Source organism: Nocardia sp. NPDC003979, from assembly GCF_053605015.1.
Window position 1 is genome coordinate 400,888 of record NZ_JBSGIJ010000005.1, and the last position, 57,671, is coordinate 458,558.

The 57,671-nt window shown below is 67.8% G+C and carries 50 protein-coding genes and 3 pseudogenes (2 of these 53 only partly in view); 37 read left to right on the forward strand and 16 right to left on the reverse strand.

Features of this window, described 5'->3' with window-relative positions:
- The 3 genes and pseudogenes from ACWEVR_RS14200 to ACWEVR_RS14210 form a co-directional block, all read left to right on the forward strand.
- Positions 1-759, forward strand: partial view of a hypothetical protein gene (locus tag ACWEVR_RS14200; protein WP_452467282.1) — the 3' end only. 855 nt of this gene lie to the left of the window's left edge; the window shows 759 of its 1,614 coding nt (coding positions 856-1,614); its start codon lies off the left edge, out of view; the stop codon is at positions 757-759.
- Positions 760-817: 58 nt separating this feature from the next.
- A pseudogene (locus tag ACWEVR_RS14205) lies at positions 818-1,901 on the forward strand (IS630 family transposase).
- Positions 1,902-1,943: 42 nt separating this feature from the next.
- Positions 1,944-2,360 (forward strand): DUF7668 domain-containing protein, encoded by a 417-nt coding sequence (locus tag ACWEVR_RS14210; protein WP_452467283.1) that lies wholly within the window; start codon positions 1,944-1,946, stop codon positions 2,358-2,360.
- 410 nt (positions 2,361-2,770) lie between these two features.
- On the opposite strand, the gene ACWEVR_RS14215 is transcribed toward ACWEVR_RS14210, so the two are convergent.
- The gene (locus ACWEVR_RS14215; protein ID WP_452467284.1) at positions 2,771-5,647 is read right to left on the reverse strand and encodes a dsDNA nuclease domain-containing protein; all 2,877 of its coding nucleotides are present in this window, start codon (positions 5,645-5,647) and stop codon (positions 2,771-2,773) included.
- A 522-nt stretch (positions 5,648-6,169) separates the two neighbouring features.
- Here ACWEVR_RS14215 and ACWEVR_RS14220 point away from each other — a divergent pair.
- Both ACWEVR_RS14220 and ACWEVR_RS14225 read left to right on the forward strand, forming a co-directional pair.
- On the forward strand, positions 6,170-6,766 hold the full coding sequence (locus ACWEVR_RS14220) for a hypothetical protein (RefSeq protein ID WP_452467285.1): 597 nt from the start codon (positions 6,170-6,172) through the stop codon (positions 6,764-6,766).
- Between the two features lie 171 nt (positions 6,767-6,937).
- Entirely contained in the window at positions 6,938-7,444 is a 507-nt protein-coding gene (locus ACWEVR_RS14225; protein ID WP_452467286.1) for a hypothetical protein, read from the forward strand.
- A 355-nt stretch (positions 7,445-7,799) separates the two neighbouring features.
- Here the strand turns inward: ACWEVR_RS14225 and ACWEVR_RS14230 are convergent.
- Positions 7,800-7,976, reverse strand: a pseudogene (locus ACWEVR_RS14230) (transcriptional regulator); the annotation flags it as partial.
- A gap of 88 nt (positions 7,977-8,064) precedes the next feature.
- The gene (locus ACWEVR_RS14235; RefSeq protein WP_452467287.1) at positions 8,065-8,475 is read right to left on the reverse strand and encodes a RidA family protein; all 411 of its coding nucleotides are present in this window, start codon (positions 8,473-8,475) and stop codon (positions 8,065-8,067) included.
- A gap of 78 nt (positions 8,476-8,553) precedes the next feature.
- Here ACWEVR_RS14235 and ACWEVR_RS14240 point away from each other — a divergent pair, with 78 nt between their 5' ends.
- On the forward strand, positions 8,554-8,934 hold the full coding sequence (locus ACWEVR_RS14240) for a winged helix-turn-helix transcriptional regulator (RefSeq protein ID WP_452467288.1): 381 nt from the start codon (positions 8,554-8,556) through the stop codon (positions 8,932-8,934).
- 94 nt (positions 8,935-9,028) lie between these two features.
- Positions 9,029-9,628 carry a DUF4126 domain-containing protein gene (locus tag ACWEVR_RS14245; RefSeq protein ID WP_452467289.1) on the forward strand — a complete coding sequence of 200 codons (600 nt, stop codon included), beginning with the start codon at positions 9,029-9,031 and terminating at the stop codon, positions 9,626-9,628.
- Position 9,629: 1 nt separating this feature from the next.
- Here ACWEVR_RS14245 and ACWEVR_RS14250 read toward each other — a convergent pair whose 3' ends face one another.
- Positions 9,630-10,640, reverse strand: a complete 1,011-nt coding sequence (locus ACWEVR_RS14250; protein ID WP_357394855.1) for an Atu2307/SP_0267 family LLM class monooxygenase — start codon at positions 10,638-10,640, stop codon at positions 9,630-9,632.
- A gap of 81 nt (positions 10,641-10,721) precedes the next feature.
- On the opposite strand from ACWEVR_RS14250, the gene ACWEVR_RS14255 reads away from it, so the two are divergent.
- From ACWEVR_RS14255 to ACWEVR_RS14270, 4 genes are all read left to right on the forward strand, one after another.
- Positions 10,722-13,007 carry an FdhF/YdeP family oxidoreductase gene (locus ACWEVR_RS14255; protein WP_452467290.1) on the forward strand — a complete coding sequence of 762 codons (2,286 nt, stop codon included), beginning with the start codon at positions 10,722-10,724 and terminating at the stop codon, positions 13,005-13,007.
- Positions 13,008-13,020: 13 nt separating this feature from the next.
- Positions 13,021-13,884 carry a type I methionyl aminopeptidase gene (gene map / locus ACWEVR_RS14260; protein WP_067496356.1) on the forward strand — a complete coding sequence of 288 codons (864 nt, stop codon included), beginning with the start codon at positions 13,021-13,023 and terminating at the stop codon, positions 13,882-13,884.
- 8 nt (positions 13,885-13,892) lie between these two features.
- Positions 13,893-15,518 (forward strand): cobyric acid synthase, encoded by a 1,626-nt coding sequence (locus ACWEVR_RS14265; RefSeq protein WP_452467384.1) that lies wholly within the window; start codon positions 13,893-13,895, stop codon positions 15,516-15,518.
- 448 nt (positions 15,519-15,966) lie between these two features.
- A complete protein-coding gene (locus ACWEVR_RS14270) occupies positions 15,967-16,530 on the forward strand; it encodes an alpha/beta hydrolase (protein ID WP_357145287.1) in 564 nt (187 codons plus the stop codon).
- Positions 16,531-16,608: 78 nt separating this feature from the next.
- On the opposite strand, the gene ACWEVR_RS14275 is transcribed toward ACWEVR_RS14270, so the two are convergent.
- Positions 16,609-17,640, reverse strand: a complete 1,032-nt coding sequence (locus ACWEVR_RS14275; RefSeq protein WP_452467291.1) for an alpha/beta hydrolase — start codon at positions 17,638-17,640, stop codon at positions 16,609-16,611.
- Between the two features lie 232 nt (positions 17,641-17,872).
- Between ACWEVR_RS14275 and mqo the strand changes: the two genes are divergently transcribed.
- The 7 genes from mqo to ACWEVR_RS14310 all read left to right on the forward strand — a co-directional run bounded on the left by mqo (position 17,873) and on the right by ACWEVR_RS14310 (position 27,107).
- Entirely contained in the window at positions 17,873-19,405 is a 1,533-nt protein-coding gene (gene mqo / locus ACWEVR_RS14280) for a malate dehydrogenase (quinone) (protein ID WP_452467292.1), read from the forward strand.
- A 6-nt stretch (positions 19,406-19,411) separates the two neighbouring features.
- The gene (locus ACWEVR_RS14285) at positions 19,412-19,843 is read left to right on the forward strand and encodes a GNAT family N-acetyltransferase (RefSeq protein WP_067636470.1); all 432 of its coding nucleotides are present in this window, start codon (positions 19,412-19,414) and stop codon (positions 19,841-19,843) included.
- Positions 19,844-20,063: 220 nt separating this feature from the next.
- A complete protein-coding gene (locus ACWEVR_RS14290) occupies positions 20,064-22,211 on the forward strand; it encodes a VWA domain-containing protein (protein WP_452467385.1) in 2,148 nt (715 codons plus the stop codon).
- 149 nt (positions 22,212-22,360) lie between these two features.
- On the forward strand, positions 22,361-22,975 hold the full coding sequence (gene cobO / locus ACWEVR_RS14295; protein WP_452467293.1) for a cob(I)yrinic acid a,c-diamide adenosyltransferase: 615 nt from the start codon (positions 22,361-22,363) through the stop codon (positions 22,973-22,975).
- Positions 22,976-23,204: 229 nt separating this feature from the next.
- Positions 23,205-24,734, forward strand: a complete 1,530-nt coding sequence (locus ACWEVR_RS14300) for a cobyrinate a,c-diamide synthase (RefSeq protein WP_452467294.1) — start codon at positions 23,205-23,207, stop codon at positions 24,732-24,734.
- A gap of 10 nt (positions 24,735-24,744) precedes the next feature.
- Positions 24,745-25,128 carry a cobalamin biosynthesis protein gene (locus tag ACWEVR_RS14305; RefSeq protein WP_452467295.1) on the forward strand — a complete coding sequence of 128 codons (384 nt, stop codon included), beginning with the start codon at positions 24,745-24,747 and terminating at the stop codon, positions 25,126-25,128.
- A 380-nt stretch (positions 25,129-25,508) separates the two neighbouring features.
- Positions 25,509-27,107 carry a TROVE domain-containing protein gene (locus tag ACWEVR_RS14310; protein WP_452467296.1) on the forward strand — a complete coding sequence of 533 codons (1,599 nt, stop codon included), beginning with the start codon at positions 25,509-25,511 and terminating at the stop codon, positions 27,105-27,107.
- 84 nt (positions 27,108-27,191) lie between these two features.
- Here ACWEVR_RS14310 and ACWEVR_RS14315 read toward each other — a convergent pair whose 3' ends face one another.
- Together ACWEVR_RS14315 and ACWEVR_RS14320 are read right to left on the reverse strand one after the other, a co-directional pair.
- Positions 27,192-28,295 carry a hypothetical protein gene (locus ACWEVR_RS14315; RefSeq protein ID WP_452467297.1) on the reverse strand — a complete coding sequence of 368 codons (1,104 nt, stop codon included), beginning with the start codon at positions 28,293-28,295 and terminating at the stop codon, positions 27,192-27,194.
- 2 nt (positions 28,296-28,297) lie between these two features.
- The gene (locus ACWEVR_RS14320) at positions 28,298-29,428 is read right to left on the reverse strand and encodes a phosphotransferase family protein (protein ID WP_452467298.1); all 1,131 of its coding nucleotides are present in this window, start codon (positions 29,426-29,428) and stop codon (positions 28,298-28,300) included.
- A gap of 193 nt (positions 29,429-29,621) precedes the next feature.
- Here ACWEVR_RS14320 and ACWEVR_RS14325 point away from each other — a divergent pair, with 193 nt between their 5' ends.
- The 3 genes from ACWEVR_RS14325 to ACWEVR_RS14335 all read left to right on the forward strand — a co-directional run bounded on the left by ACWEVR_RS14325 (position 29,622) and on the right by ACWEVR_RS14335 (position 33,897).
- On the forward strand, positions 29,622-30,971 hold the full coding sequence (locus ACWEVR_RS14325) for a DoxX family protein (protein ID WP_452467299.1): 1,350 nt from the start codon (positions 29,622-29,624) through the stop codon (positions 30,969-30,971).
- 130 nt (positions 30,972-31,101) lie between these two features.
- Positions 31,102-32,358: a uroporphyrinogen-III C-methyltransferase gene (cobA, locus tag ACWEVR_RS14330; RefSeq protein ID WP_357145311.1), complete on the forward strand. Its 1,257-nt coding sequence runs from the start codon at positions 31,102-31,104 to the stop codon at positions 32,356-32,358.
- Between the two features lie 51 nt (positions 32,359-32,409).
- Entirely contained in the window at positions 32,410-33,897 is a 1,488-nt protein-coding gene (locus tag ACWEVR_RS14335) for an MFS transporter (RefSeq protein ID WP_452467300.1), read from the forward strand.
- 2 nt (positions 33,898-33,899) lie between these two features.
- Here ACWEVR_RS14335 and ACWEVR_RS14340 read toward each other — a convergent pair whose 3' ends face one another.
- The gene (locus tag ACWEVR_RS14340) at positions 33,900-34,313 is read right to left on the reverse strand and encodes a PPOX class F420-dependent oxidoreductase (RefSeq protein ID WP_452467301.1); all 414 of its coding nucleotides are present in this window, start codon (positions 34,311-34,313) and stop codon (positions 33,900-33,902) included.
- A 118-nt stretch (positions 34,314-34,431) separates the two neighbouring features.
- Between ACWEVR_RS14340 and ACWEVR_RS14345 the strand changes: the two genes are divergently transcribed.
- A complete protein-coding gene (locus tag ACWEVR_RS14345; RefSeq protein WP_452467302.1) occupies positions 34,432-35,055 on the forward strand; it encodes an HD domain-containing protein in 624 nt (207 codons plus the stop codon).
- On the opposite strand, the gene ACWEVR_RS14350 is transcribed toward ACWEVR_RS14345, so the two are convergent.
- Positions 35,052-35,696 carry a LysE family translocator gene (locus ACWEVR_RS14350; RefSeq protein ID WP_452467303.1) on the reverse strand — a complete coding sequence of 215 codons (645 nt, stop codon included), beginning with the start codon at positions 35,694-35,696 and terminating at the stop codon, positions 35,052-35,054. The genes ACWEVR_RS14345 and ACWEVR_RS14350 overlap by 4 nt on opposite strands.
- Positions 35,697-35,721: 25 nt before the next feature.
- On the reverse strand, positions 35,722-36,558 hold the full coding sequence (locus ACWEVR_RS14355; protein ID WP_452467304.1) for an SGNH/GDSL hydrolase family protein: 837 nt from the start codon (positions 36,556-36,558) through the stop codon (positions 35,722-35,724).
- A 168-nt stretch (positions 36,559-36,726) separates the two neighbouring features.
- Between ACWEVR_RS14355 and ACWEVR_RS14360 the strand changes: the two genes are divergently transcribed.
- From ACWEVR_RS14360 to ACWEVR_RS14370, 3 genes are all read left to right on the forward strand, one after another.
- Positions 36,727-37,008: an ArsR/SmtB family transcription factor gene (locus ACWEVR_RS14360; RefSeq protein ID WP_067636728.1), complete on the forward strand. Its 282-nt coding sequence runs from the start codon at positions 36,727-36,729 to the stop codon at positions 37,006-37,008.
- The gene (locus ACWEVR_RS14365) at positions 37,008-37,400 is read left to right on the forward strand and encodes a VOC family protein (protein ID WP_452467386.1); all 393 of its coding nucleotides are present in this window, start codon (positions 37,008-37,010) and stop codon (positions 37,398-37,400) included. Before ACWEVR_RS14360 ends, ACWEVR_RS14365 begins: the two co-directional genes overlap by 1 nt.
- Before the next feature lie 65 nt (positions 37,401-37,465).
- A complete protein-coding gene (locus ACWEVR_RS14370) occupies positions 37,466-38,140 on the forward strand; it encodes an NADPH-dependent F420 reductase (protein WP_452467305.1) in 675 nt (224 codons plus the stop codon).
- Here ACWEVR_RS14370 and ACWEVR_RS14375 read toward each other — a convergent pair.
- From ACWEVR_RS14375 to ACWEVR_RS14385, 3 genes and pseudogenes are all read right to left on the reverse strand, one after another.
- Positions 38,137-39,390, reverse strand: a complete 1,254-nt coding sequence (locus ACWEVR_RS14375; protein WP_452467306.1) for a hypothetical protein — start codon at positions 39,388-39,390, stop codon at positions 38,137-38,139. The two genes, ACWEVR_RS14370 and ACWEVR_RS14375, sit on opposite strands and share 4 nt — an antisense overlap.
- 87 nt (positions 39,391-39,477) lie before the next feature.
- Positions 39,478-40,221: a peroxide stress protein YaaA gene (gene yaaA / locus ACWEVR_RS14380; protein WP_452467307.1), complete on the reverse strand. Its 744-nt coding sequence runs from the start codon at positions 40,219-40,221 to the stop codon at positions 39,478-39,480.
- 61 nt (positions 40,222-40,282) lie between these two features.
- Positions 40,283-40,429 (reverse strand): annotated as a pseudogene (locus ACWEVR_RS14385) (L-cystine ABC transporter ATP-binding protein YecC); the annotation flags it as partial.
- Positions 40,430-40,514: 85 nt separating this feature from the next.
- Here ACWEVR_RS14385 and ACWEVR_RS14390 point away from each other — a divergent pair.
- Positions 40,515-42,263, forward strand: a complete 1,749-nt coding sequence (locus ACWEVR_RS14390; RefSeq protein WP_452467308.1) for a proline--tRNA ligase — start codon at positions 40,515-40,517, stop codon at positions 42,261-42,263.
- A 134-nt stretch (positions 42,264-42,397) separates the two neighbouring features.
- Entirely contained in the window at positions 42,398-44,149 is a 1,752-nt protein-coding gene (locus ACWEVR_RS14395) for an acyl-CoA dehydrogenase family protein (RefSeq protein WP_452467309.1), read from the forward strand.
- Positions 44,150-44,471: 322 nt separating this feature from the next.
- Here ACWEVR_RS14395 and ACWEVR_RS14400 read toward each other — a convergent pair whose 3' ends face one another.
- Together ACWEVR_RS14400 and ACWEVR_RS14405 are read right to left on the reverse strand one after the other, a co-directional pair.
- Positions 44,472-44,903, reverse strand: coding sequence for a ferritin-like domain-containing protein (locus tag ACWEVR_RS14400; RefSeq protein ID WP_452467310.1), 432 nt, complete (start codon positions 44,901-44,903; stop codon positions 44,472-44,474).
- Positions 44,900-45,871 carry a hypothetical protein gene (locus ACWEVR_RS14405; protein ID WP_452467311.1) on the reverse strand — a complete coding sequence of 324 codons (972 nt, stop codon included), beginning with the start codon at positions 45,869-45,871 and terminating at the stop codon, positions 44,900-44,902. The genes ACWEVR_RS14400 and ACWEVR_RS14405 overlap by 4 nt, the downstream gene beginning before the upstream one ends.
- A 181-nt stretch (positions 45,872-46,052) precedes the next feature.
- Between ACWEVR_RS14405 and rimP the strand changes: the two genes are divergently transcribed.
- From rimP to ACWEVR_RS14450, 9 genes are all read left to right on the forward strand, one after another.
- A complete protein-coding gene (rimP, locus tag ACWEVR_RS14410; protein WP_452467312.1) occupies positions 46,053-46,682 on the forward strand; it encodes a ribosome maturation factor RimP in 630 nt (209 codons plus the stop codon).
- The gene (gene nusA, locus ACWEVR_RS14415; RefSeq protein ID WP_452467313.1) at positions 46,679-47,707 is read left to right on the forward strand and encodes a transcription termination factor NusA; all 1,029 of its coding nucleotides are present in this window, start codon (positions 46,679-46,681) and stop codon (positions 47,705-47,707) included. The genes rimP and nusA overlap by 4 nt, the downstream gene beginning before the upstream one ends.
- A gap of 70 nt (positions 47,708-47,777) precedes the next feature.
- The gene (locus ACWEVR_RS14420) at positions 47,778-48,110 is read left to right on the forward strand and encodes a YlxR family protein (protein WP_084456574.1); all 333 of its coding nucleotides are present in this window, start codon (positions 47,778-47,780) and stop codon (positions 48,108-48,110) included.
- Positions 48,111-48,218: 108 nt separating this feature from the next.
- Complete coding sequence (gene infB, locus ACWEVR_RS14425) at positions 48,219-51,194, forward strand: translation initiation factor IF-2 (protein WP_452467314.1); 2,976 nt, start codon at positions 48,219-48,221, stop codon at positions 51,192-51,194.
- Between the two features lie 88 nt (positions 51,195-51,282).
- Positions 51,283-51,576: a DUF503 domain-containing protein gene (locus ACWEVR_RS14430; protein ID WP_067492601.1), complete on the forward strand. Its 294-nt coding sequence runs from the start codon at positions 51,283-51,285 to the stop codon at positions 51,574-51,576.
- Positions 51,577-51,628: 52 nt separating this feature from the next.
- The gene (gene rbfA / locus ACWEVR_RS14435) at positions 51,629-52,075 is read left to right on the forward strand and encodes a 30S ribosome-binding factor RbfA (RefSeq protein WP_067492603.1); all 447 of its coding nucleotides are present in this window, start codon (positions 51,629-51,631) and stop codon (positions 52,073-52,075) included.
- Between the two features lie 9 nt (positions 52,076-52,084).
- Positions 52,085-53,083 (forward strand): DHH family phosphoesterase, encoded by a 999-nt coding sequence (locus ACWEVR_RS14440; RefSeq protein WP_452467315.1) that lies wholly within the window; start codon positions 52,085-52,087, stop codon positions 53,081-53,083.
- Between the two features lie 270 nt (positions 53,084-53,353).
- Positions 53,354-54,682, forward strand: coding sequence for an MATE family efflux transporter (locus ACWEVR_RS14445; protein WP_452467387.1), 1,329 nt, complete (start codon positions 53,354-53,356; stop codon positions 54,680-54,682).
- Positions 54,683-54,802: 120 nt separating this feature from the next.
- Positions 54,803-55,957, forward strand: coding sequence for a lipase family protein (locus ACWEVR_RS14450; RefSeq protein ID WP_452467316.1), 1,155 nt, complete (start codon positions 54,803-54,805; stop codon positions 55,955-55,957).
- Between the two features lie 37 nt (positions 55,958-55,994).
- On the opposite strand, the gene ACWEVR_RS14455 is transcribed toward ACWEVR_RS14450, so the two are convergent.
- Complete coding sequence (locus ACWEVR_RS14455) at positions 55,995-56,885, reverse strand: TerD family protein (protein WP_452467317.1); 891 nt, start codon at positions 56,883-56,885, stop codon at positions 55,995-55,997.
- Positions 56,886-57,036: 151 nt separating this feature from the next.
- On the opposite strand from ACWEVR_RS14455, the gene ACWEVR_RS14460 reads away from it, so the two are divergent.
- Positions 57,037-57,671: the 5' portion of a metallophosphoesterase family protein gene (locus tag ACWEVR_RS14460; RefSeq protein WP_157104763.1), read on the forward strand. 322 nt of this gene lie beyond the right edge of the window; 635 of the gene's 957 nt are visible here — the first part of the coding sequence; it begins with the start codon at positions 57,037-57,039; the stop codon falls past the right edge of the window.

The following is a 57,671-nucleotide window of genomic DNA, read 5'->3' on the forward strand; positions in this document are numbered from 1 at the left end:
AAATGCGAGATGCAGATTACTTCTGTAGATACTCCTCGGCTCATGGTTCGTTCCCTGGATTCGGAAGGAGGAAGGCATCTATTACAGCCGCTGACCCCTGAGCTTGAAGCAGCGCTCGACCTCCTTGGGAGTTCGGACGGAACATCATCTCGCGCAGCCTGCATTACCAGCTGGGCGATGGTGGAGACGCTCTTTGCCGATTCGACAGATTTTGGGTCCTTGGCGGATATTGCCGACCGCGCCGCTGATCTTCTGACCTGCATGTATGTTACGGATCTATTCTTGGGGCTCGTTAAGGAGCATATTCGGGATGCGCATGACGAGTTCTCACACAAGTTGAGTTCAGCGACGCCCGGGCAGCGTTTTGCATTCACCGTGGAACACCTCGCGATAGGCGGCGAGTTGATGGCTGGAGAGGAGCAGGGAACAGTGGCGCTGCAAGAAGCCAAGCTCCTGGTCCGTAATTCGCGTTACTTGCATACGTTGAGAAATGAATTTTCAGAATCGCTTCGCCGCCTCTACGACGCCAGGAATCAAATAGTCCACGCTGGCATACTTGAACCCTACGCAATGCACACCACCCTTCTTGTTGCCTCTAAACTGCTCGCAGCGATTCTGGACGAAGCGATCCGTAGCTCATTCTATTCCGAAGAACCGACCGCCCTATTAGCGGCCAAATGCCGTTGGCTATTGAACCGAATCGAAGGTGGAACTGATCTGGCCGTCCTGGGGTCGTTCAGAGGAAATGCGTCGGGTTAACCTCGATATTTCGCTAGTGTCCTGAGTCGTCAATTCGTTGGCGGTGTAGGGTTGCCGGGTGCCGCCGAAAGTCGAGCCTGTTCAGCTATCGGATACCGAGCGTCAGGTGTTGCGCGGGTGGGCGCGTCGCCGAAAGACCGCGCAGGCATTGGCAATTCGGTCGCGGATCGTGCTGGCATGTGCGGATGGTAGCTCTAACAGCGAAGTCGCCCGCCAGGTAGACGTGTCACGGGAAACGGTGCGTAAGTGGAGGACTCGGTTCGAGCGCGATCGACTCGAGGGTCTGTCGGACGAGCCGCGCCCAGGCGCGCCGCGGAAGATCACCGACGAGCAGGTGGAGCAGGTGATCACCACGACGCTGGAATCCGCACCGTCGCATCACGATACGCACTGGTCGACGCGGTCCATGGCGACCGCGACAGGCATGTCACAGTCGGCGATATCGCGGATCTGGCGCGCATTCGGCCTCAAACCGCACCTGGTCGAGACGTGGAAGCTGTCAACCGATCCGCAGTTCGTGGACAACGTCCGCGACGTGGTTGGGCTGTACATGAATCCGCCGGAGAACGCGCTGGTGCTCTGCGTCGACGAGAAAAGCCAGATGCAGGCCCTGGACCGTACCGCGCCGACACTGTCGATCATGCCGACCACGCCGGCGCGGATGACTCACGACTACGTCCGCCACGGCACCACGAACCTGTTCGCCGCACTCGACGTGGCCAGCGGCTCGATTATCGCCGAACACTATGCGCGTCACCGTCATCAGGAGTTCCTGCGGTCCTCAAGACCATCGACACCGCCGTGCCGACCGAGTTCGATCTGCACCTGATCTGCGACAACTACGGCCCTCACAAAACCCGGAAGTGAAGAAGTGGCTGCTGCGCCACCCGCGGTTCCATGTGCACTTCACCCCGACCTCGGCCAGCTGGCTCAATCTCATGGAACGCTGGTTCGCCGAGTTGACCAACCGTAAGCTGCGCCGCTCGGCCCACCGCAGAGTCACCGAACTGCGCGCCGATGTCCAAGCCTGGGTCAACGCTTGGAACGCCGACCCAAAACCCTTCGTCTGGACCAAGACCGCCGACGACATCCTCGACACACTCGCGGCATACTGCCAACGAATCAACAACTCGGGTCGCTAGCCGACCGGGGATGTGCCGGTCCGCGACGAATAAGAGAGACAGATGGATGATGACTTGGCCACCGATGGCCCTCTTCCGGTCAAGGACGAGAACAACGAATGTCCCGTCGCTGGTGCGTGGCGGCCCGTCTTCTGCTCGATCGTCCGGGCTTTGGCCAGCAGCGACTATCGACTAATTGGCGAGATCAACTCCGTCGAACCGGTCTCGGAGGACCAGGCAGACCACATTCGAGGCAACGTCGCCGCATACGGGGCAACGCTGGTCGAACTGTCCGAGGAGACATGGAACAGCTCGATCGCGCTCTGGATGGGCAACTACTGGGACATCATTGTCGATCTGTGGACGGCGAAGAAGGCCGTAGCGACCTCGCCCTGCACGCTCGCGTGTACGAGACGGCGACGGGCTTCAGGTTCGAGGTCGGGCTGGTCTACGTGCCCTAACCCACCGCCAACGAATTAACGACTCAGGACACTAGTGAGCTACTGATTGCTCATACCGTCAACCAGCGTACGCCCTCTCGCTGCTGGCGCCCCCGCTCGCGCAGGTGTCCAGCTTCCCCTACTGACGGCCACTGCTTTGCTGAGACTCGACTTGAGGAGTGTGTAACGGATCTCACCACTGGCGAGCGGGGCCGCCTCTGCGCGCTCAAGGTTTGTAGCAGCTCGCGCGATCGGCGGCAGATGCGTGCGTTCACTCCTTGGTATGCGCCTATGTAGGCGAGCTAAGGGCACTTCGTGTCTATAGTTTGCGCACGAGCGCCGGAGGAGCGCGCACCGATCCGCACGAATGACGTTGTAGTTCAAGGAGAGTCGCAGCAGTCGTGCCACACTCTGGAGTTCGCGACCTGGACGCCCGCCGAAAATCCACAGTCAGATGTCGTCCTCGTCTAGATCCTTCACCAAGTGCAGTTGGCGGGGGTCGCCCCACTGGGCGAGGAGGTAGGCGTCGTCCTGACACGATTCGGGGTCCTCGTAGCGCCAGTCCTCGATCAATCTGTTCAAATACTCTGCGGCCATGTGGCGATCGATTTTCGAGTACAGCTTGATAGCCGTGAATCGCGAGTAGTACCAGGGGCTATTCTCGGCGAGCATGCTCAGTGCTGCTTTGGCCCGTTCGTCGGAGTTTTCGAAAAGGATTTCCGCAGCTCTTACCCGCACCAACTCGTCGAGGTCCTCATCGTCGAGCACGAGTTGCATCAAAGCATCCGCGCCGCGGCGAGTATCGAACTCCATCAGCGTTCTGGCAGCCTGGAGCCGAACACTGAAATCCGGTGTGTGCGGATCTTCGTTGAAACTGTGATCCAGGGTCGCTTCCTTCCCGAGTGATTCCAGCGCGGCAAGTCCAGGGTCCTCGTCGAGCTCGGAGAGTATCGTCGCCGCCCAGACCCGCGTTGTCGGATCTTCATCGACCTCGGCGACTGCAGTCATCGAGCGGATCGCTTGATCGATGACAGGTTGCCAACTTCCGGGTTCGAGGGATCCGAAGCGGTTGATCATTGCAACGAGAAGACAGCAATGCAGACTTTCTTGCGTGACTCTGTCGGACAGCTTCCGCTGGGCGATGTCATGTAGTACCGATCGGTCGGCTTCTATCAGGAAGCTGATGTACGACACCGTTTCCAGCGGCGCCCCCCAGGGATTGGATCCCCTGTTGCAAATCCATGGGTGGAGGGTCCTGTCCAGTTCCTGCTCGTATGCCTCTGGGGTACGCATAGCCCACCGTGCAGCGCAGTATTCCTGCACAGTTTTATGTGCGAACTCGAGCCGGTCGCCTTCGCGGACGAGGAGGCCGCATCTGGTCAGTGCAGACACAATGAAGTCCGTCCACACCTTGCGAGTGACGCCGGGTGGGCGTTCGCCTGCCGGGCTGCACGAAATCAGTGTGATCCATGCCTCGATACTGTGGTCGGGGAGGTATTCGGGCGTTGCGGGGCGGATGTATATCAGTGGATCGACCGGTTGCGATTCGTCTGCAGCGGCCATTTGTCCGATGAGATCGAGCAGTTCGCTCAGAAGCGATTCGGCATGCTCGGCCACTGCCGGGCCGAATCGCTGCGTCAGCGACTTGCTCTGCGTGCGAAATCCGGATTGCCCTCGACGATGCATTCGCTCGTGCAGGAGATCCGCGAAGCTCGAGTAGAGTGCATTTCTGCTGTCGGGTATCACACCGCCCGGATTCAGCGAATAGACCTGGCACAGAAGGGCGGTCATCAGTGGTGTTCGCGCCAGCCTGGACATTCCAACAGAGCTCAGCGCTGCAATGAATGCCTCGGTCGAGGTGTCGGGCCGAGGGATTCCGAGTTGGCGAAACCATCCCTGGACAGCGCTGCGAAGATCGTCGGCAGAGAACTGATCGAGTCGATATTCAGGAACGACACCCAGGAGCTTGCGCTCGGCATCGGATATCGGTCGTCCGGCCACGACGAAGGAATGAACGGCACGTGGGCGATCAGCGCAGTGCGCGATCCATTCGAGGACTTCCCTGCGGAGTTCAGGGTCGGTGATCTCGTCCATTCCGTCGACGAGGACGAGCCATGTGGTGCCGGGTCGTGGCGCTGTTCGGAAAAACTCCTCACCGAGTGTGCGCTCGAGGCCGAGCAGCGACAGGGATTCGTTTGCCGCCGCGGCGAGAGCGGCGCCGAGGGGCCGAGACGGAGTCAGCGCCGCGGCGTTGACAGTCAGAGCCAGCGGCTGCGTCTCGATACCTGTTAGCCACTGAGCTGCCGAGCGTGCCTGAATCGTGCGCAGGAGGCTGGTCTTACCCCCACCCGGTCCAGCGGTCAGCATGCACAGCGCGTCCTGCCCGAGCCAGGTATCGGGAAGCGTGTCACTGCTCGCGGCGATCGAAATCCTTTGCGGGACTCGAACGTCCGACAGTCTGGTAGGGCGGCCCGCCTCCGGGAGCCCATAAGGATGCTGATGGTCCGCGCGCCGGCTGGCTCGGAGAAAATCCAAGAGCTCGGGACGCTGCAACCGGAGGGCTATGGTGGCAAGTGTTTGCGGGGTCAGCCGTTTTCGAAGGACCACCTCGGCCGGATCTGGCTGGGTGACGAACAGTTGCCACTGTGGGCACAGCTGCTCCAGCATGGCCGAGCGCACCAAGTCGAACAAGGTCTGATGAACGTGTCGTATCTCGGCGACGGTCAGATGCCCTGACAGCGCCGCCAGCGCATCTCGATTATCTCGCTCGAGCTCACCACGCAGCGGGAGTTCGTTGATGTGGACACGGGAAAGAAAGTCGCTCAGCTCGCCCGGATCGACGGCGAGATCCTCGAGTTTCGACCCGAGCCCCGCGCGAATCCTGGATTCTCGCTTGCCGCCGCTGCGTGCGATGTCACGAAACGAAGGTTCCCCGGCAGCGAGTTTCCCTTCGATCGCCACAGTCAGACGATAGTTAAGGGCCGATCCTTTCGAAATAGCCTGTCGGAGAATGCGATCCGTTCGAAGGAGGCTGCGCAGGGCCTTGGAGTCACCGATCTGTAGGAGCGTCCAGGGCTTGTCGCGCTCACGCGATTTGACCTGCTGAAAATCCCACAAAGTCGCGTCGCCGCCATGGGGTGTGCCCACGGTGCGGGCCACCACGACGTCTTCGATGTGTTCGCATGTCACATTGGCTACGGGGTAGCCACCCAACATTTCTATGGCATATCGCACGGCCACGTGCGCCTGAAAAGCAAACCGCTTCTCTGTCTCGGTGCCTGTGTTGTCCGGCGCTGGAATGTGGCGAGGATCCTGCCCGACGTCCACCCGACCTCCCCTGTCCATGGTGGCTAGTTCGGCGAGTGCCGAGTGTGATGCCACGCCACATGGCCACGTAGCCAGCGTAACTGCGCATTGGTTCGGCACGCCACCATCGTCGATGTGGCGTCCACGAGCATCTTCGGGATTCCTCGACACCGTGAAACCTTGCGTCACCGAACAGCGTGTCCGCTGCTTTCATGGCATCTGGCCGATCCGCCTTCATGGCTGACCTGTTCCAACGTGTGCCGAGGCCCGGACAGGGGGAACGTCAATCTGGGGGCATCCGTTGCGCGGGACTCCGTGTCCCGGGTCCGCGAACAGGTGGTGGCGGTTCCGCCACTGCCTTACCGATCAAGCACGATCCGCGCTCTCGCCGCCGGTACTGCAGAAGGCGAAGCTGGTCATGCCGGAACTGACTCTCTACTAACAGCTTTCGAAATCACTACCGTCATACAAACCGTCGCGATACCCCTGTTTGACTGCCCGAATCACGCATACTCTTCATGGAGAGCCGGGGGAGGGTATCCAGTGATCAGTGTTCTCATCGCAGCCGTAGGCATCTTCGGCACGGCAATCGGGGCCGCGCTGACTGCGGCCATAGCCGCGAAGTCAGATGGACGACGTCAAGCGGCGTTGGAACGCCAGCACGCCCGGGAGCAACAGACGCACGCAGACGGGCAACTACACGAGTTGCGGTCCGAGCACCTGCGATGGCGTCGGGAACGACGCCAAACCGCATACCTCGATCTACTCGAGGCTCTGAGCAGTGCAGATCGGGCCAACCAGCGATACTTCCGGGCTCTACGCTCCGAGCCAGAACCAGTTGCCGTCGACGAAGCACGATTGGCTGAGATTCGCGAACTATTCAAGGGCGCCGAAAAAGCGCACTACAAGGTCATTCTGGAAGGGCCTCACAGCATCGCCCAGGCAGCACATGCGCTCCTCACGGAACTCGGGGACTTGGTCTGTGCCGTGGAAGAATTCGTACAAGCGCATGCAACTGCAGGCGATGTCGCTGAATTCCGCCGCAAGGTCGACACCGCTGGCACGAACTTCCTGTCCTCTCATCGCGCTTTCCTCGAAGCCGCCCGCGTCGCACTCGACAAAATCCTGGACACGCCCTGACAGCTCTGCTGATCAGACCAATAAATCCGAGAGGATGACATGTCAGGAACGGGTAGACGGGCTCGTTGGGGCGCGGCGTGCGCCCTGTGTTCGGTCCAGGCAGTAGATGAGAAGGGGTTGTTGATAGGCGGTCCCGGCGAGTGGGCAGTGTTGTGTGGGCGATGCGAAGACATGGGCCGCCGTTCCGGGCACGACTACCACCAGATCGACGTTCCGCTGCCGACGGTCCGGATCGACAAACCACCGAGCAACGCACACCAGCGGATTTGGTTGCGCCTCTACGGCATCCGCGATCACTGCCGTTCCTGTAATGACGAGGTCACCTTCGCCGCGGGGGTCTTTCCAATCACACCAGCTCGCAGCTTCAATCTGCTCGTCCTGTCCACGACCGACTCAGCATGCAAGCTAGTCAAGCACCTCCTCGAACGCGCTCGGGTGGCACCTGATCTCGTCGACGCTCTTACTCCGAAGCGGATCCCGTCCCTCGATGGTGAGATCCTGGCGGTCCGCTGCCCGCAATGCGACGCCCCGCCCCTCGGCGACAGCAACTTGGTGATGCGAGAAATCGTGGCGACGCGGGGCGAGCTTGGTCTGGTGTCGGTCGCATCCGCAGATTGCTCTGTCGTCAAATGGCATCGCGCGCTGTATTCACCGGAGCGCACACTGGCTCGGTTGTAACGCGATGCCTGCGCCTGAGGCACAACAGCGGCAGCTGCCCGTCGTCTGCGGGTCCCGATCGGAGGGCAATCACGCAGGGTGGCAGTCCGATTCGATCACACGATGGGTGAGAAACCTATAGTCCGCTTCTGGCTGTTCGAGGGCTTGCTTCGGTGCCACATGCGCCACCCACCCAATCTCCGGGGGTGAGATCTGTCCGCGCTGGACCGGGTGTCCAGGGTCTGCGGACCGGCGGTAGCTGTTCCACAACTGCCTAGCCGATGAATGGCGATCCCCGCTCGTTGCGCCGAATCATGGCAAGGGGGTAACGGAGAAACAACATTGCGCCTCCGTCTCGGTACGCGGGCATTTATGGAGTGTGTAACCGACATCTCACCCCCGCCAGCATCGCGACCTCCTCGCGCCGCAACCCGGGCGTCCGCCGCCGCCCACCCACGGGCAACCCCACCTCCCCGGGAGATATCCGCTCGCGCCGAGCCCGCAGAAACTCGCGCAATTGTTCACGCCGCCGAACCGATGCCGCACCGACCATCACTCCAACGTAGCCACCCCGGGACGCGGAGTGCGCCGCATCGACCATGACTTCGCGGGGCGACGCGGTGCGGCACGCTCGGCAGGGGTCAATCGACGATTGCCGTCGCCTCGATTTCCACCATCATGTCCGCCTCGAACAGCGCGTCCACGCCGATGAGTGAGGCGGGCGGCATCGGGTTCGGCAGGCCGATTTCGGCGGCGACCGATTCCACGCCGGACATGAAGGCGCCTGCCTGGTCGGGGGTCCAGCCCGTGACGTAGAAGGTCAGGCGGAGTACGTCGGCGAAGGTGGCGCCTGCTCCTGCCAGGCCGACGGCGGTGTTGCGGAGGGCTTGGGCGACCTGTCCGGCGAGGTCGCCCGGTGCGATGGGCGTTCCGTCGGCGAGACGGGCGACCTGCCCGCTGACGTGCACGTGCCGCGATCCGGTGCCCACGGCCACGTGGTGGTAGGGCGCGGGCTGCAGCATTCCGGCGGGGGAGAAGTGCTCGACTGTCATGGTTCTTGCTCCGTTCGTTGTAAGTATCGCTAAGCTACCTAGTGCATAAAAGACACTTCAACGAAACCAGGTTTCAGCATGGATACCGCCGACGAGCTCCGCATCGACGCCGCACACCGCGAGCTACTGGATCAGGTGCTCGACAAGTGGTCGCTCAGCGTCCTCAACGAACTCTGCGAGCGACCGACCCGGTTCAACGAACTGCGTCGCGCCATCCCTTCGGTGACACAGAAGTCGCTCACCGCGACGCTGCGCAGGCTCGAGCGCAACGGGGTGATCGAACGGCACGTGGTCGGCACCCGCCCGGTCGCGGTCGAGTACCGGATCACCCCGCTCGGCAAAACCCTGCGCCATCCGGTCGATGTCCTGCTGGTCTGGGCAGCTGAACAGATGCCAGCGATCCACCGCGCCCGGGATGCCTTCGACGAGCGCGAGGAAGCAGAACTGGATGCGCGGTGAATCCGGTGGGCTTCGCTCATTCGGGAGAGCGCGATGTCGACCGCGACGCCGTTGCCTGCGGGTCTGTGTCGGTGCCCGGGCTTAGGCTGACCACGTGTCGGTGCTGCCTCTGATCTTCACCGCTGGCTGGGCCAGTGGCATCAATGCGTACGCGGTGGTGTTCCTGCTCGGCCTGTTCGGGCGGATCGGCTGGACCGACGACGTGCCCGCCGGTTTGGAACGCACCGACGTGCTCGTCGCGGCGGGCGTGCTGTTCCTCATCGAAGCCGTGGCCGACAAGATCCCGTACCTGGATTCCTTCTGGGATGCGGTGCACACGGTCGTGCGCCCGGCCTCCGGTGCGGTGGTATCGGCTCTGATTGCCGGACAGGACGATTCGCTGCCCACGCTGTTCGCCGCCGCCGTGGGCGGCACGACCGCGCTGGCCAGTCACATCATCAAAGCCGGTACCCGGATGGCCATCAACACCTCACCGGAACCGGTCACCAATATCGCGATGAGTACCGCCGAGGACTTGAGCGTCGGCGGCATCATCACGCTCGCGGTGTTCTTCCCGGTGCTGGCGGCCGTCATCGCCGCGATCCTGCTGGCGATCGGGTTGTGGGTCGTGTACCTGTGCGCCAGCCGGATCCGCCGCTACCTGCGCCGAAGAAGGGAACGGCGCGAGACGCGGGCGGTCGACGCACTCGAGTAGATCACCGCACCTGCGGCGCCACCTTCGAACCGAGCAGATCGATGGTGTGCAGCACCTTCTCCGGCGGCAGTGTGCCCACGCTGGTGTGCAGCATGAACCGGTCCAGGCCGAGGGTGTCGCGGACGTCGGCGATCTTGGCGCCCACGTAGTCGGGGGTACCGACGAACAACGACCCACTCTGGGAACGCAGCGCGTCGAACTGCTGGCGCGTCATCGGGCCCCATCCACGCTCGCGTCCGATCACCGACATCGCCATCGCGTACGGCTCGTAGAAATCGGCGACCGCCTGCTCGTCGGTGTCGGCGATGTACCCGTGCGCGTGCACCGCCACCGGCTGCTTCTCGTGCCCACCTTCGGCCAGCGCCCGGTGATACAGCTCCACCAGCGGCTTGAACCGCGCGGGCTGCCCGCCGATGATGGCGATCGCCAGCGGCAGACCGAGCAGTCCGGCGCGGATCACCGATTCGGGACTGCCGCCGACCGCGATCCACACCGGCAGCGGCCGGTCGTCGGTGCGCGGATAGACAGTGGCCTCGTGCAGCGGTGCGCGGAACCGACCGGACCAGGTGACCGGCTCCTCCTCACGCAGCCGAAGCAGCAGGCCGAGTTTCTCCTCGAAGAGCGCGTCGTAGTCGCCCAGGTCGTAACCGAACAGCGGGAACGATTCGGTGAAAGACCCACGCCCGGCCATCAATTCGGCCCGCCCGTTCGACAGGCCGTCCAGGGTCGCGAAGTCCTGATACACGCGCACCGGGTCGTCGGAGCTGAGCACGGTCACCGCGCTGGTCAGCTGGATCCGTTCGGTGCGGGCCGCGGCCGCGGCCAGGACGACGGCGGGCGCGGAGGCGGCGAAATCCTGGCGATGGTGCTCGCCGACGCCGTACACATCCAGGCCGGCGGCCTCGGTGGCCACGGCCTCGTCGACCACCTGACGCAGCCGCTCGGCCGCCGTCGGCGCGGGCCGATCGCCCGTGGGGTACCGCTCGGCGAAGGTGGTGAGCCCCAGTTCCATGTGAACCTCGTTTCCAGGTCGCGTTCTGTTCCCCAGTCTAAACGGACCGTGGTCCGATATTATTCCCGTTATGCTGGCCTCATGATCGAGGACCCCGCCGACGACCTGACGGTCACGCCACCGAAGCAGTGGGCGGTCGGTGTCCCCGCCGTGGTGAACGCGCTGAAGTACTCCCTGTCGCAGAGCACGCTGCCGCGCACCGCGCTCACCTTGCTGAACATCAATCAGACCGATGGTTTCGACTGTCCTGGTTGCGCGTGGCCGGAGCCGAAGCATCGGACCACCAACGAGTACTGCGAGAACGGCGCACGCCACATCGCCGACGAGTCGACCACGCGTCGCGTCACCGCCGATTTCTTCCGCGAGCATCCGGTCGCCGAACTCGACACGATGTCGGACTACTGGCTCAACCAGCAGGGCCGCCTCACCGAACCGATGGTCAAGCGACCCGGTGCCACCCACTACGAGCCCATCGGCTGGGACGACGCCCTCGACCTCGTCGCCACCGCGCTGCGCGGCTTCGACTCGCCGGACGAAGCGGTGTTCTACACCTCGGGCAGACTCAGCAACGAGGCCGCGTTCCTGCTGCAACTGTTCGTGCGCGCCTACGGCACCAACAATCTGCCCGACTGCTCGAACATGTGCCACGAATCCAGCGGGTCGGCGCTCACCGAAACCCTGGGTGTCGGCAAGGGCAGCGTGTCGCTGGACGACATCTATCAGGCCGACCTGATCTTCGTCGTCGGCCAGAACCCCGGCACCAATCATCCGCGCATGCTCTCGGCGCTGGAGCAGACCAAACGCAACGGCGGCACGATCATCGCGGTCAACCCGCTGCCCGAGGCCGGGCTCATCCGGTTCAAGAATCCGCAGAAGGCGCGCGGTGTGCTCGGTCGCGGCACCGCCATCGCCGACCAGTTCCTCAAGATCCGCCCCGGCGGCGACCTCGCCCTGTTCCGCATGCTGAATCGGCTGCTGCTCGACGCCGAGGACGCCGCGCCCGGCACCGTGCTCGACCACGACTTCATCGCCGAGAACACCAGCGGTTTCGCCGAATTTGCGGAGCAGGCGCGTGGAATCAGTTGGGATACCGCGCTCGCGGCCACCGGTCTCACACGCGCCGAGATCGAGCAGGCTCACCAGCGCGTACTGGCGAGCAAGAAGATCATCGTGTGCTGGGCGATGGGTCTCACCCAGCACAAACACGGCGTGCCGACCATCCGCGAGATCGTCGATTTCCTGCTGCTGCGCGGCAATATCGGCCGCCCCGGTGCGGGGGTGTGCCCGGTGCGCGGGCACAGCAACGTGCAGGGCGACCGCACGATGGGCATCTGGGAACGGCCGCCGCAGGCGTTCCTCGACGCGCTGGAAAAGGAGTTCGCGTTCACTCCGCCCGCCGCGCACGGCCTGGATTCGGTCGACGCCATCCGCGCCATGCGCGACGGCAACGCGAAGGTATTCGTCGGTGTCGCAGGCAATTTCGTGCGCGCGACCCCCGACAGTGAGGTCACCGAGGCGGCATTGCGCCGCTGCGCGCTCACCGTGCAGATCTCCACCAAGCTCAATCGCTCGCACACGGTGTGCGGCGATACCGCGCTGATCCTGCCGACACTCGGCCGCAGCGACCGCGACATCCAGGCAGGCGGCGAACAGTTCGTCACCGTCGAGGACTCGATGAGCGAAGTGCACGCCTCGCGCGGCCGCCTCGACCCGGCCTCCCCACATCTGCTCAGCGAGGTGGCCATCGTCTCCCGGCTCGCACGCCGCACGCTGGGAACCTCGGCGATTCCGTGGGAGGAGTTCGTCGCCGACTACGCGACCATCCGCGACCGCATCTCCCGGGTTGTGCCCGGTTTCGAGAACTTCAACGAGCGGGTGGCGCAGCCCGGTGGGCTGCGTTTGGTCAATCCGGTCAACGAGGGCGTCTTCCGAACCGCCACCGGCAAAGCGCGGTTCACCTGCAACGAGGTGACCGCGCTCGACGTGCCGCCGGGTTACCTTGTGCTGCAATCACTGCGGTCCCACGATCAGTGGAACACCGTTCCCTACGGCAGCGACGACCGCTATCGCGGCATCCACCATGCGCGTCGGGTGGTGCTGGTCAACCCCGACGACCTCGCCGAACGCGGCCTGGCCGACGGCGACACCGTCGACATCGTCAGCGTGTGGCACGACGGCAGCGAACGCCGCGCCGAGAAGTTCGTCGTCGTCGCCTACCCGGCGAGCCGGGGTTCGGCGGCGGCCTACTACCCGGAGACCAATGTGCTGGTCCCGCTCGACAGCGTCGCCGACATCAGCAACACCCCGACCTCGAAGGGGATCGTCGTGCGCCTCGAACCCGTCGCGGCCGGTGCCGACGTCGGCTAAGTACACTTCCGGTATGTCCGTGCGCACCCGTCAGCCACTCGTCCCCGGCACCCAGTCGCCGATCCGGGACGTCCCGCGTTCCATCGAGCGCCCCGAATACGTGTGGAAACCGACGGTCAACGAGGGCAAAGAGCCCTGGGTGCAGACGGCCGAGACCATCGAGAAGATGCGCATCGCGGGCAAGATCGCCGCCCAGGCACTCGAGGAGGCGGGCAAGGCGGTGGCGCCCGGCGTCACCACCGACGAACTCGACCGCATCGCTCACGAATACATGTGCGACCACGGCGCCTACCCCTCCACGCTTGGCTACAAGGGTTTCCCCAAGTCGTGCTGCACCTCGCTCAACGAGGTGATCTGCCACGGCATCCCCGACTCCACCGTGATCGAGGACGGTGACATCGTCAATATCGACGTCACCGCCTACATCCACGGCGTGCACGGCGACACCAACAAGACCTACCTCGCCGGCGATGTCGACGAGGAGGTGCGCCTGCTGGTCGAGCGCACCGAGGAGGCGACCAACCGGGCCATCAAGGCGGTCAAGCCGGGCCGTGCGCTCAATGTCATCGGCCGCGTCATCGAGGCCTACGCCAACCGCTTCGGCTACGGCGTTGTCCGCGACTTCACCGGGCACGGGGTCGGCCCCACCTTCCACAGCGGCCTGGTGATCCTGCATTACGACCAGCCCGACATCGACTCGGTGATCGAACCGGGCATGACGTTCACCATCGAGCCGATGATCAACCTCGGCGGCATCGACTACGACATCTGGGACGACGGCTGGACCGTGGTCACCAAGGATCGCAAGTGGACCGCGCAGTTCGAGCACACCCTGGTGGTCACCGAGACGGGCGCGGAAATCCTGACCCTGCCGTGAGCGGTGTGCTGCGCGGGGCACTGCTGATCGCCGGGACCACCTCCGACGCGGGCAAAAGCGTTGTGGTGGCGGGGATCTGCCGGATGCTGGCGCGGCGCGGGGTGCGGGTCGCGCCGTTCAAGGCGCAGAACATGTCGAACAATTCCGTCGTCACGCTCGACGGTGGGGAGATCGGGCGCGCCCAGGCCCTGCAGGCGCGTGCGTGTGGGCTCGAGCCGAGCGTGCGGTTCAACCCGGTGCTGTTGAAGCCCGGCAGTGATCGCCGTTCCCAATTGGTGGTGCGCGGGAAGGCGATCGGAACCGTCGGTGCGCGAGACTATTTCACGCGTCGTCAGCAGTTGCGTGCAGTGGTGGCGGACGAACTCGCCTCGCTGCGTGCGGAATTCGATGTGGTGATCTGTGAGGGCGCCGGGTCGCCCGCCGAGATCAACCTGCGCGCGACCGACCTGGCGAACATGGGTCTGGCACGTGCGGCGGATCTTCCGGTTCTCGTCGTCGGCGATATCGACCGGGGTGGAGTGCTCGCCCACCTGTTCGGCACCGTCGCCGTCCTGGAACCCGAAGACCAGCAACTCGTTGCGGGGTTCCTCGTCAACAAATTCCGCGGCGATGTGACCCTGCTCCGGCCCGGCCTCGACCAGCTCACCGCCCTGACCGGCCGCCCCACCCTCGGCGTCCTGCCTTTCGCCGAGGACCTCTGGCTCGACGCCGAAGACTCCCTCGGCACCATCGCGGGCACCCCCGTCGGCCGCCCCGCCCCGCCCCATGGCACCGACTGGCTCACCGTCGCCGCCATCCGCCTGCCCCGCATCTCCAACTCCACCGACATCGAAGCCCTGGCCTGCGAACCCGGCGTCTCGGTCCACTGGGCCGACAGCCCCCACCAACTGACCAATGCCGACCTCGTGGTGGTCCCCGGTTCCAAATCCACCGTCTCCGACCTGGAGTGGTTGCGCGCCAAGGGTATCGACGCGGCACTACGCACACGTGCCGCCACCGGGCGCCCCGTCCTCGGCATCTGCGGCGGCTACCAAATGCTCGGCCGTCGCATCGTCGACGGAGTGGAATACGCGGGCGGAGATCGCCTCCCGTCGCCAACGGCTGCTGTTCCCGAGCGCGGCGCCGCCCCGGGAGGGACGCCCGCAGACGAGGGGATGCCGTCCGGGACTCCATGGGTGGGCGACGGCCTCGGGCTGTTCGACTTGGACATCGAGTTCGCGGAGCCGAAGATCGCACAGCAGGTAACCGGGACTGCCGTAGGCATCCCTGTGCACGGCTACGAGATCCACCACGGCCGGGTGCGACGCAGCGGCGATCCCACCTGGCTCACCATCGACGGCGCTCCGGAAGGCAGTGCACGAGAAGCGCTCTGGGGCACGCACGTGCACGGCGTGCTCGAGTCCGACGAGTTCCGCCGTGCCTGGCTGGCCGAAGTGGCCACTCGAGCGGGACGTACCGGCTTCACCGTCGCCCCCGACACGTCCGTCACCGCCGTGCGGGAAGCCCAGCTCGACCTACTCGCCGACCTGATCGAGAAACATGTCGACATCCCCGCCCTGGAAGAACTGATAGCGCGCGGCACAACCGACCTCCCGATCATCCGAACGGGAATCCTCGACGCACCCGGTGAGTAAAAGCGTTCACGCCGTGGATTCGGCGGTCGCGCTGCCCGGTTTCGGTCGGCCACGGCTGATCACGTACGCGGCGAAGCCGAACACTAGGGCCGGGGCGCCGAGTACGACGACGCCGAAGATCCAGATGTAGTCCTTGGCGGCGGTGGCGGGCGTGGTGTAGGCCTGGGTGTCTTTGCCGATGTCGATGAGAACCGTTCGGGCGGCCCCCCATGATGTCGATAGAACTCGAGAGCAATCCTATGGCGAGTGGCACGGCTGTGCCTCAGGTCGCGAGGCCGCGCGGGTGTGGGACCGCTCTCGTCCTCGCCGGAAAGGGATTCCTCTTGTGACAGGTTTGGCAATTCGGCCGTTCCCGGCAGTGAAAGCCCAGTACACGGGCATCGGCCGGTCGGAGCGCCGGGGCCGAACGACAGGTGGTGTTCAGGGTGGGCGTGTACCGTAAACCGGCATGAAATCTCGGCAGATCACGGTCGGTGACCAGGCCTGGACAGTGCGGGTCGACGGGCCCTCCTCGCGGCACAATGTGCTGTTGCTTCCCGATGCGGACGACCCTGCTGACGTGTTCGACAAGGTGTGCGCGCGGCTGCACGAATCCGATCTGCAGACCGTCGTCGTGGAATCCGTCGAAGGCCTCGAGCCGGCGGGGGTGCACGCCATTCTCGACGAACTCGAACTGCCCTATGTGAACGTGGCCGGACGCGGTGCCGGGGCGGCGCTCGCCTGGCGGGTGTGTGCGGGCCGGTTCGGCCGGTTCATGAGTCTCGTCGTCGCAGACCACGGCCATCCCGCCGTGCCGGGAGCCGACGGCACGATCCCCGATCCGGCCTGTCCGCCGCTCGAACTCCCGGTGACGATGATGGTCACCAAGGGCCTCCCGCGCGCAACCGCCGACGCCTCCGGCCGCTTCGTCTACGGCGAATTCCGTGTCGTCCCTTTGGAAGTCGACAACATCGCCACCGAGGCGGGCCACGAACTCGCCACCGAGATCGTCCTGCGTACCAGCCTCTGGTGAATCGAGATCACCACGCTCCGGTGGCGTTCGGCTCTCGGGCGTTACTGACCTGAGAGCGTGGTGATCAAACGCCCAGGATCAGGACTTGCGGTAGGCGGCGAGCCAGTCGAGCCAGCTGTCGGTCTCGGCGAACGCGACCGCGCGGACGGCCTCCGAGGACAGGAACACGTCGTGGCGGGCGCCGTCGATGGGGACGATGGTGGTGCGTTCGCCCAGGCAGCCTGCCCAGCGCTGGATCTGCTTGACGTCGAGCACGGCATCGGCCACGTCGACGGCGGAACTGTGCTGTCGCGCGAACTTGGTGACCCGCGAACGCAGGATCAGCGCGGGCACCCCGATGGTGAGCCCCTGCTGCAGCCGCGCCTGGCCCTGCCGGATCGCCCGCAACCAGCCGAGGCGCACCGGTTCGCCGGTCAGCGGCTTCCAGTCCAGGTTGTAGTCCCATTCACCCGAGCGGGTGTGGTGCAGGCTGTCGCCGTAGGCGGTGCTCACCCCCATGCCCGGGATCTGCGCGAACGCGCGGAACCGGCCGACGGCGTTGATGATGGGTGTGCCGACGGTGCGGTAGTACGACGGTCCCTGCAGATCGAACCAGGGGCTGTTGAGCACCACCCCGGCTACGCCCGCCGCCGCGCTGCCGCCCGCGGCCTCGAGCCGGTCCAGCCACAGCGGCGTGATCAGGCCGCCGGTCGAGTGCGCCACGATCAGCACATCGTTGCCGGTCTCCTCGCGCGCGATCCGCAGCGCCTCGTTGAGTTCGCTGTCGTAGAGCGCCAGGTCGCTGACGTAGTGGGCGCTCTGCCCCTCGCGCCGTGAGCGGCCGCATTTGCGCAGGTCGAGTGCGTAGAAGCGGTGGCCGCGTGCGGCGAAATGCTCGGCCAGGTGCTCCTGGAAGAAGTAGTCGGTGAAGCCGTGCACGTAGAGCACTGTCGGCTCGTGTGCCGGGGCGGTGGCGTCGGGCAGGTAGCGAACCAGGGTGGCGACGATCTCGCCCTCGCCGTCGGGGTCGGTACCGAGCGGCAGGGTTCGCTGCTGGTACGCCGTGCCGAGGATGTCGGCCTGCCACTGCTCGTCGGTCCGGTCGGCGATCCCTTGCGTTTCGTTCGTCACACCCGCCAATCTATCGCGGGGTCACGGCGACGTGCAGGGTTGGTTTACATCACATTCGGCAGGTCGGGTGCAGTGAGGCGATCTGCTGAGGTGCACAATTGAGTTCAGGTGAACGACGGGTAACCTACCCCCGGCGATTCACTGCGAGTCGCATCAACACTGCCAAGCGCCCGCGCCAAGCGAACTCACCCGCCGGTGGTTAGCTGAGAAGGACAAGGAAGTCGATCTACCCGTGCCGAACGCTGCGAAGATTGAAAAGACCGATGTAGTTCTCATCGGCGCAGGCATCATGAGTGCCACGCTGGGCGCGCTGCTGCGGCAGTTGCAGCCGGACTGGACGGTTTCGGTGTTCGAACGGCTCGACGCCGCCGCCGCCGAGAGCAGCGACCCGTGGAACAACGCGGGTACCGGTCACTCGGCGCTGTGCGAGCTGAACTACAGCCCGCAGAACGCCGACGGCTCGGTCGATGTCAGCAAGGCGATCGACATCAACGAACGCTTCCAGGTCTCGCGGCAGTTCTGGGCCTCCGCGGTCGACGCGGGCGTCCTCGGTGACCCGTCGCGCTTCATCAACCCCATTCCGCACGTCAGCTTCGTGCACGGTGCCGACAACGTCGAGTACCTGCGGAAGCGCTACGAGGCGCTGGCGCCGCACCCGCTGTTCCGCGGCATGGAGTTCATCGACAGCCCCGACGAGTTCACCAAGCGGCTGCCGCTGATGGCCAAGGGCCGTGACTTCTCCGACCCCATCGCACTGAACTGGACCGACGGCGGCACCGACATCGACTTCGGCGCGCTCACCAAGCAGCTGCTGGCCTACGTCGGCTACTCCGGCGGCGAGATCGCCTTCGGCACCGAGGTCCGCGACCTCGACAAGCAGTCCGACGGCTCCTGGAACGTCACCGTGCGCAACCTGCGCACCTACCGGTCGCGCACGATCAACGCGAAGTTCGTGTTCGTCGGCGCCGGTGGTGGCGCGCTGCCGCTGCTGCAGAAGTCGGGCATCAAGGAGGCCAAGGGCTTCGGCGGGTTCCCGATCAGCGGCCAGTTCCTGCGCTCGACCAACCCCGACCTGATCGCCGCGCACGAGGCCAAGGTGTACGGCAAGGCCGCCGTCGGCGCGCCGCCGATGTCGGTGCCGCACTTGGACACTCGCGTCATCAACGGCAAGAAGGGCCTGCTGTTCGGCCCCTACGCCGGCTGGACCCCCAAGTTCCTCAAGGACGGCTCCAACGCCGACCTGTTCAAGTCGATCAAGCCGAACAACATCGGTTCGCTCGTCGGCGTGGGTCTCACCGAGATGGGTCTCACCAAGTACCTGATCAGCGAGCTGCTGAAGTCGCAGAACGGCAAGGTCGGTGTGCTCGAGGAGTTCCTGCCGCGGGCCGACGGCCGCGACTGGGAGCTCATCACCGCCGGTCAGCGCGTGCAGGTGATCCGGCGCAAGGGTGCCGGTGGCGTGCTCGAGTTCGGCACCGCGGTCATCTCCGCTCAGGACGGCAGCATCGCCGGTCTGCTCGGTGCCTCGCCCGGCGCGTCGACCTGTGTCACCGCGATGCTCGATGTGATGCAGCGTTGCTTCCCGCGTGAATACGCCGACTGGACCCCGCAGCTGCAGCAGATGATCCCCTCGCTCGGCCAGAAGCTGTCGGAGAACCAGGCCCTGTTCCAGGAAGTGTGGGACTGGACCAACAAGACGCTCAAGCTCGACGAGGTCAGCGCCACCACCCAGGAAGACGCGCTCGGCTTCGCCCAGGTGCGATAGCCCGCCGTGCCGGTCGTGCTGAAACGGTCGTGGGCGGCGGACCTCGACTCCGCCACCCTGTATCGGCTGCTGACGTTGCGCGTCGACGTGTTCGTCGTGGAGCAGGAATGCGCCTACCCCGAACTGGACGGGCGTGACCTGCTTCCCGGCACGCGTCACCTGTGGATCGATGACGACGGCGAGATCGCCGCGACGCTGCGCCTGCTCGAGGAACCGGACGGGTTCCGCATCGGCCGGGTCTGCGTCGCGGCGGATGCTCGCAAGCGCGGCTACACGACCCGGCTGATGCAGGCGGCGCTGGCCGAAACCGGTTCGGCGACTGTGCGATTGGATGCCCAATCACACCTTGTCGACATGTACGCCAAGTTCGGGTTCACCGTCGACGGACCGGAATACGACGACGACGGCATCATGCACGTCCCGATGCGTCGCGGCTGATCTTCCCGGGTAACCATCTCCGACCATGCCTTCCGGTCCGTCGAGGGACGCGCGCCACTACGGCGCGGCGCCGCCGGATGCGATCGTCGTGGGCAGCGCACCGGGTGCTGCTCGTCGGGCAGTGATGCCCGGGGATCGGGGGCGAAGGGGCCGCGCATACAGTGGGGGCGTGCCTGGTTTTGCTGATGTTGCCGCTGGTCCGCACACCGCTGCGCGGGCAGTGGGTGAGGCGGGGTTCCCGTTCTCCGCTGTGGTGGGGCAGGAGCGGTTGCAGCTGGCGTTGATCTTGTCGGCGGTGCACCCGGGAATCGGCGGGGTGCTGGTGCGGGGCGAGAAGGGCACCGCGAAGTCGACAGTGGTGCGCGCGCTCGCGCAGTTGCTGCCGCCGGTGGTCGACGAGACCGGCGCGCGGCCGGCCCGGCTGGTCGAGTTGCCGGTCGGCGCCACCGAGGACCGCGTAGTCGGTTCGCTGGATCTCGAGCGGGTGCTGCGCGACGGGGAACAGGCGTTCCGTCCCGGTCTGCTGGCCGCGGCCCATCACGGCGTGCTCTACGTCGACGAAGTCAACCTCCTGCACGACCACCTGGTCGACGTGCTGCTCGATGCCGCCGCCATGGGCCGCGTGCACGTGGAACGCGACGGGGTGTCGCATTCGCATCCGGCGCGGTTCGTGCTCGTCGGCACGATGAATCCCGAAGAGGGAGAACTGCGCCCGCAGTTGCTCGACCGGTTCGGCCTCACCGTCGACGTGGCGGCCTCGCGTGACGTGTCGACCCGGATGGCCGTCGTGCGCCGCCGCCTCGACTACGAAGCCGACCCCGCCGCTTTCGCCGCCCGCTACGCCGGCGCGGATCAGATTGTCGCCGAACGCATTCTGACCGCACGAGACCGGCTGCCCGATGTCGTGCTCGACAATGCCGAGCTGCGCCGGATCGCGGCGCTGTGTGCGGCCTTCGATGTCGACGGGATGCGCGCGGATCTGGTCGTCGCCCGGACCGCGACCGCGCACGCGGCTTGGCGGGGCCGGGATCGGGTCACCGAGGACGATGTGCGGATCGCCGCCGAGCTGGCCCTGCCGCATCGGCGGCGGCGCGATCCGTTCGACGAGCCCGGGATCAGTGAGGAACAGCTCGACGAGGCGATGCGGGCGGCGGCCGATGAGGTCGAAAACGCCTCCGACGATGACGAATTCGACGGGTCGGCCGATGACCAGGCGCTCGACGGGAAGAATCCGGACAGCCGCAGCGACGATCAGGCCGACGATGGTCGCGCGATTGGCGAGTCGGATGCCGATCCGGGCGGTCCCCTCGGCGACGATTCCGAGGATCGGCTCGGGAGTGACAACTCGCGTGGCAACGACCCGCGCGAGGGTAGCCCTGACGACAGCGACGGACCGGATGACGACGGCCCGGACGGTGGACCGAGCGGCCCGAACGGCAGCGGTCCGGACGGTGGGCCCGGTGGAGGCCCGAATGGCAACCGCCCGAACGATGCCGGTTCGAGCAACAATGGCTCCGACGACAAGGGTTCTCGGCCGAACGCCGAAAGCCTTTCCGGCACACCCGGTTCCACTTCCAAGCCGGCCCCCCGCTGGGAAGTCCCCGGCATCGGTGAAGGCGCCCCCGGCCGCCGCTCCCGCGCCCAGACCCGCACCGGTCGCATGGTTCGCCCCCACACCGACACCTCCACCGGTCTGCACCTGCTCGGCACCGTCTTCGCCGCCGCACCGAAGCAGGTCGAGCGTGGCCGGTTCGCCGGCCCGCTCGCCCTGGCGATCGAAGACCTGCGTGGCGCGTATCGCGAAGGGCGCGAAGGCAATCTGGTCGTCTTCGTCGTCGACACCTCCGGTTCGATGGCCGCCCGCGACCGGCTCACCGCCGTCACCGGCGCCGTCGTCACCCTGCTGCGCGACGCCTACCAGCGCCGCGACAAGGTGGCGGTGATCAGCGTGCGCGGCAGCGAGGCCGAGCTGGTCCTGCCGCCGACCTCCTCGGTCGACATCGCCGTACGCCGCCTGGCCGGTCTGCGCACCGGCGGGAAGACACCTCTCGCGGCCGGTTTGCTGAAGGCCCGCGAGGTGATCGCCCGCGAACAGGTCCGTGATCCTCGCCGTCGGCCGATGCTGGTGTTGCTCACCGACGGCCGCGCGACCGGCGGCACAGCACCCCTCCCGCGCGCCCGCACCGCCGCACGCTCGATCGCAGGCGAAGGCCACACCGCGATGGTCATCGACTGCGAACGCGGCATGATCCGCCTGGGCTTGGCCGCCGAACTGGCCCGCGACCTGCGAGCCCGCTATTTGCGCCTGGACGAACTCACCGGCGAAACCGTCGCGGACGTCGTGCGCGGGTCGGCCCGCGCCGCCTAGCCCCGCCCGAGCCGTACCTGTGCGGGGCGGGCATGACGGCACGTCCTGATAGAAATGATCCCGAGTCGGCGCTGTGCGGTCGGTCCGGTGGCCGTGCTGTTCGAGGCCGTGAATTGACCCGCGTGAGCGGGTCGAGAAGAGGAGTTGCTGTGCCCAAGGGTGTTCCCGAGGTCGTCCCCGCGGACGGGCTGACCACGCGGCAGCGGCGTAATCAACCGGTGCTCGCCGTGCACACCGGGCCGGGCAAGGGGAAGTCGACGGCGGCGTTCGGGATGGCGTTGCGGGCCTGGAATCAGGGTTTCGACGTGGCCGTGTTCCAGTTCGTGAAGAGCGCGAAGTGGAAGGTCGGCGAGGAAGCGGCGTTCCGGACCCTCGGCACCCTGCACGAGGAGACCGGCGCGGGCGGCGCGGTGGAGTGGCACAAGATGGGGGAGGGGTGGTCGTGGACCCGCAAGCACGGGACCGAGGAAGACCACGCCGCCGCCGCGCTCGCGGGCTGGCAGGAGATCGCACGGCGGCTCGCCGCCGAGCAGCACCGCTTCTACGTGCTCGACGAGTTCACCTACCCTCTGAAGTGGGGCTGGGTCGATATCGACGAGGTCGTCAAAACCCTCACCGAACGACCAGGTAACCAGCACGTCGTCATCACCGGACGCGACGCACCGCAGGCGCTCATCGATGCCGCCGACCTGGTCACCGAGATGACCAAGGTGAAGCACCCGATGGACGCGGGCCGCAAGGGTCAGCGCGGTATCGAATGGTGACTGGCTCGACAGCCGTGCGGAATCCGATGGTGGCCGACGCGGCAGCTCTGGTGGATCGAACGGTGGCCGGGCCGCCGGCGGTGGCGGATCGAACAGCGAGCGGCCTGGCGGCTGTGGTGGATCGAATGGTGGCTGGCCCGGCAGCTGTGGGGGAACGAAAGGTCGTTGGCTCGGCAGCCGTTGTGGAACGAACGGGGAGTGGAACGACGGTCGTGTGGGAGCGGCGACCGTGAGCGCGCCGGCGATCGTTATCGCGGCCCCGGCGTCGGGTAGCGGCAAGACGACGTTGGCCACCGGGCTCATCGGCGCGTTGCGTCGGGCCGGGCACCAGGTGGCGCCGTTCAAGGTCGGCCCGGACTACATCGACCCCGGGTATCACGGGCTCGCCGCGGGGCGCCCCGGCCGGAACCTCGATCCTGTTCTGGTGGGTGAGGATCGGGTGGTCCCGCTGTACCGCCACGGCGCGCAGGGGTGCGATATCGCGGTTGTCGAGGGCGTGATGGGCCTGTTCGACGGTCGCATCGACGAGCATCGGACGGAGGCGGTGGCGGAGGGGTCTACCGCGCAGGTGGCGAGCCTGCTCGGCGCACCCGTCGTGCTCGTTGTCGACGCGCGCGGACACTCGCAGAGCCTGGCCGCCCTGCTCCACGGTTTCGCCACCTTCGACTCCTCGGTCCGCCTGGGCGGGGTGATCCTCAACCGCGTCGGCAGCGAACGCCACGAACAGGTCCTGCGCTCGGCATGCGACCGCGTGGGCGTCCCCGTCCTCGGCGTGCTCCCCCGGATGACCGAACTGGAAGTCCCCTCACGCCATCTCGGCCTCATCCCCGCCGTCGAACACGGCACCGCCGCCACCCGCGCGGTCGACGCGATGACCACGCTGGTCGCCGCCCATGTCGACCTCCCGGCCATCGTCGCCCTTGCCGCCGGATCGGTGCAGGGCCCCGCCTGGGATCCGCTGACCGAACTGGCTGCAGCCGCCGATCGAGCCGGGCCTGATCGAGAGCAGTCGTCCGGCGAGCTCGGCGGGTCGCCCTCTACCGCGCGAACTCCACACGATCCCGCCCCGGCGACATTGTCCGAGCGATCCCTACTGCCGAACACCACGATCACGGACGCGACCGCCGGCCACCGCCCCACCCGGATCGGGGGGCCGGTGATCGCGATGGCCGGCGGCGCTGCCTTCACCTTCGGCTACGCCGAGCACAGAGAATTGCTTCTGGCAGCCGGAGCGCAGGTCGTGGTCTTCGATCCACTGGCCGACGAATTGCCCGAGGGCACAGCGGGTCTGGTGCTTCCCGGTGGCTTTCCGGAAGAACACGCCGCGCAGCTGTCGGCAAATGTACGCCTGCGCAGCGCGATCGCCGACGGCGCCACCCACGGTCTCCCGATCCACGCGGAATGCGCCGGACTGCTCTACCTCACCCGCTCCCTCGACAGGCACCCCATGGCAGGCGTGATCGACGCCGACGCCGAATTCGGCCCCCGCCTCACCCTCGGCTACCGCGACGCCGTCGCCCTGCACGATTCGGTGCTGTGGCAAGCGGGCGCCCGAGTACGTGGCCACGAATTCCACCGCACCCGCCTGACCAAGGCGGGCACGGCGAACGCCGCATGGGGCTGGCGCACAACGCAGTCCGTCTCCGAAGGTGCGGTGGTGGGCCAGGTTCATGCCTCCTACCTGCACACCCACCCTGCCGGTAATCCTGACGCCATCCGCCGATTCGTCGACGCCGCAACGGGATTCGAATCCCGATGACGGGTCGTCGGTGACTGACGGTAGGGGGTCGCTGGACCGAGTCACGGTCGGCATCGGTCTGCGCCCCGGCACCACATCGGACCGCATCGTGCGAGCCGTCGAAGAGGTTGTGGGGGAGTACCGCATCGCCTGCCTGGCGACGCTCGACACCCGAGCCGCCGAGCCGGAAGTGCGGGCGGCCGCCGCGATACTCGGAGTCGCGCTGCTCGGATTCACCGCCGAGGAATTGTCCGCGGTCGAGGTTGCGCACAGCTCACCACGCACCGAATCCGCGGTCGGTACCCCCAGCGTCGCGGAGGCCGCCGCACTACTCGCAGGGAATGGCGAATCAGTGTGCGGTCGAACGATTGTCGACGGAATCGTCGTGGCTGTGGCATACGCCGACCCGAATTAATTCACTGGGCAAGATCGGCCGCGCACAGTAACGTCTGTTCCAGCAGTCGTACGGCGGGCCGGCACTGATCGGTTACCTTTCATCCAAGCGGTCGCAGGTTCGAATCCTGCCCGCCACCGCGCGGTGGCGGTAGCTCAGCCTGGTAGAGCACTCGGCGCGTCCGGTCGGGACACACACGCCCGCCGTGCGATTGCGACGGAGTAGGGCGGGCCGGATTCGGTCGGTTATCTGGTGACCTCTCGAGTCGGGCGGGTTCGATCCCCGCGTCGGAAAGCAATTTCCGTCTCCGGTCGAAACACCACGCCTGCCCCACTCCGCATACATGCCCCGTCGGGTCCGGGGCCGAATATCGACGCCCACGGGCGTACCGGAGGGGAACAATGAATATTCTGTCGCGGTTCAACCGTCGCAGCACACCGCAGTCCGCACCGGCCGACAATCGTCAGGTCGTGAACAACGCCGGTGGCTACGTTTTCGACATCACGCCCCAGGCACGGGTGCGCCGCTTCCTCACGCTCGGCACCGAATCGGGAACCTACTACGTGAACCCCACGGCGCTCACCGCCGACAACGCAGAGTTCCTCGTCGAGTACGCGGCCGAGCACACCGCCGACCTGGTGCGCGAGATCGTGGAGATCTCCACCTCCGGTCGCGCACCACGACAGAATCCCGCGCTGTTCGCGCTCGCCGCCGCCGCATCGGTCGGTGATGTCGACGGCCGTCGGGCCGCCTTGGCCGCGTTGCCGCAGGTCGCGCGCACCGGCACGCACCTGTTCCTGTTCGCCGGGTACATCGAGCAGTTCCGCGGCTGGGGTCGCGGGCTGCGCCGGGCGGTGGCGAACTGGTACCTGGACAAGCCGGTCGACGCGCTCGCCTTCCAGGCGGTCAAGTACCGGCAGCGTGAAGGCTGGACGCACCGCGACCTGCTTCGCCTGTCACACCCGACGGCCACCGACGACGAACGACGCAGGCTGTTCGACTGGATCTGCGGTCGCGCAACGGAACTCGACGGCTTGACCGTGGTCGAGGGCTTCCAGCGTGCGCAGACCGCCCCGGCCGATCAGGTGCCCGCGCTGGTTCGCGAGTACCGGCTCGGCTGGGAGATGCTGCCCGATGCCGCGCTGAACTCGCCCGAGGTGTGGGAGGCGCTGCTGGACAACGGGATTCCGCAGACTGCACTGCTGCGTCAGCTCCCGCGTCTCACCCGGCTCGGCCTGCTGGACCCGCTCGGATCGCGGACGGCCGCGATCTGCGCCCAGCTCACCGATCCGGCGCGGCTGCGCGCGGCCCGGGTGCACCCTGTCTCGGTGCTGATCGCTCTGCGTACCTACGCTTCCGGGCGTTCGGCACGCGGTTCGGGTACCTGGACGCCGTCGGCTCCGGTCGTCGACGCGCTCGACTCCGCGTTCTACGCGGCCTTCGAGCTCGTCCAGCCGACCGGTCTGCGGCACCTGCTCGCGCTCGACGTGTCCGGGTCGATGACGGCGCCGATCAGCGGTCTGCCGCTGTCGGCACGCGAGGCGTCGGCCGCGCTCGCCCTGGTCACCGCTCGCACCGAACCCCGGCACCAGATCGTCGGGTTCACCAGTGGCGGTAAGGGTCGGTCGCAGTCGAACGCGCTGTCGGAGCTGGCGATCTCACCGCGTCAGCGCCTGGACGACGCCATTCGCGCGGTGTCGGGACTGCCGTTCGGCGGAACGGACTGCGCGCTGCCCATCCTGCACGCGCTGGACAAGGGCATCGAGGTCGACGTGTTCTCGGTTTTCACCGACAACGAGACATGGGCGGGTTCGATGCACCCACACCAGGCGCTGGCCCGGTACCGCCGCGAGGTGAACCCGCGAGCCAAGCTGGTGGTGGTCGGTATGACCGCGACGAACTTCAGCATCGCCGATCCCGACGACGCGGGCATGCTCGATGTCGCCGGTTTCGACGCCGCCGTGCCGTCGCTGCTGGCCGACTTCGCCACGGCCGCATAGAAGTTCACACAGCACAGAAAACGGAGCCGCCGCGACCTCGTTGTCGCGGCGGCACCTTTCCTCTCGCGCGGAAGTTCCTCACCCTCAGGGGGCGACCGAGGACCAATCGGCGAAACCGGTGGGGTCGTGGCGGCCCATGGATGCGTGCTCGAACAGGCCCCAGCCCTCGACGTCGCCGCAGCGGGCGTGGCCGATGTGGTCGATCACGCCGTAGGGGACACGGGCTCGGACGCCGGGGTCGGTGAGGTCGTAGGTGCTCGACAGCGACCAGTTCTCACCCATCCAGCGGCCGTGGGTCCAGTCGGGGTCGGCGCCGTATCCGCAGCCCACGTGCAGGGCGATGCCGGGGCGGGACTCGATCTCGACCTCGAGGGGCTTGCCGTCGGGGGTCGTCATGTCGAGGCGGACCGAGCGCGGGTGGCGGGTGCCCGGCTCGTAGACCCAGGTCATGCGCGGCCAGCCGAGTTGTTCCTTGCGGCCGTCGTTCCAGATGCGCACCGCGTTGTTGAGGGTACGGGTGCCGTCGGGTTCCTCCTGCACGATCACCACGATGGCGAAATCGGGGAACCGCAGCGGCGCGTACAACCACCAGAAACCACCCATACCCGTCGGCCTGCCCGCCGGGTCGGGTTCGCCGGAGGGACGGATGCCCCAGGAGCGGTCGCGGCTGCCGGTCCACACCGCCGGGTCGACGGAGTAGTCGCGCCCGTGCACCGCGAGAGTGCCCTCCCACGAACCCAATTGGGCGAAACGCGATGCCTCGATGATGGGCCGCGTGCCGGACAGGATCAGGTGCGGCTGTTCCTGCACGGCCGGCTGCGCCCCGGTCCAGGTGAGGTCGAAACCGAGATCGTCGTGCTCGCACACCACGCGCAACTTCTGCAGCGGCTCGATCACCTCGATGCGGTAACCACCGACGCGGGTGTCGAGATCACGCGAGGTGAGCGCGTCGGAGAACCGCACACTGTGCTGGGTGTCGCCCTGGCGTGCGCACGCGAACGCGTCGACCACACCCAGGTTCGGGTACACGCCGAACCCGGTGATGAGCATGGTGTCACCGGCTGGGTCGAAGGCGTTGAAGTAGTAGCGGTCGTAGAAATTCCGGTCGCTGGTCGCCACCCGGGCCAGCGACAGCGGCGTCTGATGGACCGGGTATTCGTCCAGGGGGACGGGCATGATCGCGTTCATCGTCAGTCCCATTCGTAGGTGCCGTCGAGCAGCGCTTCGAGTCCGCGCCGGTGCATGATGTAGTCGTCGCGTTCGCCGGGCACCGTGTCCTCGCCGAAATGGATCATCCGCCGCTTGATCCGCGCCATCACGATGGCATGGCGCAGCGCCGCGTACACGATGTAGAAGTCCAGGTCGGTGACGGTGTGGCCGGTGAGCTTCTCGTACTCGGCGACCACATCGTCGCGGCGCAGGAAGTCGGCGAGGCCTGGCTGGTCGAACCGGGTGGCGATGTCCTGGAAGAACCGGTGGATGAAGATCAGCCAGCCCAGGTCGAGCTCGCGGGGGCCGAGGGTGGCCATCTCCCAGTCCAGCACCGCGGCCGGGGTGAAGCCGTCGAACAGGATGTTGCCGGGGCGCGCGTCACCCCAGTTGAGCACCTCGGCGCCGGTCTCGGCGGGCCAGTTCGCCTCCAGCCAGTCGAAGGCGCGCTCGATCAGCGGGATGTCGACGCCGTCGTCGGCCAGCGCCCATCGGTACCAGGCGCGCTGAGCCTCGAAATGCCTGCGCAGCGCGGACCCTTCGCCGTCGAGCGCCGGAAAGCGCTGTGCCGCATCGTCGATGGCGTGCACCTGCGCGATCACCTTGACTGTTTCAGCGGTGATGCCCGCGCGCTCGGCGGAGGTGGCGTCGAACACCCAGCCGAAGAACACGTACGGCGGGTTGTCGGCGACCACCTGGCCATCGATCTTGTCCATGACGAAAAACGGTGTACCGAACAGTGATTCGTCGGTCTCGAGCCAGCGCAGGGCGGGCACGGGAACCTCCGACGCCGCCGCGACACCCGACATCACCTGGTACTGCAACGGCAGGTCATAGGACTGGAACACCGGAAACGACGAGTCCTCGGGCGCCATCCGCGCGACGAACGAACCGCTCTCGGCGACCCCGTCCACCGACCATTCGGCATCGAACAGCACGGTGGTGCTCGACATGCCGCCGGTGGCGGGCTTGCTGAGGTTGCCGATCGTCGGTGGGGCGTCGGCGCCGACCTTGTCCGACAGCCACCCCGAGAGCCGCTCGCCGAATGCGTCGAGGTCGAGCTCGGTGACGGTCAGCGACTGCTGCGCGGTGTGGTCGGTGTCCTCGGACATACGTGGGGTCCCCTGTCGGCGTGGTGAAACGTGTTCCGTACCGGCGTACCGGAAGACCGGCCGGAATGTAAGGCGGGCGTCGGTGAGCGGGATTCAGGGTTGACACCTCCAAGATCGGGGTTTCCCCCGATGCGCGCCCGCGTCGGTATCGGTGAAGCTTGCCGGACAATCCTTTTCGAGGTGGAGGTACGCAGTGACGGCAGTTGTCGCGGAGCACGCGGTCGAGGAACCGGCGCGCGAACTCGCGCCCGAGTGGCACCCGCTCACCCGGCTCGCGTTCCGGTTCTGCGTCGCGTACCTCGGCCTCTTCTGCCTGTGGATGGCCCAGATCAGCTACGTGTTCCTCGGTGTGATCGCCTTGCGGATCCCCGAGGACGCCATCGCCTGGCAGCTGCTCACGCTGGCCCCGGTGAGCAGCTGGATCGGTGAGCACGTGTTAGGGGTGGAGGCCGAACTGACGATGAACGGCAGCGGCGACCAGGCCGCCATCTGGATCCAGTGCGGGCTGGTGCTGGTGGTCGCGGTGCTGGTCACCGTGGTGTGGTCGATTCTGGACCGGCGCCGACGTTCCTACCCTCGGGGAGCGAGCTGGTTCCTCACCGGGCTCCGGCTGGCCGTGGGCGGGCAGATGCTGTTCTACGGCTTCGCGAAACTGGTCCCCACCCAGATGCCGGAACCTGCGCTGACCACCCTGCTCACCCGGGTCGGCGACCTGAGCCCGATGTCGATGCTGTGGACCCAGGTCGGTTCGGCGCCCGCGTACGAGGTGGCGCTCGGTGCGGCCGAGGTGCTCGCCGGGCTGCTGCTGTTCTGGCCGCGCACCGCGACCCTCGGTGCCATGCTCAGCGTGATCAGCATGGCCCAGGTGTTCCTGCTGAACCTCACCTTCGACGTGCCGGTGAAGATGCTGTCGGGGCATCTGCTGCTGATGAGCCTGGTGCTGCTCGCCCCGCAGGCGCGACGGTTGCTCGATGTGCTGGTGCTGCAACGTCCTTCGGAGCCGATGACGCAACCGCCGCTGTTCCGGTCCGCGCGTGCCGAGCGGTGGGCCACCGTGGTCCAGGTCGCGGCGGCGGCGTGGATCGTCGTCGGGTTGATCGTGTTCTCCGGCGAATCGTGGCGCGAATACGGTGGTGGCGCAACGGAACCGGAGCTGTACGGCATCTGGGAGGTGTCGGAGTTCTCGATCGACCAGACGTCGGTGCCGCCGCTGAGCACCGACCCCGTCCGCTGGCAGCGCCTCGTCGTCGACAAGGGAACGGCGGCCTATCAGCGCATGGACGACACGATCGTCCCGGTCGTGGCCACCTTCGACCCCGCGACCGCGAGTCTCACGCTCGCGACCGCCCCGAGCGCACCCGATCAGGCGCCGACACCGTATGCCACCCTCGCCGTGGACCGTGCGGTGGACGACCGGCTCACACTGCGCGGCGACCTCGCGGGCGAGCAGGCGACGGTCGTCCTCACCCGCGTCGATCTCGAGGGCTTCCCCCTGCGCGGCACCGGTTTCCGGTGGGTGCAGAACAATCCGTACGTGGGCTGAGCCGGGCCCGGTGCGGCGGGGCCCGCGTGGAGAGCTGTCCATCGGGTGGACCGATGCCCGGCGGCGGGTCGACGTGGCAACGGCCGGGTGGGTGCGGGGATCGGCGCGTCAGGAACTAGGCTCGGACATTGTGCCGAACACGTCTGACACCGCATCGACCCAGCCCGCCGGGGACCCGAACTACCTGGTCGGGCTCGATCTGCGTGGACGCAGAGTCGTTGTCGTCGGCGGCGGCACCGTCGCCCAGCGTCGGCTCGGGCTGCTCGTGGCCGCCGGTGCGGACGTGCACGTGGTCAGCCGGGCCGTGACCCCCGCCGTGGAGGGCATGGCAACGGCCGGGCAACTCACCGTCGAACTGCGCGACTACCGCGACGGTGATCTCGACGAGGCCTGGTACGCGATGGCCTGCACCGACGAACCCGAGACCAACGCGGCCGTGGTCGCCGAGGCCACCGCGAAACGGATCTTCTGCGTGCGGGCCGACATCGCCCGCGACGGCACCGCCGTCACCCCGGCGACCGCCCGCTACGACGGTCTCACCCTCGGCGTGCTGGCCGGTGGCGCGCACCGGCGCTCGGCCGCGGTCCGCAACGGTCTGCTCGAAGCGCTGCAATCCGGTGTGGTGACCGACGATTCGGAACCGGTGACGCCCGGTGTCGCACTGGTGGGTGGTGGACCGGGCGACCCGGACCTCATCACCGTGCGCGGCCGCCGCCTGCTCGCCCGCGCCGACCTGGTCGTCGCCGACCGGCTCGCACCGCCGGAACTGCTCGCCGAACTCGGCCCGCACGTCGAGGTCATCGACGCGGCGAAGATCCCCTACGGCCGGTCCATGGCGCAGGAGGCGATCAACCTCGCCCTCGTCGAGGGCGTGAAGGCGGGCAAATTCGTCGTCCGGCTCAAGGGGGGCGACCCGTACGTCTTCGGGCGCGGGTACGAGGAGCTCGAGGCGTGCGCCGAGGCCGGCATCCCCGTGACGGTGGTACCCGGCATCACCAGCCCCATCTCGGTACCCGGTGCCGCGGGCATCCCGGTGACCCATCGCGGGGTGACCCACGAATTCGTGGTCGTGAGTGGACACGTCGCCCCCGATCACCCGGACTCGCTGGTCGACTGGTCGGCGCTGGCCAAGCTGCGCGGCACCCTCGTGCTGATGATGGCCGTGGAACGCATCGACAAGTTCGCCGCCGCCCTGCTCGACGGCGGCAAGCCCGCCGACACCCCGGCCACCGTCATCCAGGAGGGCACCCTGCGTACCCAGCGGGTGGTGCGCGCCGACCTGGCCACCGTCGCCGAGCGGGTCAAGCAGGAGGGCATCCGGCCGCCCGCGATCATCGTCATCGGGCCGACGGCGGCCTTCGGTGCCGAGGCCGCCGACCCCGCCTGAGGTCACGATCTCGGCGGGTGGCGCCGACGGTGTCGTTTACAGTGGTCGACTGTGCTCGAAAACCCCGCTGCCTCGAAGCAGTCCCCGGTGAAGCAGTCGGCCTTCGGGCTCGCGATCATCGTTCTCAGCGGCCTGCAGTTCATGGTCGTGCTCGACGGCACCGTCGTGATCTTCGCGCTGCCCCGCCTGCAGGACGAACTCGGCCTTTCCAGCTCGGGCGGCGCGTGGACGGTCACCGCCTACGGCCTCACCTTCGCGGGCATGATGCTGCTCGGCGGTCGCCTCGGTGACGTCTTCGGCCGCAAACGCATGCTCATCACCGGTGTCGGCCTGTTCACCGCCGCCTCGCTGGCCTGCGGTCTCGCCCAGGGCGAGCTGGCCCTGCTGATCGCGCGCGCCTTCCAGGGTGCGGGCGCGGCGATCGCGGCACCGACCGCGTTCGCGCTGGTCGCCACCACTTTCGCGCCGGGTAAGGCACGCAACCAGGCGGTGGCCGTCGTCGGATCGATGGCCGGAATCGGGTCGGTGAGCGGCCTGGTGATCGGTGGTCTGCTCACCGAGATGTCGTGGCGGATGATCTTCCTCATCAATGTGCCGATCGGCGCGCTGATCGTGGTCGGCGCGATGTACACGCTCTCCGACACCGCCCACCACCGCGCGCCCCTCGACGTGAAGGGCGCGGTGCTCGGCACTCTCGCCTGCGCGCTGGTCGTGTTCGGCGCCACCGAGGGACCGTCGTGGGGATGGGGCAGCCCGGTCATCCTGACCTCGCTGATCGTCGGTGTGGTGCTGCTCGTGGCGTTCGTGCTCATCGAGCGCAACGAGGCCGACCCGCTGCTGCCGTGGTCGCTGTTCGACAGCCGCGACCGCAACTCGACGTTCCTGCTGATCTTCCTGGCGGGCGCGGTGCTCGGCGCGATGACGTTCTTCGTCGCCCAGATGCTGCAGAACTCGCTCGGCTACAGCCCGCTGCACGCCGGTATCGCCTGTATCCCGTTCACCATCGGCATCGGTGTCGGCGGCGCGCTGGCCTCCAAGGCGGCGTTGCTGGTGCCGCCGCGCTGGCTGCTGACCGGCGCCGCGCTCGTGCTGTCGGGGGCGCTGCTGTTCGGGTCGACACTGGACCGCCACATCGGCTACTTCATCACCCTGCTGCCGTTGCTCGTCGTCATCGGGTTCGGGGTGGGTGTGGCGATGGTGCTCGCACCGCTGTGCGTGCTGGTCGACGTGCCGCCGTCCGATATCGGTCCGCTCTCGGCGGTGGGACAGATGTTCATGAACCTGGCGACGCCGATCGCGATCGGGCTGCTCAGCCCGATCGCGGCCTCGCGCACCCTGTCGCTCGGCGGCAGCCCCGACACCAAGGTGTCGGCCATGACCGGACCCCAGCTCGACGCGCTCACCAGCGGCTACACCACGGTCCTGCTCGTCTGCTCGGGTCTGGCGCTGCTGGCCGCCGTGGTGGCGGTGACCTTGCGCTTCACGCCTGCTCAGCTGGCCCAGGCACAGCACGCCCAGGAGGAAGCCCACAAGGCCTGAGGTCAGAGGCGGCCGGTCACCTTGTACGGCGTGATCCGTACCGTCACCCGTTCGGCGTCGTCTGCCGAGGCCGGGTTGAACTCGGCGTAGGGCAGACCTGTGTATTTCAGGGACAACTCGTCGGGCAGCAGACGATCGGGATCCGGCACGAGGGTGGCGGTGCCGCGGATGGCGGCATAGACGAACGGGCGTTCGGGCGGGTTGACCATCACGGTGACGCGGGGGTCGCGGGCCAGGTTCTTGGCCTGCTGGCGGGCGACGGTGGTGGAGAAGAGCAGGTCGTCGCCGTTGCGCTTGATCCAGACGACAGTCAGGTGCGGATGCCCGTCGGGGCCGAGGGTGGCGACGGTGGCATACGCCTTCTCGTTGTCGATATAGGTGGACAACTCTTCGGACAGCGCGATGGTTCGGGTCATACCGGTACGAACGCGGCGGTCATGCCCGGCATTCCGGCCCGTTGTGGCAGAACGGTATTCGGGTTCTCGTGGCGAAGACGGGGTTGCCCGACAGTTGACGCGGCATGAGACTGGAGGGATGTCTGTGCTCGCGGAGAACCTGCTCGATCGGTGGATCGCCTTGGCCGGGACCGACTCCGAAGCCATCGGGATCGGCATCATCGGCCGCTACGCCGAACCACACCGCCGCTACCACACCCTCACCCACCTGTCGGTGATGCTCGCCGCCATCGACGAATTGGCCGATGCCGCAACCGATATCGACGCCGTGCGCTACGCGGCCTTCTTCCACGACGCGATCTACGCCGTCGACCGCGCCGACAACGAGGAACGCAGCGCCGATCTGGCTCGCGACGTGCTCGAATCACTCGGCGCCACACCCGAACTGGTGCACGAGGTGATGCGCCTGGTGGTCCTCACCCGTGGTCACAACCCGGAAGCCGGCGATGCCAACGGCGCGGTGCTCTGCGACGCCGACCTGGTCGTGCTCGGTGGGACAGCGCAGGAGTACGCCGCTTACGCGGCCGCGATCCGCGAGGAATACCGCCACGTCCCCGACGATCTGTTCCGCGCGGGCCGTGCCTCGGTGCTGCGCAACCTCGCCGAGCAACCGCGCCTGTTCCGCACGCCGCGGGCCTATCAGCGGTACGAGGGGCTCGCTCGCGCCAACCTCGCGGCCGAACTCATCGGGTTGTCCGGCTAGTCCTTGCGTCCGGTCAGCGCGAGCGACGCGCCGAGGCCGATCATCACCAACCCGCCTGTGCCGCCGACCGCGGCCAAGCGTCGCGGTGACCGCGCGAACCAGGTCCTGGCCGAGCCGGCCGCCAGCGCCCACAGTGAATCGAACACGAGGCCGAACACGGGGATGCACAGGCCGAGGATCAACATCTGCTGCGATACGCCGCCGCGTGCGGGGTCGACGAACTGGGGGAGCAGCGCCGCCAGGAAGACGATGGTCTTCGGGTTCGCCAGGCCGACGACGAACCCGTCGCGCAATGCCGCGACCGCGTTGCCGTCGCGACCGTCGGGCCCGATCCGCATGGCATCGTGCAGTTGGGTGCGGTGCCGGAAGGCCTGAATGCCCAGGTACACAAGGTAACCCGCGCCGACGAGCTTGATCGCGGTGAACACCGTCGCCGACGCCATCACCACCGCCCCCACGCCACACGCGACGGCGACGACCTGGAGGTATACCCCGACAGAGTTGCCGACCACGTTCAGCAACGCGGTCCGCCGACCGGCGGTGAGCGCCCGTCCGATGGTGAACAACACGCTCGGACCCGGCACGAGCACGATCAGCAACGCCAGTCCGGCGAACGACGCCAGCGCACCCCAGGAGACCATGACCGCCACGGTATCCGGGCCGCGCTCAGCGCGCGAGCGCGTTGTTCGATTCGATCGCGGCGACGATGAGGTCGGCCACGCCGCGCTGTCCGGCCAGGGTCGGGTGATAGGGCAGCAGCGTGCGGTCGGCCAGGATCGGGTCGAACCAGCGCACCGATGGATCCGCGCACATCCCGAACTCGCGGGACGCGGCGACCGTGTCGACATAGATAGCCCCGTGCGCGGCGGCTTCGCGCGCGACAAGCGCGTTGAGCCGTGCGAACTTGGACTGGATGTGGGCGGCGTCGGCGTCGCGCAGTCCGGCCATCGCCGGGCAGCTGTGGTCGGTGAGGTAGGTCGGCCAGCCGTCGACGACGACGACGGCGTTCGGGGCGCGGCGGGTGATGTCGTCCAGCGCTGCCGCGTAACTCGGGGCGATCGCGTCGATCTTCTCGTCCCAGCCGTGGTCCGTCCCGCAACCGCCCAGGTGGCACCGGCCGAGGATGTACTGGGTCATGTCGGCGTCGTTGGCGCCGATGTGCAGCGTGACGAGCCGTGTCGCGGGCCCGAGCGCGTCCAGTTGCGGGGCGACACCCGGTCCCTGCTCCTGGGTCAGGTGCGGGATCCTCGCCGAACTGCAGGTGCGGTCGTCCAGGGTGAGTCCGAGCCGTTGCGCCACCAGCTTCGGCGCGTTGGCCGTCGAGCGAGCGCACTGCAGCGGAGCGGTGAGGTCGAGGTTCGCGGCGCCGGTGGTCGCGGCACCGGAATCGCCGAGGGCCACATAGGCCGCCCCGCTCGCCGGTTCGGCGTGCGCTCCGGCCGAGAGCAGTGCGGACACCGAAACGGTCAGCGCCGCAACGAGAGCACGTATGCGGTTGGTCATCGAACATCCTGGGGATCGAGCGGTGGTCGGCGTCGGGTCGGTCGGCCGAGTTCAGGCTAGGCGGCGGCGCACCCCGTTGTCTTTGTGCTGCGTCACGGTATCTGTTGGATTGACAGGCAAGTGGCTGCTTGCCTATGGTGGTTTCGGAAGAGACAAGGAGTGCTCGCCGTGAGCGATATCTTCACCGCCCTGGCGGACTCGACACGACGCGCGCTGCTCGACGAACTGGCCGATCGTGACGGCCAGACCCTGTTCGAACTGTGCGGCAGGCTCGTGACCAAGCACGGCATCAGCTCCTCGCGGCAGGCGATCACCCAGCATCTCGGGGTGCTCGAGGCAGCGGGCCTGGTCCGCACGAGCCGCGTCGGCCGCTACAAATTCCACTACCGCGACTTCACCCCGCTGCGCGAGCTGACGGCGCGGTGGCCCATTCCCCAGGAGGACACATGATCCGCATCGGCGTCACCAGCGTCTTCGTCGACGACCAGGACAAGGCCGAGAAGTTCTACACCGAGGTGCTCGGCTTCCAGGTGAAACACAAAGTGCCCCTTGGTGAGTACTCGTGGCTGACCGTGGTCTCGCCCGCCGACCCCGACGGCATCGAGTTGCTGCTCGAGCCCGACCAGCACCCTGCCGCGAAGGCCTACAAGACGGCCCTGGGCGCCGACGGTATTCCGATGATGATCTTCACCGTCGACGACATCGACGCCGAATACCGCCGCCTGACCGACCTGGGTGTCTTCTTCACCCAGCCGCCGCAGCCCATGGGCCAGGTGACCTCCGCCGTCTTCGACGACACCTGCGGCAATCTCATCTCCCTGAACTCGCCTGTCGGCGAATAGCGCACCGGGGCGCCGCCGAGTTTCCACGGGGAACAATCGTGGCGCCCCCTCGGTTGACCCGGCACATGACGACACTCGGATTGATCGGTAGCGGATTCATCGGTTCCACCCTGGCCCGGCTCGCGGTCGACGCGGGTCACGACGTGGTCCTCAGCAATTCGCGTGGCCCGGAAACCCTGGCGGACCTGGTGGCCGAACTCGGCCCGCGTGCCCGCGCGGCCACCCCCGCCGAAGCGGCCGAGGCGGGTGACTATGTGGTGGTCACCGTCCCGCTGAAGGCCTACCGCGAGATCCCCGTCGAGCCGCTGGCGGGCAAGGTGGTGTTCGACACCAACAACTACTACCCCGAGCGTGACGGCGCGTTCCCCGAACTCGACGCCGACGAGACCACCACCAGCGAACTCCTGCAAGCGCACCTGCCCGAGTCGAAGGTGGTCAAGGCGTTCAACAACATCGCCTACGCCAACCTCGCCGAACTCGCCCGGCCGGCAGACGCCGCCGACCGCTCCGCCCTGCCGATCTTCGGTGACGACGCCGACGCCAAGAAGCTGGCCGCCGAGTTCATCGACAGCCTCGGCTACGACGTTGTCGACGGTGGTGACCTCCCGGAAAGCCGCCGCTCCCAAAGGGATACGCCGGTCTACGTCCACCCGTACGCCGCCGACAGCAACTGGCCGCCCGCGTCGAAGCCCGCGAGCGCCGACGAGGTGCGCGCGGCCCTCGCGGCGGCGCGGATCTAACCCGTTCCCCACCTTCCCGCGGCCCGCAGCCTGGCCAGCGTCGCCTGATCGGGGTGATGTTCGACCAGGAAGCGGGGCGGGAAGAGGCCGGGCACGGCCCGCAAGCCGACTTCGCGTTCCAGCACCTCCCACGGAACCTGGAACCGCGACGCGGTCGTCGGATCGACCATGCTGACGACGTGTGCCCGCGGCAGCAGTGTGGGCACAGTATCGGTCCACGCGGCCACCGTTTCCTGGATTCCGTCGGCGGCCCGCACATGCAGCAGCTCGGCGGCGTGCTCGTCGAGTCGGCCCGCTTCGGCCTCGGCGTGCAGGCTCTGGTGCTGGGCGGCATGCACCGGGGCGGAGAGCGCGGCCTCGGCGGAACGGATCGCCGCCCACGCGGGGTGGTCGATCGGCACGGTGAACGGCACCAGCCTGCCCCGCTCGTCCACCGTGTAGGGAGCCGGTGACACGGGTCGGACGGCATTGTCGAACATCTCCCGGGCGGCGGCGACCAGCTCGCAGACCCGCTCGGGAGAACTGGCCACGCCGGCAAGCACTCCGTAGCTGCCCGGCACGAAGAACAGCGGCTGCGCCCCCGCCTTGTTGCCGAGCCCGGCCAGCCAGCCGTCGACCAGTGGCAGCGACCCCGCGTAGAGATCACCGTCGTCGTCCGGGAGGAACAGCACGCCGTCCTCGGTGTCGAACAGCGACACGGTCTCCACCGCGAAGTCGATCATGTTGGCGCGGGCGGTGGCGAAGGCGGTCTCGGCATCCACACCCCACTCGACCAGATCGTCCGGGGACACTGTGCGCATCGAGGTCGGCAGATCGATCACCACGCGCTCGGTGAGGCAGGGCAGCAGCGGCCGCCACAGCATGTGGTCGCCGATCCGTTTCCCCTGGAACTCGAGGGTGAGATCACCGGCCGGCCGCAGCACCGAGCGCAACGTCGGCGCCGCCGACAACCAGCCCGCTACGGGTTCGGTCATCACCGTTCGCGACGTCACCGCACGGCGCAGGTACTCGACGAGCAGTTGCACCGCTTCCTCACCGTCGAGGCCCTCGGCCAGCCGGAACGGTGTCTGCAGGCCGTACTGCTGAATCGCGCCGTCGGCGTAGGCGACATCGACGTGGAACTCGGACGCATCGAACTCCGCCGAGACCACCTCGGGAAACGCCCGCAGGATGTCGACCGCCCACTTGCCGAAAATCGCGTCCCGCGAAGCAGATTCGCGACGCCGGAACAAACCACTACCGAAACCCATTGAGCACTCTCTCGATCACGCATGCCCGGCCGGACGCGACCGAACCGCGGAACGTTACCGGTAACCGGACCGGCGCGCACCTCGAACTCAGGTGATGATGAGAAGTTCTGTGGAGGAGGCGATTTCGGCGCGCAGACCGGCTTTGGTCGCGACCCTGGCCACGCCGCGGATATCGGTGGGGTCGGCGCGGGTGAGGACGAGGGCGCGGGCGAGCAGCCCCTTGTGGTGTTTGTTGAAGTGGCTCACCACGGTGCGGGAACCGTCGGGGTGCTCGGTGAGGACGTTGGCGGTGATCGCGTCGGGGACGCGGCCGAGCTGCTGGTAGGTGCCCGAACGCAGGTCGACGACGAGCTCGCCCGCGGCCTCGGCGTAGAGGGCGTCGGGGAGCACGTCACGCCACAGGGCCGAGAGGGTGGGCAGGCCGGGAAGTTTGGTGCCGCCGGAGAGACGGTAGGCGGGGATCGGGTCACCGGCGCGGACGGCACCGAACAGGGCGGAACCGATGCCGAGCCGGGCATACGCCTTGGCTCGCTGCGCCTTGGTGAACGATTTCGCGTCCAGCGCGTCGTAGAGCACGCCGGTGTAGCGCTCGAGCGCGGGCCGGGTGGGGGAGGTGCGCAGGGTCGCGTTGCGGGCGATCTCGGTGTCGGCGCCCTTGCCGAGCCCGAGCACGGCAGCCGAGGTGGCTGGGTCGGCCGCCAACTGGACCACCTCGGTGATCAACTTGTCGCGCACCGCGCTCAGCTGCGGCATCGCCAGATCCTCGAGGTTAAGGGGCGCGCCCGAACCGCCGTCGGACTTGGTCTCGGAGGGAGGCAGCAGCACCAGCACGAGCGTCAACGGTAATCGCCGCGTTGATCACCGCAGCGCGCCACCCCGCCGCTCCCGGCAAACGCATCTCGTGGGTGACGATCAGCATGGTGATCTCGGTGGTCTCGGCGATGGTGCGCAGCACGTCGAGCACGTCACCGACCGGTTCCGGGTCGAGCGCGGAGGTCACCTCATCGAGCAACATCACCTTCGGGTCCATCGCTAGGGCGCCTCACCGGCGAAACCCACCTCCCGCGCGCTCAGGTGGTAATCGGCTGTCGGCCGCACCGGACCAGGGACTACCCTGTGCATCCGTGATCACCCGCCTCTCCCGCCTGTTCCTGCGCACCCTGCGAGACGATCCCGCCGACGCCGAGGTGCCGAGCCACAAACTGCTGGTGCGTGCCGGCTACGTCCGCCGGGTCGCCCCGGGCGTGTACTCGTGGTTGCCGCTGGGTCTGCGCACGCTGCGCAAGATCGAGGACGTCGTGCGCCAGGAGATGGACGCCACCGGCGCCCAGGAGATCTCCCTGCCCGCGCTGCTGCCGCGCGAGCCCTACGAGACCACCAACCGGTGGACCGAATACGGTGACGCGCTGTTCCGCCTCCAGGACCGCAAGGGCGGCGACTACCTGCTCGGCCCCACCCACGAAGAGCTGTTCGCGCTCACCGTGAAGGGTGAGTACAACTCCTACAAGGACCTGCCCGTCACGCTGTACCAGATCCAGGCCAAGTACCGCGACGAGGAACGCCCCCGCGCCGGCATCCTGCGCGGCCGCGAGTTCATCATGAAGGACTCCTACTCCTTCGACCTCGACGACGACGGTCTCGCCGCCAGCTACGCCACCCACCGCGCCGCCTACCAGCGCATCTTCGACCGGCTCGGCGTGAAGTACGTGATCGTGGCCGCCACCTCCGGTGCCATGGGCGGTAGCGCGTCGGAGGAATTCCTCGCCGAGAGCCCCGTGGGTGAGGACACCTATGTGCGCTGCGTGGAGTCCGGGTACGCCGCCAACGTGGAAGCCGTGGTCACCCCCGCGCCCGCGCCGCTGCCCGTCGACGGGCTGCCCGCCGCCGTCGAACACGACACCCCGAACACCCCGACCATCGCCACCCTGGTCGACTGGGCCAACGAGGCGAAGGTGCTCGATCGCGAAGTCACCGCGGCCGACACGTTGAAGAACGTGATGGTGAAGCTGCGCCACCCCGACGGCAAGTCCGAGATCGTCGGCATCGGCATCCCCGGCGACCGCGAGGTCGACGACAAGCGCCTCGAGGCGGCTGTCGAACCCGCGACGGTGGAACTGCTCACCGAGGCGGACTTCACCGCCAACCCGTTCCTGGTGAAGGGCTACATCGGCCCGAAGGGTCTGCAGGCCAACGGTGTTCGCTACCTGGTCGACCCCCGCGTCGTCGACGGCACCTCCTGGATCACCGGTGCCGACCAGCAGGGCAGGCACGTCGTCGGCCTGGTCGCCGGACGTGACTTCACCCCCGACGGCACCATCGAGGCCGCCGAGGTCCGCGACGGCGACCCCTCGCCCGACGGCGCCGGTCCGCTGGTGTCGGCGCGTGGCATCGAGATCGGCCACATCTTCCAGCTCGGCCGCAAATACACCGACGCATTCGACGTGGACGTGCTCGGCGAGAACGGCAAGCCCGTCCGCCTCACCATGGGCTCCTACGGCATCGGCATCTCCCGCATGGTCGCGGTGATCGCCGAACAGCAGCACGACGAGAAGGGCCTGCGCTGGCCCGCCGAAGTCGCCCCCTTCGACGTGCACGTGGTGATCGCCAACAAGGACGCCGCCGCCCGCGACGGCGCCGAACACGTGGTCGCCGGGCTGAACGCCGAAGGCCTCGAGGTCCTCTTCGACGACCGCACCGCTTCTCCCGGTGTGAAGTTCAAGGACGCCGAACTACTCGGCATGCCCTGGATCCTGGTCATCGGCCGCGGCTGGGCCGAAGGCAAGGTGGAACTCCGCAACCGGCTGACCGGCGAAGCCGAGGAGATCCCGGCCGAAGACGCCGTCAGCGCGGTCACCGCGCGCGTCCGCGGCTGATCTGTCCGCAATCGCGCTGTCCCGCCGCCCGGTGGGGCAGCGCGATCGGCGTATCCGGCGAACCTACGCCTACGTAGGGGAAACCTGCAGGTAGACGCCATAGTCGGGGGTGGGGCGCTGATAAGTTGACGGGTATGACGAGTTCGCCCAGCCTGTTGTTCAACCCCGCCACCTACGACCCGCAGCATTTCGATGCGGAGACGCGGCGGCTGCTGAAAGCCACCATCGAGTGGTTCGAGTCCAAGGGCAAGGCGCAGTTGCTGGCCGACGACCGGGACGCGCTGTGGGTGCAGGACTTCCTCGACTTCGTGGCGAAGGAGAAGCTGTTCGCCACCTTCCTGACCCCGGCCGCCTACGCCGACGGCGACCCGAACAAGCGCTGGGACGCCGCGCGCAATGCGGCGCTGTCGGAGATCTTCGGCTTCTACGGGCTGGCCTACTGGTACGCCGAGCAGGTGACGATCCTCGGCCTCGGCCCGATCTGGCAGAGCGACAACGAGATCGCCAAGCGCAAGGCCGCCGCCGACCTCGCCGACGGTCAGGTCATGGCGTTCGCGCTGTCGGAGCGTGACCACGGCGCCGACATCTACAACACCGACCTCGTCCTGACTCCGACCGAGCCGGGTAGCGCCGACGCCGAGGCGGGGATCCTGTTCCGCGCCAACGGCGAGAAGTACTACATCGGCAACGGCAATGTCGCCTCGATGGTTTCGGTGTTCTCCCGCCGCGCCGACATCGAGGGCGCCGACGGCTACGTCTGGTTCGCCGCCGACTCCCGCCACGACAACTACCACCTGGTCGACAGCGTCATCCACGGTCAGATGTATGTGAGCCACTTCCGGCTGGAGAACTACCCGGTGACCGCCGCCGACGTGCTCCACGAAGGCCCCGAAGGGTTCTCGGCCGCGCTCAACACCGTCAACGTCGGCAAGTTCAACCTGTGCCACGGCAGCATCGGCATGGTGGAGCACTCGTTCTTCGAGGCCATCACGCACTCCAACAACCGCATCCTCTACGGCAAGCCGGTCACCGACTTCGCCCACGTGCGTGGCAATTTCGTCGACGCCTACGCCCGCCTGATCGCGATGAAGCTGTTCAGCGACCGCGCCGTCGACTACTTCCGCAGCGCCTCCCTCGAGGACCGCCGCTACCTGCTGTTCAACCCGATGACCAAGTCCAAGGTCACCTCCGAGGGCGAGGTCGCGATGACCCTGCTGCTGGATGTGCTGGCGGCCAAGGGTTTCGAGAAGAACACCTACTTCCACGAGGCCTCGCGCTACATCAACCACCTGCCCCGGCTCGAGGGCACGGTGCACGTGAACGTGGGCCAGATCCTCAAGTTCATGCCGAACTACTTGCTCAACCCGGCCGAGTACCCGGCGGTTCCCACCCGGCTCGAGGCGGGCGACGAGGAGTTCTTCTGGAAGCAGGGCCCGGCGCGTGGCGCGGGCAAGGTGCGCTTCGCCGACTGGACCCCGCCCTACGAGGCGGCCGCCGACGTGCCGAACGTCGGCCGCTTCTTCGAGCAGGCCAAGGCGCTGCGTGAGCTGCTGCTCACCGCCGCACCGGACGAGGCGCAGCAGAAGGACCTGGACTTCATGCTCACCATCGGCCACCTGTTCTCCACGGTGGTCTACGGTCAGCTGATCCTCGAGCAGGCCGAACTCACCGGCCTCGACCGCGACGTGCTCGACCAGATCTTCGACTTCCAGATCCGCGACTTCAACACCCAGGCCACCGCGCTGCTCGGCAAGCCGTCGGTCACCGACGCACAGCGGAACTGGGCCGTCGCCGCCCTGCGCACCCCGATCGCCGACGCCGAACGGTTCGACCGGGTGTGGCAGCAGGTGGAGTCCTACGACGGCGCCTACGCGATGCGTCCGTAGTGCATTGCGACGGTCCGGCCTTCTCGATGGGCCGGACCGTCGCTGTACCACGCGGCGGTTGTCCCGGATCCACCTGATCGCGAAGTGCGCTCGTAGGTTGGTCGCGGGGTTCCCGCGATTGCCGCGAGGGTCCCGGCCGGAGAGATCTTGCGACGGCTCGTCGCCGCCGAGCAACGCGCTGCCGGGTGGGCACGGCGTTGGCCGGTGGGCGCGCTGGGCGGGCGCGTTGTCGGGTGGGCGATACGGCCGTCGGGCGCGACGTGCTGACCTGTCTGGGCTGCGGTTCCAGCACGGAGGCGCGCGCGTCCGGTCGGGCTGTCGGCTACGTCCGTCCCGGGAAGCTGACGGTGACCGGGTTCGTGCCGAGGATCGTCTGCCACCGGGCTCGGCGCACTGCCGCTTCGGTGAGCGCTTCGACGGCGCTGGCTCGGACGGCCGGGTCTGTGGCCTGTTCCACCACGGCATACCACGCTGCGGCGCAATCGGATTCGACCGTCACGGCGAGGTGTGCGGCCGGAATCGGGTCGTCGACCGGGAACGGCGGGTGGTAGGCGGCATCGGGTGCCTCGGGCGCGGACCCGCCGGCTTCGAGTAGTTCGATGGTCGCGTCCCGGCGAGCCCGATGCGCGGCGCTGAACTCCGCGACCAGGCGCGACCGGTCGCTGTTGGCGTAGGCGGCGATCAGGCCGTAGGAGTACACCGCCGCGTACTCGGTGTCGAGGGCGCGTTGCAGCGCATTGCGTTGACCGCTCATGACAGCAGAACTCCCGCCTCGGTGGCACAGGCTGCGCTGATCGAGGCGAGCAGCCCTGCGCGGTAACCGGATTCGGTGCGGGCCAGGTTCGCGGCGGCCTGCTGGGAATGCTGCAGCCGTGCCCGCAACTGGTCGACGGTGATCGGCTGCTGCGCCGCGGACACGAGATCGGCGGCGGGCACCGGCATGCCGTCCGAACCCGGCACGGTGACGGCGCCGGTGCGGTGCACGGGGGTGGTGCCGTCGCCGTAGACGCCGATCACGCGGTCGATCTCGGCGCGCAGGGCGTCGGCGTGGGCGGTGCGTTCGGTAGCGACGGTCGCCAGAGCGGCCTGCGCCTGCGGTGCCAGCGCGATCGCGGCCGTCGCGGCGGCGGCATCTGCTCGGGCCAGAACCTCGTGTGCCGCAAGAGGGTCCGGGGCGTGCACGGTGTCGTCCTCGGCGCACGACGCCAAGACGGCGACCGCGGGCACCGCGACAGCGCCTGCTCCGACCAGCCTCAGCACCGTCCGCCGACGCCAGGTGCGCGCGGCACTTCCGGCGGCCGGTGCGGGTGAGAACTCTGTCGACTTCGCGTGCCTGGCACCCGGCGCGGCAACACACTCCGTCGACTTCGAGTGCGGTATAGCGGTGTTGGCGGTCGGCGACTTCGGGTGCTGGATAGCGTGCTCTGTCGACTTGGCGTGCGGCACGGCGACGTTGGCAGTCGGCGTGGCAGCGTGCTGTGCCGACTTCGGGCGCGGCGCGGCGGTGTCGGTGGTCGGCGACTGCGGGTGCTCGGCAGTCTGCGCGGCAGCGTGGGTGCTCGTCGCGACGGCGGATTCGGCAGTCGTCGCGACGGCCGAGGCGGTGGCCGACCGCACGACGTCACGCGCGAACCCGCTGGTCGGCGGGTGGGGATCGCGGTGGTCGGTGCGCATGCCGGAAGGTCGCCCGGCACTCGGCGGGACGGTATGGCGGTGATGCACGTGGACCATCGTGCCAGATCTCGCGGCGGCGGTTCGCCACGCGGCGATCGCGCCTGGCACGCCGACACGGACCGGTGCGCACCGCCCGGTGGCTGGTCCTTTACACTCTCGTGGCGCGTTACGCTAGATCTTCGGCGTAGAAATTTCCGATCGCGTCACAACTGAACCAGGAGCCGCCCATATGCCGATGCCCACCGAGGAAAGGGTGAGCCAGCTCGTCGCTGAGCTCGTCGCACGCCGGGGTTTCGACCTCGAGGGCGTCGCGATCGCGGCCGCGGGCAAGGACGAACTGGCTCCGGTTCGGGTGAAGGTCACCGTGGACAGCGACGGTCCCGCCGATCTCGACGCGATCGCCGACCTGAGCCGCGAGATGTCCGAGTCGCTCGACGCGGCAGGTGATTTCGACGAATCCGCCTACCTGCTCGAAGTGACCACCCCCGGCGTCGACCGGCCGTTGACCACCGACCGGCACTGGCGCCGCGCTCAGGGCCGCAAGGTGAAGGTCGGCCTGGCCGACGGCGCCGAACCCGTCGAGGGCAAGAAGAAGTTCGAGGCGCGCGTCGGTCAGCTCGCCGACGACGGCACCATCGCGCTCGTGCTCGGCGGCAGGAACAAGCCGCACCGGGTGCACGTGCCCCTCGCCGACATCGCCACCGCGGTCGTCCAGGTCGAATTCAACGCACCCGGCGCCGCCGAACTCGAACTCGCCGGTGGAATCGCCGCGGGCCGCCCCGTCCCGGGCGACGAACCCGCCGACCTCGCCGCAGCAGGCCAACACAGTGACACTCCCACCGAAGGGGTTGCGGAATGAACATCGAAATCGAAGCCTTGCGCGCGATCGTCGCCGACAAGGGCATCCCGATCGAGACCGTGATCTCGGCGATCGAGTCGGCGCTGCTCACCGCCTACCGGCACACCGAGGGGCACCAGCCCAACGCCTACATCGACATCAACCAGAAGACCGGCGTGGTCCGGGTGATGGCGCGTGAGGTCGACGCCGACGGCAACCTCGTCTCCGAATGGGACGACACCCCTGAGGGTTTCGGCCGCATCGCCGCGACCACCGCCCGCCAGGTGGTGCTGCAGCGGCTGCGTGACGCCGAGAACGAGAAGTCCTTCGGCGAGTTCTCCACCCACGAGGGCGACATCGTCGGCGGCGTCGTCCAGCGCGACGCGAGGGCCAACGCGCGCGGCATCGTCGTGGTGCGCATCGGCAGCGAGGCCAACGGCGCCGAGGGCCTGATCCCACCCGCCGAGCAGGTGCCCGGCGAGACCTACGAGCACGGCGACCGCATCAAGTGCTACGTCTACGGTGTGTCGCGTGGTCCGCGTGGTCCGCAGATCCAGCTCTCGCGCACCCACCCCAACCTGGTGCGGCGGCTGTTCTCGCTGGAGGTGCCCGAGATCGCCGACGGTTCCGTCGAGATCGTCGCGGTGGCCCGCGAGTCGGGACACCGCTCCAAGATCGCGGTCCGTTCGACCGTGCCCGGCGTGAACGCCAAGGGCGCCTGTATCGGCCCGATGGGGCAGCGCGTGCGCAACGTGATGAGCGAACTGGCGGGCGAGAAGATCGACATCATCGATTACGCCGAGGATCCGGCGACCTTCGTCGGTAATGCGCTCTCGCCGTCGAAAGTGGTTTCGGTCACTGTCGTCGACCCCGAGGCGCGCGCCGCGCGGGTGATCGTGCCCGACTTCCAGCTCTCCCTCGCCATCGGCAAGGAGGGGCAGAATGCCCGCCTGGCTGCCCGCCTGACGGGCTGGCGCATCGATATCCGCAGTGACGCCGCCCCGGAGACCGACGACTCGGCACGGCCGCAGGCGCACCGTAGTTGACGCGGACACGTCGGAATATCGGCCACCGGATGACAGGTTGATAACTTCGGAAGGGGAGGGGTTCGTCGTTATGACCGGGTCACCGGTAGAGTGGGTGAAGGACCGGCCCGCGCAATCCGTTCGAACCTGTATCGGATGCCGTCAGCGCGAGCCGTCTGCCGACCTGTTGCGGATCGTGACGCAGCCAAGGGAGGCGGGCAGTGCTACTGCCGCCGCCCCCGTGGTCATCGTTCCCGACCCGCGGCGCAGACTTCCCGGACGGGGTGCCTGGTTGCACCCCGTCTCAGCTTGTCTGCGTTCCGCAGAGCGGCGCCGAGCATTCGGCAGAGCCCTACGAGTGTCCGGAAATCTGGATATCTCAGCCCTGGAGCAGTACCTCGAGAACAGGCACGAGCACTCATGAGCACACCGTGAAGCACCAACGATGAACGTCCATCGGAGATAACCCGAGGTCGTGCGGGCCCGCCTTACCTAGGCGGCGTCACTGCTCGACCTCTCAGTGAGGAGAGCAGTGGCAGGCAAGGCCCGCGTGCACGAGTTGGCCAAGGAACTCGGTGTCACAAGCAAGGAACTACTCGCGAAGCTCAAGGAGCAAGGCGAGTTCGTGAAGTCGGCGTCCTCGACGGTGGAAGCACCCGTCGCACGTCGTCTGCGCGAATCACTCGCGTCGAAGTCCGCTCCGGCGGCCGACGCGAAGCCGGCGGCCCGTCCGGGTCCGTCGTCGGCGGCCCGTCCGGCCGCCAAGCCCACCCCCGGTGGTCCCCGTCCGGGCCCGCGTCCGGCTCCGGCGCCCGCCGCCGCCGCGACTCCCGCACCCGCTCCGGCTCCGGCGCCCGAGGTGAAGCCGGCTCCGGCCGCCAAGCCGACGCCCGCCGCCGCGCAGAGCGCACCGGCCAAGCCGGCCAACGCACCGGCTCCCGGCCCGCGTCCGACCCCCGGCGCCCCGCGTCCGGGTCAGGCCGGTCAGGCGCCGCAGCAGCCGCGTCCGGGTACCCCCGCACCGGGTGCTCAGGCCCCGCGTCCGGCCGGTCCCGGCCCGAAGCCCGGCCCGAAGACCCCCCGGGTCGGCAACAACCCGTTCAGCTCCGCTCCCGATCGTGAGCGTCCGGCGCCGCGTCCCGCCCCGCAGGGCGGTCCTCGCCCGACGCCGGGTCAGGGCGGTCCCCGTCCGGCTCCCGGTCAGGGTGGCCCGCGTCCGGCTCCCGGTCAGGGCGGTCCCCGCCCCGGTCAGGGCCAGGGTGGTCCGCGTCCGGCCGCCGCGCAGGGCGGTGCCCCGCGTCCCGGTGGTCCGCGCCCCAACCCGGGCTCGATGCCGCCGCGTCCGAACCCCGGCGCCATGCCCGCTCGTTCCGCACGTCCCGGCCCCGCGGCCGGTGGCCGTCCGGGTCGTCCCGGCGGCGCCCCCGGTGGCGGCGCAGGCCGTCCCGGTGGTGGCGGCGGTGGCGGCTACCGCGGTGGCGGTGGCGGTGCCCCCGGCGCTCCCGGTGCCGGTGCTCCCGCGGCCGGTGGTTTCCGTGGTCGCCCCGGTGGCGGCGGCGGTCGTCCCGGTGGTCCCGGTGGCCGTGGTGGTGCCGCAGGCGCCTTCGGTCGTCCCGGTGGCGCAGTTCGCCGTGGCCGCAAGTCGAAGCGGGCGAAGCGCGCCGAGTACGAGAACATGCAGGCTCCCGCCGTCGGCGGCGTGCGTCTGCCCCGTGGCAACGGCGAGATCATCCGTCTCGCCCGTGGTGCCTCGCTGTCGGACTTCGCCGAGAAGATCGACGCGAACCCGGCCGCACTCGTGCAGGCCCTGTTCAACCTCGGCGAGATGGTCACCGCGACCCAGTCGGTGAACGACGAGACCCTCGAGCTGCTCGGCAGCGAGATGAACTACGTCGTCCACGTGGTCAGCCCCGAGGACGAGGACCGCGAGCTCCTCTCCTCGTTCGACCTCACCTACGGCGAGGACGCGGGCACCGAGGAAGACCTCGAGCAGCGTCCGCCGGTGGTGACCGTCATGGGTCACGTCGACCACGGTAAGACCCGACTGCTGGACACGATCCGTAAGGCCAACGTCCGTGAGGGCGAGGCCGGTGGCATCACCCAGCACATCGGTGCCTACCAGGTGCTGACGAACCTGAACGACGAAGAGCGCCTGATCACCTTCATCGACACCCCGGGTCACGAGGCGTTCACCGCCATGCGTGCCCGTGGTGCGAAGGCCACCGACATCGCGATCCTCGTGGTCGCGGCCGACGACGGCGTCATGCCGCAGACGGTGGAAGCGATCAACCACGCCCAGGCGGCCGACGTGCCGATCGTGGTGGCGGTCAACAAGATCGACAAGGAAGGCGCGAACCCGGACAAGATCCGGCAGCAGCTGACCGAATACGGCCTGGTGACCGAGGAATACGGTGGCGACACCATGTTCGTCGACATCTCGGCCAAGCAGGGCACCAACATCGACGCGCTGCTCGAAGCGGTGCTGCTGACCGCGGATGCCTCGCTCGACCTGCGGGCCAACCCGGACATGGACGCCCAGGGTGTCGCCATCGAGGCGCACCTCGACCGCGGTCGTGGCCCGGTGGCCACCGTGCTCATCCAGCGCGGCACCCTGCGTGTCGGCGACTCGATCGTGGCGGGCGACGCCTACGGTCGCGTGCGCCGCATGGTCGACGAGCACGGCGAGGACGTCCACGCGGCGCTCCCGTCGCGCCCGGTGCAGGTCATCGGTTTCACCTCGGTGCCCGGCGCCGGTGACAACCTGATCGTGGTCGAGGAAGACCGCATCGCCCGTCAGATCGCCGACCGCCGCAACGCACGCAAGCGCAACGCGCTCGCCGCACGCAGCCGCAAGCGGATCAGCCTGGAAGATCTGGATGCCGCCCTGAAGGAGACTTCGGAGCTCAACCTGATCCTCAAGGGCGACAACTCCGGTACCGTCGAGGCCCTCGAAGAGGCCCTGCTCGGTATCGAGATCGACGACGAGGTGCGCCTGCGCGTCATCGACCGCGGTGTCGGTGGCGTCACCGAGACCAACGTCAACCTGGCGTCGGCCTCGAACGCGATCATCATCGGCTTCAACGTCCGTGCGGAGGGCAAGGCCACCGAGCTCGCCAACCGTGAGGGCGTCGACATCCGGTACTACTCGGTGATCTACCAGGCCATCGACGAGATCGAGAAGGCCCTCAAGGGCATGCTCAAGCCGATCTACGAAGAGGTCGAGCTGGGCCGGGCGGAGATCCGCGCGATCTTCCGTTCGTCGAAGGTCGGCAACATCGCCGGCTGCATGGTCACCAGCGGTTCGGTCAAGCGCAACGCCAAGGCGCGCCTGATCCGTGACGGCCGGGTGATCGCGGAGACGATGACCATCTCCTCGCTCAAGCGGGAGAAGGACGACGCCACCGAGGTGCGCGAAGGTTTCGAGTGCGGTATGACCGTGACCTACAGCGACATCAAGGACGGCGACATCATCGAGGCGTACGAGCTGCGCGAGAAGCCGCGCGACTGATATCGCACACCGTTCCACACGCCGCATCCGAATCCTCGGGTGCGGCGTGTGGTATGCGTGCAAACCATCTACCAGGAGGTGAGCACCGCTGTACATCGGTGCGCTCGAATTCGATCTACTGCTCGGTGACGTGCATTCGCTCAAGGAGAAGCGGTCGGTGATCCGGCCGATCCTCGCCGAGCTGCAGAAACGCTTCGCCGTGAATGCCGCCGAGGCTGGTGATCAGGACCTGCACCGCCGTGCGCTGCTCGGGGTGGCCATGGTCAGTGCGGAAACGGGACATCTCAACGAGGTGCTCGACAAATGTGAGCGGCACGTTGCCGCGCGTCCGGAGATAGAGTTGCTGGCAGTACGCCGCCGGATCTTCGGACCCGAAGACTGACAGGCAGCCCGGGTGTCACAGCCCGGTGCCTGCCTATGAGAGGAGTGTCCCCATGGTGGATCAAGCCAGGGCTCGCCGACTCGCCAAGCGGATTTCCGCGATCGTGGCCACCGCGATCGAGTACGAGATCAAGGATCCGCGGCTGCGGTTCGTCACCGTCACCGACGCCAAGGTGACCGGCGATCTGCGCGAGGCGACGATTTACTACACGGTGATGGGCGAGACGCTCGACGCCGAACCCGATTACGCGGCGGCCGCCGCAGGTCTCGACGCGGCCAAGGGGGTACTGCGGTCCAAGGTCGGCGCGGGGACGGGCGTGAAGTTCACCCCGATCCTGTCGTTCAGCCTGGACAAGGTGCCCGACGCGGCGCGCGAGATGGAAGAGCTGCTGGCCAGGGCTCGCGCCATCGACGACGAGGTGGCCAAGGTGGCAGCCAACGCCAAGCACGCCGGTGACGCCGACCCGTACAAGTCCGAACGCGACGACGAGGACGAGTAGGGCACCCGCGTGACCAGTGTCCGGGACGGGACCGAACTGGGTGCCGCCGTCGCATTGCTGGCGGCCGCCCGTTCGGTGACCGTCCTGTGCCATGTGCAGCCCGATGCCGACACGGTCGGCAGCGGGCTGGCCTTGGCGCTGGCTCTCGACCGCCGCGGCGTGCCGGTGTGCGTCTCGTTCGCCGAACCGGCCGAGCTGCCCGCCTCGCTGCGTACCCTGCCCGGCGGGCAGCATCTCGTCGCGCCCGCGCAGGTTCCGCACGAGGTCGACCTGCTGGTGGTCGTCGACTGCGGCGCCCGCAGCCGCCTCGGTGCGCTCGCCGACCGATTATCCGGTGCGGCAACGACTCTGGTGATCGACCATCACCGCGCCAACGACGGGTTCGGCACGGTGGATCTGATCGACGAGACGGCGGCCTCGACCACCGAGCTGGTCACCCGCCTGCTCGACGCGTGGGGCGTGCCGATCGACGCCGCCATCGCGCACTGCCTGTTCGCGGGCCTGGTCACCGACACCGGTTCGTTCCGCTGGGCCAGGCCGGGCAGCCACGCGTTGGCCGAGCGGCTGCTCGCCACCGGCATCGACGGTTCCGAAATCACCCGGTCCCTGCTCGACACCCACCCCTTCACGTGGTTACCGATGTTGTCGAAGGTGTTGTCCTCGGCGGTGGTCGTGCCCGGTGCGGCGGGCGTCGGGCTGGTGTATGCACTGGTCCGTGCGGCCGACACGCACGAGGTGGGGCCCGAGGAAGTGGAGAGCGTCATCGACGTCATCCGCACGACCGCCGAGGCGGGGATCGCCGTCGTCTTCAAGGAGGCGCGCGGGCAGAACGACCGCTGGACGGTCTCGCTGCGTTCGCGCGACTCGGCCCCCGGTGTTTCCGACGGTGTCGACGTGGCGGCGATCGCGAGCCGGTTCGGCGGCGGGGGACACCGATTCGCGGCGGGATACACGACCTACGGCAGCGCCGAATCGGTGGTCCGCGCTTTGGTCGGTGAACTCGGCTGAGCGGACCTGCGCGCCGCTGACCTGGCCGAACGTCGGATTCGGTCGACCATCGTCGACGATCGCCCGGTGCCGCCGATCGCATGCCTGCCAGGGATTCCGCCGGGACAGCGGCGGCAGGGCGGCTCAGACGCGCCGTGTGCTCCCGTCCAGCGGACGCGGTAATCCTCGGCGTCGCGTCGACCTGTCGGTTGTCTGTGCCAGTATCGGCGGATCGGATGCGGGTGGCGGGAGGTTGGTGTGGGGTCGACGGTGTCCAACGATGACGACGCGATGATCGAGAACGCCGGGCCCCGGCGGATTCTCGGCATCGCGGTGCCGACGCTCGGTGTGCTGGTCGCGGAACCCCTGTATCTGCTGTTCGATATCGCGGTGGTCGGGCGGCTCGGGGCGCTGGCGTTGGCGGGGCTCGCCGTCGGCGGGGTGATTCTGGGGACGGTGAGCACGCAGCTGACGTTCCTGTCCTACGGGACGACGGCGCGGGCGGCTCGGCGCAACGGTGCGGGCGACCGCGCGGGGGCGGTCGAAGAGGGTGTGCAGGCCAGTTGGGTCGGCGTCGGGATCGGCATCGTGATCCTCGCGGTGATCCAGCTGTTCGCGGGCCCACTGTGTTCGGTACTCGCCGGCGGTGGGGATATCGCCGACGAAGCCCTCACCTGGGTGCGGATCGCACTCTTCGGAGTGCCGTTGATCCTGCTGTCCATGGCGGGCAACGGGTGGATGCGCGGCGTGCAGGACGTTCGGCGACCACTGCTGTATGTCGTTGCCGGCCTGGCTCTTTCAGCTGTGCTGTGCCCGGTTCTGGTGTACGGATTACTCGGCGCGCCACGGATGGAGCTGGCCGGATCTGCGGTGGCCAACCTCGTCGGCCAGTCGGTATCGGGGGCACTGTTCGGTTACGCCTTGCTGCGGGAACGGGTTTCGTTGCGACCACGCCCGTCGGTGATGCGCGCCCAACTGGTCCTCGGCCGCGACCTCATCGTGCGCAGTCTGTCGTTCCAGGTGTGTTTCGTATCGGCCGCCGCCGTCGCGGCCCGCTTCGGCGCCGCCTCGGTCGCCGCCCACCAACTGGTGCTGCAACTGTGGAATTTCCTCGCCCTGACCCTGGATTCGCTGGCCATCGCCGCCCAGACCCTGGTCGGTGCGGCGCTCGGCGCGGGTAACGCCCGGGGTGCGAAGGGCATCGCCCGGCGCGTCACCACCTGGTCGGGGATATTCGGACTGGTCCTCGCCGGAATCTTCGCCGCCGGTGCCGGCGTACTGCCACTGCTGTTCACCGACGACGCGGCAGTACTCGACCGCACCCACGTGATCTGGTGGTTCTTCGTCGCCATGATCCCGGTCGCGGGCGTCGTCTTCGGTCTCGACGGTGTCCTCCTCGGTGCGGGCGACGCGGCCTTCCTGCGCACCGCCACCCTCGCGGCGGCCCTCGGCGGATTCCTGCCCCTGATCTGGTTGTCCCTGGTCTTCGACTGGGGCGTCGCGGGAATCTGGACCGGTTTGGTCGTCTTCATGCTCGCCCGGCTCCTCGCGGTCGTCGCTCGTGCCCGATCCGGACGCTGGGCCAAGGTCGGCGCCGAACTCCCACGCGAAGCCGCCTAGCTGTCCGATCAGTCGAGCCGGGGCGGGCGTTTCGAGCCGAATTCGGTTCGTCGGCGCAAATGTGGGTAGTGCCGGTTCGTCGCCGATGACCTACCGTCGGGTGGACGACCTGGACCAGACATGGAAGGCGAAACCGGAGTGCACGAGTGGATTTCGAAGACCGGGCGGGTGATCCTCGCTGTGGTCTTCGTGCAGGTCGCGGTGATCGTCGGACTGCCCGCGTCGGCGCAGGCGGCACCCGAGACACCGGGTCGGCTGGTGTCGCGCACCGTTCAGCCCGCCGGGTGGGGCGAATGGTCGCGGGCCTCGATCGTCGAATACAGCACCGAGGCGGTCACCGGCGGAACCACGAATTCGGCAGGGCTGCTGCTGCTTCCGGACACCCCCGCCCCGGAAGGCGGATACCCGGTCGTCGCCTGGGACCACGGCACCAGTGGCCTCGCGCCGCACTGCGGGCTCACCACTTCCAAAGCGGCGCACGAGCATTCGCTGCTGCAGTCGTTCCTCGACCGTGGCTGGGCCGTGGTAGCTCCCGACTATCTCGGGCTGTCGGCCGGCGCGAACACCGTGCACCCGTACCTGCACACACGCACCGAGGCGACCGCAACCATCGACCTGGTGCGCGCCGCCCGGGCAGCCGAGCCCGGCTTGTCGCGCGCATGGGCCGTGGTCGGTGGTTCCCAGGGCGGACACGCCGCGCTGGCCACCGGCAACCTCGCCGCCGATTACGCCCCCGAACTCGACTTCCGGGGGACCGTGGCCTTGGCACCGGAATCCCATTTCGAGGAGATCCTGTCCCGGCTGGGCCCCGGCGTCCCGAATCTTCCGGTCGTCGACCGGCTGGTCGGCCCGTTCGCGGGCATGCTCGCCGGGCTGCGCGCCGCCCGCCCGGACCTCGACGTGAACGGCGCGCTCACCGAGCGAGGCCGCCAGGTGGTCGATGCGATCTCGACCAGCTGTGTGCGCGAGTTCGATCGTGCGGCGGGCACCGCCTCGCTCGGGTCGCTGCTGGCCCGGCCGATCACCGAGGGCGGCATCGGCGCGGCGCTGCGCGACTACATGGTGGTGCCGACCGTCGGTTACCGGCAGCCGATCCTCATCGCGCACGGTGCCACCGACATGGTCGTCCCGCTGCCGATGACCCTCGCACTGCTGTCGCGCATGCGGGCGGCGGGTACCGACGTGGAGTTCGCCCAGTACCCGGGCGGCCACGAGGAGATCGGCGTGGAATCGCGTGATCGTGTGCTCGACTTCGTCGACGAATTATTGGCCTGACCTCGTCCCGGCCGAGTGAACCGGCGGGACGCGAGAGCTAGTCGGGGTCCTTCATCAGTGAGCCCACGGCGATGGCGCCGCCGACCAGCGCGAGCGGGACCAGGCAGAGGAAGCCGAATATGTCGCCTCGCTCGTTGATGTCTTCCTGTTCGTCACGGTTGTGGCGGGCCGAGTTGTTGGTGACGCAGATGTCGTCGGCGTCCATGACCTCGGTACCGCAGCGGACGCCGGAATCGTCCTCGGTCATGCTCATGAAGGCGATACCGCCGAAGAACACCATGATCGCGATACCGATGACGAAACCCATCACCCTCATCGCCGGAGTCGACCTCTCGGCGGCGGCCGATGCGCGCGCGACCGGGACGGGCGGCCTCGGTGGCGTCGGCTCGGCGTACGGTCTCGGTGGCGTCGGCTCGGCCTGCAGTGCGGGCGTCGACGGCTCCGCCTGAAGCGCCGGCGGCAGCTCTAGTCCTATGTCGCGCGCGAGGCCGGTGATCCCGTCGGCATAGCCGTCGCCGAGGTGGCGAAGTTTCCACCGACCCTGATGACGGTAGAGCTCCACCGTCCTGATCAGCGTCTCGGCCGTGAATCCGCTGCTCACGGCGACGAACTCCTCGCCGTCGCCGCTCACAACGCTGCGCACCTCGGTGCCCGCGAACCCTTGCCTGCCCGTGGCCGCGGCCACGACGACCCGCGTGATACCGGCGCCGACCAGGGCGGGATCGATTCGCACCGAACCCTCCGTGACTTCGACGGCACCGTCAACAGACGGGTCCGCGCCGGGAACCACCAGGTCGCGGCCGTCGCGCAGGCGACCGTCGGCATCGAGACCTACCGCCAGCACCCGCGGCGGCGGGCCGTCGACCACACCGACCCGGACCTCGACACGCCCGCCGGACAGCACACAGTTGCCCCCTTTTGCCAACAACACCAGATCCCCCGAAGCTCTTGTGGCACAACGCCATGTGCGAAAAGCCTAACCGTTGCACGCGGCGTCGGCAGGCTGTGTTGCGAAGAACCCGGATGCCCGTGACCGACGGGGATGGGCCGGTCGACGGCCGATGTGTCACTGTGGACAGGTGAATCCGAAGTTGTGGGCGGTCAGCGATGTGCACGTGGGGCACCAGGGCAACAAGCCGATCGTCGAGCAGATCCGGCCCGACTCGCCGGAGGACTGGCTGATCGTCGCCGGTGACGTGGGGGAGAAGGCCGAGGAGGTGCGGTGGGCGCTCGAGTTGCTGCGCGCCCGCTTCGCCAAGGTGATCTGGGTGCCGGGCAACCACGAACTGTGGACCACACCGAAAGACCCGGTGCAGATGCACGGCGCTGCCCGCTACGACTACCTGGTGGCGATGTGCCGTGACCTCGATGTCCTCACCCCGGAGGATCCGTTCCCGGTGTGGAACGGGCCGGGTGCGGAGAAGTTCGGCGGCAGCGTCACGCTCGCCCCGATGTTCCTGCTCTACGACTACTCGTGGCGGCCCGCCGGAACCAGCACCAAGGCCGAGGCGCTCGCGGTGGCACGGGAACGCAATGTGGTCGCCACCGACGAATTCCTGCTCCACCCGGACCCTTACCTCACCCGCGACGCCTGGTGCCACGCCCGCGTGCAGTACACCCAGCGTCGGCTCGACGCCCTGGCGCCGGACACCCCGCTGGTGATGATCAATCACTTCCCGCTGGTCCGCCAGCCCACCGACATCCTCTTCTACCC

Bases quoted from the DNA above. Each gene is read 5' to 3' on its own strand.
- ACWEVR_RS14210 (WP_452467283.1), top strand. From the start codon at position 1,944: ATGGATGATGACTTGGCCACCGATGGCCCTCTTCCGGTCAAGGACGAG.
- ACWEVR_RS14225 (WP_452467286.1), top strand. From the start codon at position 6,938: ATGGGCCGCCGTTCCGGGCACGACTACCACCAGATCGACGTTCCGCTG.
- ACWEVR_RS14235 (WP_452467287.1), bottom strand. From the start codon at position 8,475: ATGACAGTCGAGCACTTCTCCCCCGCCGGAATGCTGCAGCCCGCGCCC.
- ACWEVR_RS14240 (WP_452467288.1), top strand. From the start codon at position 8,554: ATGGATACCGCCGACGAGCTCCGCATCGACGCCGCACACCGCGAGCTA.
- ACWEVR_RS14250 (WP_357394855.1), bottom strand. From the start codon at position 10,640: ATGGAACTGGGGCTCACCACCTTCGCCGAGCGGTACCCCACGGGCGAT.
- ACWEVR_RS14255 (WP_452467290.1), top strand. From the start codon at position 10,722: ATGATCGAGGACCCCGCCGACGACCTGACGGTCACGCCACCGAAGCAG.
- map (WP_067496356.1), top strand. From the start codon at position 13,021: ATGTCCGTGCGCACCCGTCAGCCACTCGTCCCCGGCACCCAGTCGCCG.
- ACWEVR_RS14270 (WP_357145287.1), top strand. From the start codon at position 15,967: ATGAAATCTCGGCAGATCACGGTCGGTGACCAGGCCTGGACAGTGCGG.
- ACWEVR_RS14310 (WP_452467296.1), top strand. From the start codon at position 25,509: ATGAATATTCTGTCGCGGTTCAACCGTCGCAGCACACCGCAGTCCGCA.
- ACWEVR_RS14315 (WP_452467297.1), bottom strand. From the start codon at position 28,295: ATGAACGCGATCATGCCCGTCCCCCTGGACGAATACCCGGTCCATCAG.
- ACWEVR_RS14320 (WP_452467298.1), bottom strand. From the start codon at position 29,428: ATGTCCGAGGACACCGACCACACCGCGCAGCAGTCGCTGACCGTCACC.
- ACWEVR_RS14340 (WP_452467301.1), bottom strand. From the start codon at position 34,313: ATGACCCGAACCATCGCGCTGTCCGAAGAGTTGTCCACCTATATCGAC.
- ACWEVR_RS14345 (WP_452467302.1), top strand. From the start codon at position 34,432: ATGTCTGTGCTCGCGGAGAACCTGCTCGATCGGTGGATCGCCTTGGCC.
- ACWEVR_RS14350 (WP_452467303.1), bottom strand. From the start codon at position 35,696: ATGGTCTCCTGGGGTGCGCTGGCGTCGTTCGCCGGACTGGCGTTGCTG.
- ACWEVR_RS14355 (WP_452467304.1), bottom strand. From the start codon at position 36,558: ATGACCAACCGCATACGTGCTCTCGTTGCGGCGCTGACCGTTTCGGTG.
- ACWEVR_RS14370 (WP_452467305.1), top strand. From the start codon at position 37,466: ATGACGACACTCGGATTGATCGGTAGCGGATTCATCGGTTCCACCCTG.
- ACWEVR_RS14375 (WP_452467306.1), bottom strand. From the start codon at position 39,390: ATGGGTTTCGGTAGTGGTTTGTTCCGGCGTCGCGAATCTGCTTCGCGG.
- ACWEVR_RS14395 (WP_452467309.1), top strand. From the start codon at position 42,398: ATGACGAGTTCGCCCAGCCTGTTGTTCAACCCCGCCACCTACGACCCG.
- ACWEVR_RS14400 (WP_452467310.1), bottom strand. From the start codon at position 44,903: ATGAGCGGTCAACGCAATGCGCTGCAACGCGCCCTCGACACCGAGTAC.
- rimP (WP_452467312.1), top strand. From the start codon at position 46,053: ATGCCGATGCCCACCGAGGAAAGGGTGAGCCAGCTCGTCGCTGAGCTC.
- nusA (WP_452467313.1), top strand. From the start codon at position 46,679: ATGAACATCGAAATCGAAGCCTTGCGCGCGATCGTCGCCGACAAGGGC.
- ACWEVR_RS14420 (WP_084456574.1), top strand. From the start codon at position 47,778: ATGACCGGGTCACCGGTAGAGTGGGTGAAGGACCGGCCCGCGCAATCC.
- rbfA (WP_067492603.1), top strand. From the start codon at position 51,629: ATGGTGGATCAAGCCAGGGCTCGCCGACTCGCCAAGCGGATTTCCGCG.
- ACWEVR_RS14445 (WP_452467387.1), top strand. From the start codon at position 53,354: ATGATCGAGAACGCCGGGCCCCGGCGGATTCTCGGCATCGCGGTGCCG.
- ACWEVR_RS14450 (WP_452467316.1), top strand. From the start codon at position 54,803: ATGGAAGGCGAAACCGGAGTGCACGAGTGGATTTCGAAGACCGGGCGG.